Source organism: Modestobacter sp. SYSU DS0511, assembly GCF_054050755.1.
Genome location: NZ_JBJGZY010000029.1, coordinates 1 through 49,471, shown reverse-complemented (window position 1 = coordinate 49,471; position 49,471 = coordinate 1). Strand labels below are relative to the sequence as shown.

At 75.1% G+C, this 49,471-nt stretch carries 43 protein-coding genes and 1 tRNA gene; 32 read left to right on the top strand and 12 right to left on the bottom strand.

The window, feature by feature from the left end; genetic code table 11:
* The first annotated feature begins 253 nt into the window (after positions 1–253).
* Genes ACI783_RS14660 through ACI783_RS14650 form a run of 3 tightly spaced genes read left to right on the top strand, consistent with a single transcriptional unit; the run spans position 254 to position 4,703 of the window.
* A complete protein-coding gene (locus tag ACI783_RS14660; protein ID WP_457141121.1) occupies positions 254–1,627 on the top strand; it encodes a lipopolysaccharide biosynthesis protein in 1,374 nt (457 codons plus the stop codon).
* Positions 1,624–3,702, top strand: a complete 2,079-nt coding sequence (locus ACI783_RS14655; RefSeq protein WP_457141120.1) for a glycosyltransferase — start codon at positions 1,624–1,626, stop codon at positions 3,700–3,702. The genes ACI783_RS14660 and ACI783_RS14655 overlap by 4 nt, the downstream gene beginning before the upstream one ends.
* On the top strand, positions 3,699–4,703 hold the full coding sequence (locus ACI783_RS14650) for a glycosyltransferase family 2 protein (RefSeq protein WP_457141119.1): 1,005 nt from the start codon (positions 3,699–3,701) through the stop codon (positions 4,701–4,703). Before ACI783_RS14655 ends, ACI783_RS14650 begins: the two co-directional genes overlap by 4 nt.
* Here ACI783_RS14650 and ACI783_RS14645 read toward each other — a convergent pair.
* A complete protein-coding gene (locus tag ACI783_RS14645) occupies positions 4,661–5,683 on the bottom strand; it encodes a glycosyltransferase (protein WP_457141118.1) in 1,023 nt (340 codons plus the stop codon). The genes ACI783_RS14650 and ACI783_RS14645 overlap by 43 nt on opposite strands.
* 238 nt (positions 5,684–5,921) lie before the next feature.
* Between ACI783_RS14645 and ACI783_RS14640 the strand changes: the two genes are divergently transcribed.
* The 8 genes from ACI783_RS14640 (at position 5,922) to ACI783_RS14605 (ending at position 17,240) form a co-directional block, all read left to right on the top strand.
* Positions 5,922–7,241, top strand: a complete 1,320-nt coding sequence (locus ACI783_RS14640) for a hypothetical protein (RefSeq protein ID WP_457141117.1) — start codon at positions 5,922–5,924, stop codon at positions 7,239–7,241.
* Positions 7,242–7,299: 58 nt separating this feature from the next.
* Positions 7,300–8,817, top strand: coding sequence for a polysaccharide biosynthesis tyrosine autokinase (locus tag ACI783_RS14635; RefSeq protein WP_457141116.1), 1,518 nt, complete (start codon positions 7,300–7,302; stop codon positions 8,815–8,817).
* 71 nt (positions 8,818–8,888) lie between these two features.
* Positions 8,889–9,446, top strand: a complete 558-nt coding sequence (locus ACI783_RS14630; protein WP_457141115.1) for an arsenate reductase/protein-tyrosine-phosphatase family protein — start codon at positions 8,889–8,891, stop codon at positions 9,444–9,446.
* Between the two features lie 198 nt (positions 9,447–9,644).
* On the top strand, positions 9,645–10,103 hold the full coding sequence (locus tag ACI783_RS14625; RefSeq protein ID WP_457141114.1) for an adenylyltransferase/cytidyltransferase family protein: 459 nt from the start codon (positions 9,645–9,647) through the stop codon (positions 10,101–10,103).
* Positions 10,104–10,193: 90 nt separating this feature from the next.
* Positions 10,194–13,751, top strand: coding sequence for a transcription-repair coupling factor (mfd, locus tag ACI783_RS14620; protein WP_457141113.1), 3,558 nt, complete (start codon positions 10,194–10,196; stop codon positions 13,749–13,751).
* A 157-nt stretch (positions 13,752–13,908) separates the two neighbouring features.
* On the top strand, positions 13,909–14,892 hold the full coding sequence (locus ACI783_RS14615) for a peptidylprolyl isomerase (RefSeq protein WP_457141112.1): 984 nt from the start codon (positions 13,909–13,911) through the stop codon (positions 14,890–14,892).
* 4 nt (positions 14,893–14,896) lie between these two features.
* Positions 14,897–15,838, top strand: coding sequence for a MazG family protein (locus ACI783_RS14610; RefSeq protein ID WP_457141111.1), 942 nt, complete (start codon positions 14,897–14,899; stop codon positions 15,836–15,838).
* 79 nt (positions 15,839–15,917) lie between these two features.
* Positions 15,918–17,240, top strand: a complete 1,323-nt coding sequence (locus tag ACI783_RS14605; RefSeq protein ID WP_457141110.1) for a mechanosensitive ion channel family protein — start codon at positions 15,918–15,920, stop codon at positions 17,238–17,240.
* Between the two features lie 25 nt (positions 17,241–17,265).
* Here the strand turns inward: ACI783_RS14605 and ACI783_RS14600 are convergent, their stop codons facing one another.
* A complete protein-coding gene (locus tag ACI783_RS14600) occupies positions 17,266–18,231 on the bottom strand; it encodes a hypothetical protein (RefSeq protein WP_457141109.1) in 966 nt (321 codons plus the stop codon).
* 113 nt (positions 18,232–18,344) lie between these two features.
* Here ACI783_RS14600 and eno point away from each other — a divergent pair, with 113 nt between their 5' ends.
* The 4 genes from eno (at position 18,345) to ACI783_RS14580 (ending at position 21,785) form a co-directional block, all read left to right on the top strand.
* Entirely contained in the window at positions 18,345–19,625 is a 1,281-nt protein-coding gene (gene eno / locus ACI783_RS14595; RefSeq protein ID WP_457081604.1) for a phosphopyruvate hydratase, read from the top strand.
* Positions 19,626–19,632: 7 nt separating this feature from the next.
* The gene (locus ACI783_RS14590) at positions 19,633–20,181 is read left to right on the top strand and encodes an FtsB family cell division protein (protein ID WP_457141108.1); all 549 of its coding nucleotides are present in this window, start codon (positions 19,633–19,635) and stop codon (positions 20,179–20,181) included.
* A 108-nt stretch (positions 20,182–20,289) separates the two neighbouring features.
* Entirely contained in the window at positions 20,290–20,829 is a 540-nt protein-coding gene (locus ACI783_RS14585; RefSeq protein ID WP_457141107.1) for a DUF501 domain-containing protein, read from the top strand.
* Positions 20,826–21,785 carry a Ppx/GppA phosphatase family protein gene (locus ACI783_RS14580; protein ID WP_457141106.1) on the top strand — a complete coding sequence of 320 codons (960 nt, stop codon included), beginning with the start codon at positions 20,826–20,828 and terminating at the stop codon, positions 21,783–21,785. Before ACI783_RS14585 ends, ACI783_RS14580 begins: the two co-directional genes overlap by 4 nt.
* 31 nt (positions 21,786–21,816) lie before the next feature.
* Here the strand turns inward: ACI783_RS14580 and ACI783_RS14575 are convergent, their stop codons facing one another.
* Positions 21,817–22,131, bottom strand: a complete 315-nt coding sequence (locus ACI783_RS14575) for a DUF4235 domain-containing protein (RefSeq protein WP_457084742.1) — start codon at positions 22,129–22,131, stop codon at positions 21,817–21,819.
* Positions 22,132–22,194: 63 nt separating this feature from the next.
* Here ACI783_RS14575 and ACI783_RS14570 point away from each other — a divergent pair, with 63 nt between their 5' ends.
* The 3 genes from ACI783_RS14570 to ACI783_RS14560 all read left to right on the top strand — a co-directional run bounded on the left by ACI783_RS14570 (position 22,195) and on the right by ACI783_RS14560 (position 23,995).
* A complete protein-coding gene (locus ACI783_RS14570; RefSeq protein ID WP_457141105.1) occupies positions 22,195–22,956 on the top strand; it encodes a uracil-DNA glycosylase in 762 nt (253 codons plus the stop codon).
* A 45-nt stretch (positions 22,957–23,001) separates the two neighbouring features.
* Positions 23,002–23,075, top strand: a tRNA-Leu gene (locus tag ACI783_RS14565).
* Between the two features lie 107 nt (positions 23,076–23,182).
* Complete coding sequence (locus tag ACI783_RS14560; RefSeq protein ID WP_457141104.1) at positions 23,183–23,995, top strand: Bax inhibitor-1/YccA family protein; 813 nt, start codon at positions 23,183–23,185, stop codon at positions 23,993–23,995.
* Between the two features lie 94 nt (positions 23,996–24,089).
* Here the strand turns inward: ACI783_RS14560 and ACI783_RS14555 are convergent, their stop codons facing one another.
* Positions 24,090–25,310, bottom strand: coding sequence for an acetyl-CoA C-acetyltransferase (locus ACI783_RS14555; protein WP_457141103.1), 1,221 nt, complete (start codon positions 25,308–25,310; stop codon positions 24,090–24,092).
* 99 nt (positions 25,311–25,409) lie between these two features.
* The gene (locus tag ACI783_RS14550; RefSeq protein ID WP_457141102.1) at positions 25,410–26,426 is read right to left on the bottom strand and encodes an SGNH/GDSL hydrolase family protein; all 1,017 of its coding nucleotides are present in this window, start codon (positions 26,424–26,426) and stop codon (positions 25,410–25,412) included.
* A gap of 85 nt (positions 26,427–26,511) precedes the next feature.
* Here ACI783_RS14550 and ACI783_RS14545 point away from each other — a divergent pair, with 85 nt between their 5' ends.
* Positions 26,512–27,864, top strand: a complete 1,353-nt coding sequence (locus tag ACI783_RS14545; protein WP_457141101.1) for a DUF2252 domain-containing protein — start codon at positions 26,512–26,514, stop codon at positions 27,862–27,864.
* A gap of 22 nt (positions 27,865–27,886) precedes the next feature.
* Here ACI783_RS14545 and ACI783_RS14540 read toward each other — a convergent pair whose 3' ends face one another.
* The 3 genes from ACI783_RS14540 to ACI783_RS14530 form a co-directional block, all read right to left on the bottom strand.
* Positions 27,887–28,351 carry a GNAT family N-acetyltransferase gene (locus ACI783_RS14540; RefSeq protein WP_457141100.1) on the bottom strand — a complete coding sequence of 155 codons (465 nt, stop codon included), beginning with the start codon at positions 28,349–28,351 and terminating at the stop codon, positions 27,887–27,889.
* A gap of 130 nt (positions 28,352–28,481) precedes the next feature.
* On the bottom strand, positions 28,482–30,500 hold the full coding sequence (locus tag ACI783_RS14535) for a VWA domain-containing protein (protein ID WP_457141099.1): 2,019 nt from the start codon (positions 30,498–30,500) through the stop codon (positions 28,482–28,484).
* Positions 30,501–30,502: 2 nt separating this feature from the next.
* Positions 30,503–31,969 (bottom strand): sigma 54-interacting transcriptional regulator, encoded by a 1,467-nt coding sequence (locus ACI783_RS14530; protein WP_457141098.1) that lies wholly within the window; start codon positions 31,967–31,969, stop codon positions 30,503–30,505.
* Positions 31,970–32,047: 78 nt separating this feature from the next.
* On the opposite strand from ACI783_RS14530, the gene ilvA reads away from it, so the two are divergent.
* The 4 genes from ilvA to ACI783_RS14510 all read left to right on the top strand — a co-directional run bounded on the left by ilvA (position 32,048) and on the right by ACI783_RS14510 (position 37,466).
* Positions 32,048–33,274, top strand: a complete 1,227-nt coding sequence (ilvA, locus tag ACI783_RS14525; RefSeq protein WP_457141097.1) for a threonine ammonia-lyase — start codon at positions 32,048–32,050, stop codon at positions 33,272–33,274.
* Between the two features lie 178 nt (positions 33,275–33,452).
* On the top strand, positions 33,453–34,469 hold the full coding sequence (locus ACI783_RS14520) for an ATP-binding cassette domain-containing protein (protein WP_457141096.1): 1,017 nt from the start codon (positions 33,453–33,455) through the stop codon (positions 34,467–34,469).
* Positions 34,466–35,278 carry an ABC transporter permease gene (locus tag ACI783_RS14515; RefSeq protein ID WP_457141095.1) on the top strand — a complete coding sequence of 271 codons (813 nt, stop codon included), beginning with the start codon at positions 34,466–34,468 and terminating at the stop codon, positions 35,276–35,278. Before ACI783_RS14520 ends, ACI783_RS14515 begins: the two co-directional genes overlap by 4 nt.
* A gap of 106 nt (positions 35,279–35,384) precedes the next feature.
* A complete protein-coding gene (locus ACI783_RS14510; protein WP_457141094.1) occupies positions 35,385–37,466 on the top strand; it encodes a M3 family metallopeptidase in 2,082 nt (693 codons plus the stop codon).
* A gap of 91 nt (positions 37,467–37,557) precedes the next feature.
* Here the strand turns inward: ACI783_RS14510 and ACI783_RS14505 are convergent, their stop codons facing one another.
* Both ACI783_RS14505 and greA read right to left on the bottom strand, forming a co-directional pair.
* Positions 37,558–37,902: an RNHCP domain-containing protein gene (locus ACI783_RS14505; protein ID WP_457141093.1), complete on the bottom strand. Its 345-nt coding sequence runs from the start codon at positions 37,900–37,902 to the stop codon at positions 37,558–37,560.
* Positions 37,903–37,909: 7 nt separating this feature from the next.
* On the bottom strand, positions 37,910–38,416 hold the full coding sequence (greA, locus tag ACI783_RS14500; RefSeq protein WP_457084756.1) for a transcription elongation factor GreA: 507 nt from the start codon (positions 38,414–38,416) through the stop codon (positions 37,910–37,912).
* 151 nt (positions 38,417–38,567) lie between these two features.
* On the opposite strand from greA, the gene mca reads away from it, so the two are divergent.
* Positions 38,568–39,455 carry a mycothiol conjugate amidase Mca gene (mca, locus tag ACI783_RS14495; RefSeq protein ID WP_457084757.1) on the top strand — a complete coding sequence of 296 codons (888 nt, stop codon included), beginning with the start codon at positions 38,568–38,570 and terminating at the stop codon, positions 39,453–39,455.
* Positions 39,452–39,769: a hypothetical protein gene (locus ACI783_RS14490; RefSeq protein WP_457084758.1), complete on the top strand. Its 318-nt coding sequence runs from the start codon at positions 39,452–39,454 to the stop codon at positions 39,767–39,769. The genes mca and ACI783_RS14490 overlap by 4 nt, the downstream gene beginning before the upstream one ends.
* A 125-nt stretch (positions 39,770–39,894) precedes the next feature.
* On the opposite strand, the gene ACI783_RS14485 is transcribed toward ACI783_RS14490, so the two are convergent.
* Positions 39,895–40,467, bottom strand: a complete 573-nt coding sequence (locus ACI783_RS14485; protein ID WP_457141092.1) for an AMIN-like domain-containing (lipo)protein — start codon at positions 40,465–40,467, stop codon at positions 39,895–39,897.
* 124 nt (positions 40,468–40,591) lie between these two features.
* On the opposite strand from ACI783_RS14485, the gene ACI783_RS14480 reads away from it, so the two are divergent.
* The 3 genes from ACI783_RS14480 (at position 40,592) to ACI783_RS14470 (ending at position 44,619) form a co-directional block, all read left to right on the top strand.
* Positions 40,592–42,598, top strand: coding sequence for a thioredoxin domain-containing protein (locus ACI783_RS14480; RefSeq protein ID WP_457141091.1), 2,007 nt, complete (start codon positions 40,592–40,594; stop codon positions 42,596–42,598).
* 46 nt (positions 42,599–42,644) lie between these two features.
* Positions 42,645–43,232, top strand: coding sequence for a hypothetical protein (locus ACI783_RS14475; protein WP_457141090.1), 588 nt, complete (start codon positions 42,645–42,647; stop codon positions 43,230–43,232).
* A 136-nt stretch (positions 43,233–43,368) separates the two neighbouring features.
* Entirely contained in the window at positions 43,369–44,619 is a 1,251-nt protein-coding gene (locus ACI783_RS14470; protein WP_457141089.1) for a geranylgeranyl reductase family protein, read from the top strand.
* Positions 44,620–44,624: 5 nt separating this feature from the next.
* Here the strand turns inward: ACI783_RS14470 and trhA are convergent, their stop codons facing one another.
* Positions 44,625–45,452 carry a PAQR family membrane homeostasis protein TrhA gene (gene trhA, locus ACI783_RS14465; protein WP_457141088.1) on the bottom strand — a complete coding sequence of 276 codons (828 nt, stop codon included), beginning with the start codon at positions 45,450–45,452 and terminating at the stop codon, positions 44,625–44,627.
* Between the two features lie 115 nt (positions 45,453–45,567).
* Between trhA and ACI783_RS14460 the strand changes: the two genes are divergently transcribed.
* The 4 genes from ACI783_RS14460 (at position 45,568) to ACI783_RS14445 (ending at position 49,338) form a co-directional block, all read left to right on the top strand.
* Complete coding sequence (locus ACI783_RS14460) at positions 45,568–46,347, top strand: isoprenyl transferase (RefSeq protein ID WP_457084764.1); 780 nt, start codon at positions 45,568–45,570, stop codon at positions 46,345–46,347.
* Positions 46,348–46,373: 26 nt separating this feature from the next.
* The gene (locus ACI783_RS14455) at positions 46,374–47,588 is read left to right on the top strand and encodes a DUF885 domain-containing protein (protein ID WP_457141087.1); all 1,215 of its coding nucleotides are present in this window, start codon (positions 46,374–46,376) and stop codon (positions 47,586–47,588) included.
* A gap of 2 nt (positions 47,589–47,590) precedes the next feature.
* Positions 47,591–47,770, top strand: a complete 180-nt coding sequence (locus tag ACI783_RS14450; protein WP_457141086.1) for a hypothetical protein — start codon at positions 47,591–47,593, stop codon at positions 47,768–47,770.
* Positions 47,771–48,039: 269 nt separating this feature from the next.
* Entirely contained in the window at positions 48,040–49,338 is a 1,299-nt protein-coding gene (locus ACI783_RS14445) for a PhoH family protein (protein WP_457141085.1), read from the top strand.
* Positions 49,339–49,471: the final 133 nt, after the last annotated feature.

Genomic DNA, 49,471 nt, shown 5'->3' with positions numbered 1-49,471 from the left:
GCCACCGCGGAGCTGCAGCGGGCCGGTGGGGTCGGGGTGGCGACGTACGTGTCGGGCTCGGCGACCGCCGCGCCGGTGCGGGTCGCCTTCGACGACCTGTGGGCCGGCGCAGCCGGCACCACCCCCGTCGGGTGACCTGACCGGACGAGCCTGGCCCGGGGACGACGTCCCCGGGCCATGCTCGTCCGCGGAGCACGACCGTGCGCCTGCGCAGCGGCGGGCCGGGGCGGGGACGACGAGGGAGCGCGCAGCGATGGACGGCACCACCCCGGGCGGTCCGATGCCGGGCGCCTGGCGCAGCGTGCTGCGCAGCGGTGGGACCCGGCTGCTGGTCCTCCCGGTCTCCGCGCTGCTGGGCATCGTGGTGACCCGGCTGCTCGTGGACACCTACGGCACGGCGGTGTACGCGCAGTACGCGCTGCTGGTGACCCTCGGCGCGCTGCTGCCGTTCACCGACCTGGGCATGTCCGCGGCGGTGATGAACGCCGTCGGCGGGTCCCCGGCGCCGGACCGGGACGACCACGTCCGCCGGACGATCACCACGGCGCTGCGGGTGCTGGTCGCGTCCGCGGCGGTGCTGGCCCTGGTCACGCTGCTCGTCTCGCTGGTGGGGCTGTGGCCGACGCTGCTCGGCGGGGGGCTGCTCGACGGCTCCGGGCCGGCGGTCGCCGCCGGGTGCGTGCTGCTCATCGCGCTGGGCATCCCGGTCGGGATCGGCCAGCGCATGCTCGTCGGCCTGGGCCAGAACCACGTGTCGATCCTGGTGCTCGGCCTGCAGACACCGGTCGTGCTCGGGGTGCTGGCGCTGTTCGTGGCCGCCGGGATCCCGGCCGGTGCGGCGTTCCCGGTGGTGCCCTACGCGGTCACCCTGGTGCTGGCCGGGGTGTGCACCTGGCTCGCTGCCCGCCGCCTCCGCCCGATCCTCGGGCAGGCGGTCCGCCGCGTACCGCGGCTGCGGACCGAGCGGGGCGCACCGGTCCTCGGCGTCGCCTGGCCCATGCTCGTGCAGCTGGTCGCAGTCCCGCTGGCGATGCAGAGCGACCGGCTGCTGCTCAGCCACCTGCGAGGGCCGGCGGAGCTGGCCGAGTACAGCCTGGCCAGCCAGATGTTCGTGCCGATCTGGGCGCTGGTGAACTCCGCCGGGCTGGCCCTGTGGCCGGTCTTCGCCCGGGCGCGGGCCCAGCGGGCGACGGCCGCGCCCTGGTCGATGGCGCTGGCCTTCGCCGGCGTCGGTGCGGTGCTGGCCACCGGGGTCGCCGTCCTGTCACCGTGGCTGGCCGAGCTCGCCTCCGGCGGCGCCGTGCAGCTCGGGGGGGCGCTCGTGGTCGGGTTCGCCGTCCTGATGGTCGTCCAGGCGCTGAAGTACCCGCTGGGCATCTACCTCACCGACGCCCCCGGCCTGCGCTTCCAGGCCGGCATGGTCGTCGCGATGCTGCCGGTGAACGTCGCGCTCTCCTGGTGGCTGGCCGATCGGATGGGTGCCGCCGGTCCGGTGCTGGGCTCGGTGGTCGCCGTGCTGCTGTTCGAGGTCCTCGCCAACGCCCTGCAGGTGCGGCGCCGGCTGCGGCGGACGGCCGGGCCGGCTCACCCGGCCGACGACGCCCCGGCCGAGCTGGTGGCCCGGTGACCGCCGACCGCACGCTCGGCATCGTGCTGGTCAACTACCACTCGGCTGCGCTGCTGGCCGCGAACCTCGCCGGCCCAGGGGTGGGCGGCCCGCACGACATGGTCGTGGTGGTCGACAACTCCGAGGCGCTCGCGGAGCGCGCAGCGACCGCGCGGCTGTGCGCCGAGCAGGGCTGGCACCTGGTCGCGCTGCCCGACAACCCCGGCTTCGGGGCGGGGATGGACGCCGGCATCGCGGCCGCCCGGGCGGCGGGCTGCACCGCCTTCCTGCTGCTCAACCCGGACGCGGTGGTCACGCAGGAGGTCGTCGACCAGCTGCGCGAGCACAGCCTGCGCGAGCCGCTGGCGGTGATCGCCCCGCGCATCGTCGACTCGACCGGGGCGGTGGTCTTCCAGGGGGCGCGGCTGCACCTGCGCGACGGGCGCATCCGAAGCCGTCGCGCCGGCGACCCCGCCCACCCGCCGGCCGGCTGGGTCGACTGGCTCACCGGCGCGTGCCTCGTCGTGCACGCCGAGCTGCTGGACCGCATGGGCGGGTTCGACCACGACTACTTCTTGTACTGGGAGGACGTCGACCTGACCTACCGGGCGCAGCTGGCCGGCGGCCACCTCGTGATCCGGGACGACCTGTCGGTGCGGCACGACGAGGGCGGCACCCAGGGTGCCCGGCGGGGCCGGGCGAAGTCGGCGACCTACTACCGCTACAACGCCCGCAACCGGCTGCTGTTCGGTGCCCGGCACCTCGACCGGCGCCGGCTGCTGGGGTGGGTGCTGCGCACCCCGGCGGTCAGCCGGGAGATCCTGCTCCGCGGCGGCCGCCGGCAACTGCTGGAGTCCAGCCGGCCGCTGCGCGCGATCGTGCGCGGGAGCCTGGAGGGGGTGGTGATCGCCGTCCGCGCCCTGGCCGCCCGGCAGCGCGCGTCGGTCACCCGGCCGGCCCCCCTGCTGGTCGCCCACCCGGGCGCCGAGCTGTACGGCTCGGACCGGGTGCTGGCCGACTCGGTCGCCGCGTTCGTCGACGCCGGGCACCCGGTCACCGTCGTCCTCCCGGGCGAGGGCCCGCTGGTGGCTCGGCTGGAGGCGCTGGGCGCCCGCGTGGTCCGGTGCCGCATGCCGGTGCTGCGCAAGTCCGCGCTCAGCCCGCGAGGGCTGCTGGAGCTCGCCGTCGAGGGGCTCGCCGGGCTGCCGCGCGCCGTCCGGCTGGTGGCCGCCGCCCGGGGCGGGGTGTACGTGAACACCGTCACCATCCCGTCCTGGGTCGTCCTGGGCCGGCTGGCCGGGCGCCGGGTGCTCTGCCACGTGCACGAGGCCGAGCGGTCGGCGCCTCGCTGGGCGCGGTGGGTGCTGGCCCTGCCTGCGCGGCTGGCCGGCACGGTGGTGGTCAACAGCAGCTTCAGCCTCGACGTGCTGGCCGAGTCCGCGCCCTCGCTGCGGGGGCGTGCCACGGTGCTGGCCAACAGCGTTCCCGGCCCGCCGGTGGTGCAGCCGGCCCGGCCGGCCCTCTCCGGGTCACTGCGCCTGCTGTTCCTCGGGCGGCTGTCGGAGCGGAAGGGGCCTCAGGTGGCGGTCGCCACCCTCGCCGAGCTGGTCCGCCGGGGGGTGGACGCGCGGCTGGACCTCCTCGGCGCGGTGTTCCCCGGCTACGAGTGGTTCGAGGAGCAGCTGCACCGCAGCGTCGCCGACGCCGGACTGACCGACCGGGTGCGGTTCCTCGGCTTCCGGTCCGACATCTGGGACGTCGTGGCGGGCACCGACGTGGTGCTCGTGCCCTCGGTCGTCGACGAGCCCTTCGGCAACACCGCCGTGGAGGCGGTGCTCGCCGCCCGCCCGCTGGTGGTGAGCGCCACCAGCGGGCTGCGGGAGGCGGCGGCCGGTTACCGGTCCGCGCAGGCCGTGCCCCCCGGGGAACCGCTGCTGTGGGCCGACGCCGTCCAGCGGATCGCGGCCGACTGGCCGGCTGTCCGCCGGCTCGCCGCCGAGGACGCCGCCACCGCCGCCCAGCGGCACTCCCCGGCGCGCTACCGCCGGCGCCTGGCCGAGCTGCTCGACGGTCCGGCGGGCGACGGCCGGGCATGAGCGCCGCCGACCGGACCGCCGAGCCGATGGCCGTCACCGTGGCCGTGCTCACCTACCGCCGTCCCGACGACCTCGCCGCGGTGCTGCCCCTGCTGACCGCGCAGGCGGACGAGCAGACCGCGGCCGGCCACCGGGTCGAGGTCCTGGTGGTCGACAACGACCCCGCCGGCAGCGGCCGGGCGGTCGTCGCCGGCCACCGGGCCGTGCGCTACGCGTGCGAGCCGGAGCCCGGCATCGCCGCGGCGCGCAACCGCGCGCTGACCGAGGCGGCCGCGAGCGACCTGCTGGTCTTCATCGACGACGACGAGCGGCCCCACCCGGGGTGGCTGGGGCACCTGCTGCGCACCCGGGAGCGCACCGGCGCGGCGCTGGTCGCTGGCACGGTGGTGTCCGCGTTCCCGCGGGAACCGGACCCGTTCGTGGCGGCCGGGGACTTCTTCCGCCGCCGGCGACTGGCCACCGGCACCCCGATCACCGTGGCCGCCACCAACAACCTGCTGCTGGACGTGCGGGCGGTCCGGGCGCGGCAGCTCCGGTTCGACCCGGCCTTCGGCCTCAGCGGCGGGGAGGACACCCTCTTCACCCGCCAGCTGGGCCGCAGCGGGGCCCTGATGGTCTGGTGCGCCGAGGCGGTCGTCACCGACTCGGTGCCCGAGGACCGGCTGACCGCCCGCTGGGTGCTCCAGCGGGCGCTGAGCTCCGGCAACTCCGTGGCCCGGGTGGAGCTGGCCCTGGCCGGTGGCCCGGTGGCCCGGCTCCGGGCCCGGGTGCTGGCCCTGGGGCGGGGAGCGCCGCGGGTGCTCGGTGGGCTGGCCCGCGCGGGCCTCGGCCTGGCCACCGGGTCACCGGGCCACCGGGCACGCGGCCTGCGCAGCGCCGCGCGCGGGACCGGCATGGTGCTGGGTGCCCTCGGGACGGTCTACCGGGAGTACCGGCGGACGTCCGGCTCGGAGGGCGGTCAGCGGCTCCCCGGCGCGACCAGCGACAGCGCACGGCGGTAGGCCGCCAGGTGCTCCGCGCCGGCCGTGCGCCAGTCCCGGTGGCTCAGGTCCGGACCGGCCGGGTCCCGGTCGCGGGCGGCGTGCACGGCGGTCACCAGGTCGGCGCCGGTCACCTCGCCGGAGTAGCGGTGCACCCACCCCGGCCCGACCTCGTCGGCGAGCGCGCGGTTGGCCTCGTTGTCCGGGACCAGGACCGGGCGGCCGAGGGAGAGCGCGGTCAGCACGCTGCCGGAGTTGTGCATCTCCCGGTAGGGGAGCACCACCAGCTCCGCCCGGCTCACCTCCTCCACCAGCTCCTCGTCGCTGAGGAAGGCCAGCCGCAGCACGACCCGGTCGTCGGCGCCGGCCAGCTCGCGCAGCTCGGTGGCCAGCTCCGGTCCGGAGGGCCGGCCGGAGACGTGCAGCCGCAGGTCGGGGGCGGCGGTGCGGGTCTCGGCGAAGGCGGCGAGCAGCCGCTCGACGCCCTTGTACCGGCGGATGAGGCCGACGTAGGCGAGGCGACCGGGCTCGGCCGCCGGACGGGGGGCGCCGGCGAACCAGTCGACGTAGTGCCCGTGCAGGACGGTGTGCGCCGCCTGCCCGGCCGGCAGCTCGGTGGTGGGGTTGATCCGGACCCGCAGGGACGTCCAGCGCTCGGCCAGGCGCAGCAGGGCCCGCTCCCGGTGGGAGATGCCGGTGGGCAGCTCGAGGTTGTGCACCGTGCGCACGAGCGGCCGGCGGGTCGCCCGCAGGCGCAGCAGCCCGATCAGGAACAGCGCCTGGCGGACCAGCGCCTTCGGCCGGCTGCGGCCCGACACCAGGATCTCCGGCCAGTGCGCGTGGAACACGTCGAACCGGCCCAGCAGGAAACGGCGCCAGGTGAAGGTCTGCAGGCTCAGGCCCGGCGTCGTGGCCAGGGCCCGGCCGAGCATGACGATGTACGGGTTGGTCGTCGGTCGGGGGTCCGGGAAGGACTGCAGGACGACCACGGGGCGCTGCACGGCTCTCCTCACCTCTGCCGCCACGCGTGCGGGCGACGCGCAGGAGCACCGACGATCATCACCCAGCCCTGCCGCCGGGCGCGCCACCCGCCGGGACGACCCGACCCTCCCGGGGGAGGTCCGGCCGGCGGAGGGGGTCGACCCCGCGGACCGGGACCTACAGTCGCCCGGCCGGCACCCCACCGCGGGGCGCGCCGTCACCGCGCGTGGTGACCGGCGGGAGAGGGAGCGAGGTGGCGTGTCCAGCCTGACCGGCCCCGCCGCCGACCGGTACGTGCTGGCGCTCCTGGCGCTGGCCCTCGGCGCCCTGACGCTGGTCGTGCTCCGGCGCTGGCCCCGGCTGGCGTTGCTGAGCTACCTGGTCGTGCTCTCGTTCGTCCCCGTCTGGGCCGGCATCTCCGTCGGGGTCTACTTCCAGCCGCAGGTGCTCTGGGGGCTGCTGGTCATCGCGGCGGCGCTCCCGACGACCGCCGGCAGCGCCCTGCGCCCGGTGGCGGTGGACGTGCTGCTCGGGTTGTTCGTGCTGGCCTCCCTGGCGCCCCTGCTCGCCGGGCGGGCCACGCTCACCAGCGTGTTCGTCGTCGCCGTCCAGTGGCTGGGTGCCTTCCTCGCCGGGCGGCTGATCGCCCACCGCACCGGCTACGAGTGGTGCCTGCGGGTGGTCGCCCTGGTCTTCACGGTCGTCGCGGCCGGCGCGGTGGCCGAGTACCTCACCGGGCTCAACCCCTTCGTGCTCATCCCGGGGGCCGCCGACCAGTACGCGGTCTGGGGGACGATCCAGGAGCGCGGGGGGGTGGCCCGCGCCGAGGGCGCCTTCGGGCACTCGATCGCGCTGGGCGCGGCGCTGTCCATGGCGGTGCCGATGACGCTCGCGTCCTCGTTCCGGCTCGGTGCCCGCCTGGGGATGGTGCTGATGATGGTCGCCGGGGTCGTCGTCACCTTCAGCCGCATCGGGCTGGTCACCACCGTCATCGGCATCGTGCTCTCCATCGCCGTGATGCGCGAGGAGCTGCCGGCCCGGCTGCGGGTGCTCCTGGCCGGGTCGGTCGCGGCCGTCGGCGTGGCCGTGCTGCCGCTGATCACGCGGGTGTACGCGGCGGCGGGGGACGAGGCGTCGAACAGCGCCCACTACCGCGGCGACCTGCTGTCGCTGGTGGAGGACATGCGTGCCCTGGGGTTCTCCTCGGCGTTCTACCGGTCACCCACCGGGGACGTCTTCTTCGGTGCCTTCCGGTCGATCGACAGCGCGCTGGTGCTCCAGGGACTCACCTACGGCTGGGTGTCGCTGGCCGCCGCGGTGCTGCTGCTCGGCTGGGCGTGCCTGGCGGTGGTCACCCGGCGGGCCGCAGCACCGACGATCGCGCTGGTCGCGCAGATCCCGGCACTGGCCACGGTGGCGCTGATCACCCAGTACTCGACCATGGTCTTCTTCGTCGGCGGCCTCGCGGTGTACGCGCAGTCGCTGGGCCGCCGGTCGGCCACCGGCGGACCCGGAGCCGCTGCTGGCACCTCCCCCGTAGAGGTGAACCCGGCTTCCACCAGGGCCTCCGCTGCCTAAGGTCGGATCCGGGCCCGCGGTGCCGGGCCCGATCAGGACGACGGGGGAGCGAGCGAGCATGAGCCTGCACGACTACGTCGACGTGGTGCGGCGGCGATGGGTGTCGGTGGCGGTGCCCGCGGTGCTGGCCGTCCTGCTGGCCGGCCTGCTCAGCGCACTCGCGACGCCGACGTACACCTCGACGGCCCGGATGTTCTTCTCGCTGGAGAGCGGCAACTCGGCCAACGACCTGGCCCAGGGGGCGAACTTCACCCAGGCGCAGATGGCCTCGTACGCGACCCTGGTCACCACGCCGTCGGTGCTCGGCCCGGTGGTCACCGAGCTGGGCCTGCCCGAGTCGCCCCAGGAGCTGGCGCGCAGCGTCAGTGCCCGGGCAGCCAACGACACGGTCGTGCTCGAGGTGTCGGTCACCGACACGTCCGCGGCGCGGGCGGCGGAGATCGCCGACGCCGTGGCCGACCAGCTCGGCGAGGTCGTGTCCGAGGTGGCCCCGCGCAACGCGGACGGCGAGGTCACCGTCCGCAGCACCGTGGTCGCCCCTGCCGTGGCGCCGCTGTACCCGTCGTCGCCGAACACGAAGCTCAACCTGGCCGCCGGTCTGCTCCTGGGCGTGGTGCTGGGCGTTCTCCTGGCGCTGCTGCGCGAGGCGCTTGACACCCGCGTCCGCAGCGACCGGCAGCTGCGGGCGCTCACCGATGCGCCCCTGCTGGGCAACCTGACGGCCGATCCCGCGTCGGAGGACACCGTGGTGGTCCACGACCAGCCGCGCAGCGCGCAGGCCGAGCTGTACCGGCAGCTGCGCACGAACACCCAGTTCCTGCAGGTGAGCGGGCGCCCGCTGTCGATGGTCGTGACGTCCTCGCTGCCGGGCGAGGGCAAGTCGACGGTGGCGATGAACCTGGCCCTGGCCCTGGCCGAGGTCTCCGATCGGGTGCTCCTGGTCGACGCCGACCTGCGCCGGCCGACCGTCGCCGCACGGCTGGGGCTGGAGCAGGCGGCCGGGCTGTCCACGGTCCTCGTGGGGCGCGCCTCCTTCGACGACGTCGTGCAGGAGTGGGGTCCCCGCCGGCTCGCCGTCCTCACCTCGGGGGCGGTGCCACCCAACCCCGCTCAACTGCTCTCCTCGGGCGAGATGGCCGAGCTGGCCGCGGAGCTGCTCACCCGCTACGAGGTCGTCGTGTGGGACGCCCCGCCGCTGCTGCCGGTCACCGACGCGCGGCTGCTCTCCCGGCACGCCGACGGCGTGGTCATGGTGGCCAGCGGTCGCCTGGTGCGCCGTCCGCAGCTGGCCGAGGCGCTGCAGGCCCTCCGGCGGGTCGACGCCCGGTTGCTCGGTGTCGTGATGAACATGGTGTCCGTCCGTGCGCAGGCCGCCGAGCGTGGCTACGGCTCCTACGAGCTGCCCGCCGTCCCGGAGCCCCGGTGGACGCGGCTGCGCCTGCGCGCGCGTGGTGGGGAACCGGCCCCGGTGGCGCCGTCCGCGGCGATCGGCGAGGTGCCCGCGGGTGAGCTGCCGCCTCCGGCGGCAGCGGTCCGGGTCACCGTGGGCTCGAGCGGGAAGGGTGCGAGCACCTGACCGCGGCACACCGCCCGCGGCCGGGCTCCCCGACCGCTGGGCCCGGCCCGGCGAGTGACGGCACCGACCCGGTGGTCCGGGTCCTCACGGTGTGCACCGGCAACATCTGCCGTTCCCCGGCGGCCGAGCTGCTGCTCGCTGCCCGGTTCGCCGACGGCGTCCCGGGGGTCGCCATCGCCAGCGCCGGCACGGCGGCGCTGGCCGGCCGGCCCGTGGACCCGCCGGTGGCCGACCTGCTGCGTGCCGCCGGGGTCGCGCCGGACCGCTTCCGTGCCCGGCAGCTGGTGCCCGGGCACCTGCGCGAGGCGGACCTGGTCCTGGTCATGACCGCGGCCCACCGGTCGGCCGTGGTCTCCGTGGAGCCGGCGGCGCTGCGCCGGACCTTCCTGCTCCGGGAGCTGGCCGGCATCGCCGCCTCGGTCGCGGCGCACGGCTGGCCCGCCGACGTCGGGTCGGACCCCGCCACCCGGTTGCGGGCACTCCCGCGCCTGGCGTCCGCCCATCGGGACGCGCGGGCCACCGCCGGCCTCGAGGTGGGGGACCCGTACCGGCAGCCCCCGGAGGTCCACGCCGCGGTCTTCGCCACCGTCTCCGCCGCGGTCGACCAGCTGGTGCGCTCGGTCCGCTGACGGGCCGGGTCACCCGGTCGGAGGTGCGCGCCTCGTCGATCGGGTGAACCTGACGCTGCCACCACGATCCGGTCACGGATCGTCACTACCTTGAGGGCTGAACGGCCGGGTTGTTCCGCGTCAGGCGTCGCACCGGTCACCGTGAGTGAGGGACGTGCGTCCTGCGCGACGCCCCTCCGCCTGTCCTGGAGGTGGCACTTGACCGTCGTCGGATACGCGCCTGGCGCCTACGACCTGTTCCACATCGGCCACCTGAACATCCTCAAGCACGCCGCCGCCCACTGCGACCGGCTCGTGGCCGGGGTGGTCTCCGACGAGATGCTGCTGCGGAGCAAGGGGCGGCTGCCCGTCGTCCCCCTGGAGGAGCGGATGGAGATCGTCCGCAACCTGCGCTTCGTCGACGACGTGCACGCCGAGGTCGTGCCGGACAAGGTCGACACCTGGCGCGAGGTCGGCTTCGACGTGATCTTCAAGGGCGACGACTGGCGGGGCACCGCGAAGGGCGACAAGCTCGAGCACGACTTCGCCGCGGTGGGGGTCCGGGTGCACTACTTCCCCTACACGATGCACACCTCCAGCACGATCCTGCGCAAGGCACTGGCCGCGATCGACGCCGAGGAGCCGGTGGGCCGCGTCGCCCGCGCGCTCACCTCCTGAGCGGACCCGCAGCCGTCCGCGACCGGGACTAACCTGGACGCCGGCCCTCGCGCGCACCCGCGCGCACCGTCTGGCCACCAGCCTCCAGGAGTGACCCCCGTGAGCTTGCGCGGCGTGCTCGACGTCGTCCTGACCGACGCCGGACTGTCCTCGGTCGTGAGCCGGGCCGGCTCCGCCGAGCTGGCGGTCACCGCCCCGCCGGCGGTGCAGCCGCTGGTCGCCGCCGCGCTCGCCGCGGACCGGCCGGGTGCCGGGGTGCCGGTGCTCGTGGTCACCGCGGGGGAGCGCGACGCGGACGCCGCCGCGGCGGTGCTCCGCTGCTTCGTGCCCGACCGCCGGGTCGAGGTCTTCCCCGCCTGGGAGACGCTGCCGCACGAGCGGCTCAGCCCCCGCGCGGACACCGTCGGCCGGCGCCTGGCCGTGCTGCGGGACCTCACCCACCCCGGGGAGAACGGCACGATCGACGTGCTCGTCGCCCCGGTGCGCAGCGTGCTGCAGCCGCTGGCCCCCGGCCTGGGCGACCTGGTGCCGGTCGAGCTGGCACCCGGGCAGACCGCCGAGCTGGACGACGTCGCCCGGGCGCTGGCCGACGCCGCCTACACCCGGGTCGAGCTGGTGGAGAAGCGCGGCGAGTTCGCCGTCCGCGGTGGCCTGCTCGACGTCTTCCCACCCACCGAGCCGCACCCGGTGCGGGTGGAGTTCTGGGGCGACGAGGTCGACGAGCTGCGGTACTTCTCCGCCGCCGACCAGCGTTCGCTGGACGAGCGGCCCGACCGGCTGTGGGCCCCGCCGTGCCGGGAGCTGCTGCTCACCGACGAGGTCCGCGCCCGCGCCGCGCAGCTGGCCGTCGACCACCCGGAGCTGGCCGAGGTGGCCGGCAAGCTGGCCGAGGGCATCGCCGTGGAGGGCATGGAGTCGCTGACCCCGGCGCTGATCGGCGACTCCCGGATGGAGCTGCTGACCGACCTGGTCGCCCGTGGTACGCACGTGCTGGTCCTCGACCCCGAGCGGGTGCGCAGCCGCGCGGCGGACCTGGTGCGCACCGCGGAGGAGTTCCTCGCCGCGTCCTGGCAGACCGCGGCCGAGGCCGGGCAGGCGCCGATCGACCTGGGGGCGTCGTCCTTCCGGGACCTGGAGGACGTCGCCGGCGCCGCCCGCGGCCGGGGGCTGCCCTGGTGGACGACGGGCGTGTTCACCCTGCAGCCGGACGACGACGCCGCGCAGGTGACGCTGGACGCCACCGGCGTCGAGCGGTTCCACGGCGACCAGGAGCGCGCCTTCGACCAGTTCCGCCGCTGGGGCCGCGACGGCTGGCGCACGGTGCTCACCTTCGCCGGGCCGGGCCCCGCGCAGCGCGCCGCGGACCAGCTCACCGAGGCCGACCTGGGCGCCCGGCTGGTGCCCGGCATCGAGACCGCCCCCGAGGCGGGCGTGCCCTTCGTCACCCAGGGCAACCTGGAGGCGGGGTTCGCCTTCCCATCGGTGGGCCTGGCGTTGGTCACCGAGGGCGACCTCACCGGCCAGCGCGGCACGAGCATGCGCGACGCGACCAAGATGCCGGCCCGGCGGCGCAACGCCGTGGACCTGGTGCAGCTGCAGCCCGGCGACCTGGTGGTGCACGAGCAGCACGGCATCGGCCGGTACGTGGAGATGGTCAGCCGCACCGTGCACGGCGGGCAGCGCGACTACCTGATCGTCGAGTACGCCCCGGGCAAGCGGAACCAGCCACCGGACCGGCTGTTCGTGCCCACCGACTCCCTGGACCAGCTCACCCGCTACGTCGGCGGGGAGGCCCCGGCGCTGTCCAAGCTGGGCGGCGCCGACTGGACCAAGACCAAGAACCAGGCGCGCAAGGCGGTCAAGCAGATCGCCGCGGAGCTGATCCGGCTCTACTCCGCCCGGATGGCGACCAAGGGCCACGCCTTCGGCCCGGACACCGTCTGGCAGCGTGAGCTGGAGGACGCCTTCCCGTTCCAGGAGACCCCTGACCAGCTCGCCGCCATCGACGAGGTCAAGGCGGACATGATGAACCCGGTCCCGATGGACCGGATCATCTGCGGCGACGTGGGCTACGGGAAGACCGAGATCGCCGTCCGGGCCGCGTTCAAGGCCGTGCAGGACGGCAAGCAGGTCGCCGTCCTGGTGCCGACCACGCTGCTGGCCAACCAGCACTTCAAGACCTTCGCCGAGCGGTTCGCCCAGTTCCCGGTGACGGTCGCCGTGCTCTCCCGCTTCCAGTCGACGGCGGAGTCGAACGAGACGCTGCGCAAGCTGGCCGACGGGGAGATCGACGTGCTGGTCGGCACCCACCGGCTGCTGCAGCCCACCACCCGGTTCAAGGAGCTGGGCCTGGTGATCGTCGACGAGGAGCAGCGCTTCGGCGTCGAGCACAAGGAGTACCTGAAGACGATGCGGACGGCGGTCGACGTGCTGTCGATGTCCGCGACGCCGATCCCGCGCACGCTGGAGATGTCGCTGACCGGCATCCGCGAGATGTCGACGATCCTCACCCCGCCGGAGGAGCGGCACCCGGTGCTGACCTACGTGGGCGCCTGGGACGACAAGCAGATGGCCGCGGCGATCCGCCGGGAGCTGCTGCGCGACGGCCAGGTGTTCGTGATCCACAACCGGGTGCAGTCGATCGACAAGGCAGCGGCGAAGATCCGCACGCTCGTGCCCGAGGCCCGGGTGGCGGTCGGCCACGGGCAGATGAAGGAGCACGAGCTCGAGAAGATCATGGTCGGCTTCTGGGAGAAGGAGTACGACGTCCTGGTCGCCACCACGATCGTCGAGTCGGGCCTGGACATCCCCAACGCCAACACCCTGATCGTCGACCGGGCCGACACCTTCGGCCTCTCCCAGCTGCACCAGATCCGCGGCCGGGTGGGCCGGGGCCGGGAGCGGGCCTACGCCTACTTCACCTACGACCCGTCGCGCCCGCTGACCGAGACCTCGGTCGACCGGCTGACCACGATCGCGCACAACACCGACCTCGGCGCCGGCATGGCGGTGGCGATGAAGGACCTGGAGATCCGCGGCTCGGGCAACCTGCTCGGCGGGGAGCAGTCCGGGCACATCGCCGGGGTCGGCTTCGACCTCTACGTCCGGCTGGTCGGCGAGGCGGTCACCGACTACCGGGCGCAGGCGACCGGGGAGGCCCCGCCGGTGGAGCCGGCGGAGGTCCGCGTCGACCTGCCGGTCGACGCCCACCTGCCGCACGACTACGTGCCGGGGGAGCGGCTGCGGATGGAGGCCTACCGCAAGGTCGCGAGCGTGCAGGACGACGACCAGGCGCAGGCCGTGCTCGACGAGCTCACCGACCGGTACGGCGCGGCACCGGCCCCGGTGCTCAACCTGCTCGCGGTGGCCAGGTTCCGCGCCGCCATGCGGCGGCTCGGCGTCACCGAGGTGTCGATGCAGGGGCGCAACATCCGGGTCGGCCCGGTCGACCTGCGGGAGTCGCAGGTGATGAAGCTGTCCCGCCTCGCCGAGGGGGCCACCTACAAGGAGGCGGTCCGCACCGTGTCGATCAAGGTGCCGGTGGGCCCGGACCGGCGCACCCCGCTGCGCGACGTGGCGCTGCTGGAGAAGCTGCACGCGCTGCTGTCGGCCGTGGTCGAGCCGCCGCTGGCCGTCGCCGCCTCCTGACCCCTCGGCCGTCCCCGGGATCAGGTCAGCTGATCGTGCGTGCTCCTGGCTCACCTCCCGGCGTGAGCCAGGAGCACCGCAGCTGAGCTGAGCTGATCGTGGGCCACGCCCGCGCGGAGGGCGACGCAGGTCACACCGCTGTGGGACGCTGCCGCCCGTGACGCCCCGCAGAGCCCTGGCCGCGCTCGCCGCCGCGCTGGTCGCGGTCGCCCCGCTGGCCGGCTGCCGCACCGCACCGACGGTGGCCGCCTACGTCGGCGAGGACCGGATCGGTGTCGCGGAGCTGGACGACGCCGTCGACGAGCGGCTGGCCGACCCGGCGATCGCCGACCACGCCGCGGGCGAGCGGGTGGACTACACGCGGCAGGTGCTGAGCCTGCGCATCGACGAGCAGGTGCACGCGGAGGCGGCCCGACGGCTCGGCGTTCAGGTCACCGACGCCGAGGTGCGCGACCGGATCGCCGCGCTGCTCGGTGGCAGCGACCCCGATGCCGTGTACGCCCAGGTGGCCAGGGAGCAGGGTGCGACCCGGGAGGACGTGTTCCAGAGCGTGCGGCAGGAGCTGCTGCGCCCGCGGCTCGCCGACGCGGCGGGGCGGGTGGACCTCTCCGAGACCGCGCTGCGGGCCCGCTACGAGCAGCTGCGCCCCCAGCTGCAGCAGGTGGCCGTCGGCTTCGTCACCGTGCCCGACCAGGTCACCGCCGACGCGGTGCTCGCCCGGCTGGTCGCCGACCCGGCCGGCTACCCGGCGGTGGCCGCGGAGTTCCCCGGGCAGGCCACGCTGCCGCAGCTCCAGACCACCAGCCCCGACCAGCTGGCCGGGCCGCTGGCCGAGGCGTTCGCCGCGACACCTGCCGGGCAGGGCTTCGCGCTGCCGATCCCGGAGGCCGGCGGGGTGGTCGTCGGGTTCGTCGCCGCCCGCACCGAGCCCACCTTCGCCGAGGTCCGGGACCAGCTGGCCGCGCAGGCGGCGCAGGAGGCCGGCGAGGTCGGCGCCGCGCTGGTCGCCGAGGTGCGCGACGACCTGGACCCGGTGGTCAACCCCCGCTACGGCGTGCTCGAGGACGCCCGCGTCGTCACCCTCACCGACGGCGTCGTCCAGCTCCCGGCCGACGGCGCGGCGGTGGCTGCCGGAGACTGAGCGGGTGCCGATCGCCCTGCTGGTCACCGTCAGCCCCCGCCTGCCCGGACTGCTCGCCCCCGCCGGCTGGCGGGCGGTCACCACCGCACCACTCGTCCTCGCCCTGCCCGGGGCGGCGGCCACCGCCGCCGCGCTGCGCGCGGAGGGCGCGCCGGTCACCGACGTCGCCGACCCGGCCGAGGCGGCGGGCGCGGCCGCCCCGGTGCCGGACACCGTCCTGCTGGCCACCCCGGAGGAGGCCGCCGGCTGGGAGGTCGTGCCGCGGGTCGCCGGCGCGCCCGAGCCGCCCGGCGCCCGGCTGCTGGACGTCGTCGCCGTGATGGACCGGCTGCGCTCGCCCGGCGGCTGCCCGTGGGACGCCGAGCAGACCCACGCCTCCCTGCGCGGCTACCTGCTGGAGGAGGCGCACGAGGCCTACGACGCGATCGTCGACGAGGACCCGGTCGCCATGCGCGAGGAGCTCGGCGACGTGCTGCTCCAGGTGGCCTTCCACGCCCGGGTGGCCGCCGAGGCGCCCGGGGAGCGGCGCTTCGACGTCGACGACGTCGCCGCCGAGCTGGTCGACAAGCTGGTGCGCCGGCACCCGCACGTGTTCGCCGACGCGGGCCCCCGGGACGTGGCGCAGGTCGAGGCCGGGTGGGACGAGATCAAGAAGACCGAGAAGCAGCGGCGCTCACCCACCGAGGGCGTCTCCCGATCGCAGCCGGCGACCTCCTGGGGCGCGGCGCTGGCCGGGCGGGCCGAGCGGGCCGGGTTGCCCACCCCGCCGGCCGGGGAGCTGGCCGCCCGGGACGCCGAGGAGCTCGGCACCCTGCTGCTGGGGCTGGTGGTCGCCGCCCGACGGCGTGGCTGGGACGCCGAGGACGCGCTGCGCGCCGCCGTCCGCCGGTACGCCGACGAGCTGGACGCCGCGGCCGCCCGGGCGGCGGCGCACCCAGGAGGGTGAGGGCACGAGGCGCGCCCGGGGCGGAAAGCCCTAGCGTGGAGGGCCGGCCGAGTCCACGTCCGCGAAGGAGCCGCCCCGCGTGCCCACGACACTGCTCGCTGCCGACGACGGCACGGTGACCGAGGCGCTGCCGACCAGCACCTGGCTGCTGCTCGTCGTCGTCGTCGGCGCCGCCCTGGTCGCCTGGCTGACCGCCCTCGTCGTCGGGGTGGTGATCACCCGGTTCGCCCGCCGCTCGCCGGCGCTGGCCGACCTGTCCCGCCGCGGCCGCCGGCCCTTCCGGCTGTTCTGCGTGCTGCTCGCGATCACCGTGGTGCTGGACGCGGCGCCCGGGGTGGGCGACTGGCGGGACGTCGTCGTCCGGGCGCTCGGGCTGGCGCTGATCGCCGTCGCCGCGTGGCTGGTCGCCGCCGGCGCGTTCGTGCTCGAGGACCTGGCGCTGGCCCGCTACGACGTCGACGTCGTGGACAACCGGCACGCCCGCCGGGTGCGCACCCAGGTCACCCTCGTCCGCCGGCTCACCGTGGCGTTGATCGCCGTCCTCGCGGTCGCCGGGATGCTGCTGACCTTCCCCTCCGCCCGGGCCGCCGGCACCAGCATCCTGGCCAGCGCCGGTCTGCTGTCCGTCGTCGCCGGTCTGGCCGCGCAGACCTCGCTGGCCAACGTCTTCGCCGGGATGCAGCTGGCGTTCACCGACGCGATCCGGGTCGACGACGTGGTGGTCATCGAGGACGAGTGGGGCCGGATCGAGGAGATCACGCTGACCTACGTCGTCGTGCACATCTGGGACGACCGCCGGCTGGTGCTGCCCTCCACCTACTTCACCACCACCCCGTTCCAGAACTGGACCCGCAAGGAGTCCGCCGTCCTGGGCTCGGTGGAGCTCGACGTCGACTGGACCGTGCCGTTCGAGGAGATGCGCACCGAGCTGGTCCGGCTGGTCGAGCACAACGAGTTGTGGGACGGCCGGGTGCAGGTGCTGCAGGTGACCGACGCCGTCGGGTCGGTCGTGCGGGTGCGGGTGCTGGTCAGCGCCAAGGACGGCCCGACCCTGTTCGACCTGCGCTGCCACGTGCGCGAGGGCCTGGTCGGCTGGCTGCAGCGCGAGCACCCCGACGGCCTGCCCCGGGTGCGGTACGAGGGCGTCGCCGGCCACCTGACCCCGGCGCCGGCCGCCCGCCCGCCCGCGGCGCCCCGGCCGGCACCGACCCGGCCCGTGCCGCAGCCGGTCGACGACGGCGAGCGCCCCGCGCCGGCACCGGGGCCGCAGACCGGGCTGTTCACCGGCAGCGTCGAGGCCCTCGAGCGATCCCGGGCGTTCACCGGGCCGAGCGAGGAGGAGCTGGCCGAGCGCGCCCGGGAGGACGCCGAGTCGTCCGAGTGGCGCCCGACCGGCGAGTGACCGGGCCGGGGGCCCAGCGGTCGGCTCAGCCGGCCCGGGTGGCGCGCGGGTCGGACCCCAGCAGCTGGGGGAGCCAGAACAGCACGGCGGCGGAGACCGCCGTCGCCAGCACGGAGCCCTCCACGCCGCTGCCCATCACGTAGGCCCACAGCAGGCCCACGCCGGGGGCACCGAAGGGCAGCGCGGCGTCGGCCCGCGCCTGCCGGAGCAGGCCGACGTCGCCGGCCGCCGGGTCGACGGGGGCCGGACGCAGCTCACCGCGCGGGGGTCGGCGGTGCAGCCACCCCGAGGGCCACAGCTCGGTGCCGTCGAGGACCGGCAGCACCAGCCGGTCGCGGGCCGGGTCGCCGCGCACCTCGACGGGGGTGTCGGGGACCAGCCGGTCCAGCTCGGGGGCCCAGTGCACCGGCAGCCAGCGCAGCCCGGCGGTCGTGGACAGCTCCAGCCAGCTGCGCACCAGCAGGCCCTGCCGCAGCACCAGGTGCGTGGCGGTCACCCGGGTGGCGGGGTGGCGGCGCAACCGGGGCCGGCCGAGCAGTCGGCCGGCGGTCAGCCCGGCGGCGACCAGGACCACGAGGGCCACCACGACCAGCCCGAAGACCACCTCGGCCAGCGCGGCGGAGGCGGCGTCGCCGTCGGCGTGCACCGGCACCGGCCCGTCGTCCGCCAGGGCATCCGTGTCGTACCGGACGGTGACCTGGGCACCCACCGGCACGTCCTGCGGCTCGGGCAGCTCCAGCCGACCGGTCAGCTCCGTGCCCCCGGGACCGGGGAAGCGCAGCACGAGGCCCCGCCCCTCGGGCGGCGCGCCGGCACCGGTGACCGTGGCGACCACTGTCGCGTCGGCGGCGGCCAGCGGCGCCCGCAGCTCGGTCAGGCGCAGCGCCAGCAGCACCAGCACCGCGGCCCCGACGACGAGCACCGGTACCAGGCCCAGCAGCAGCTGGCGGCCGGCCCGCCGGTGCGGACGCGGCATCGCGGGAGCGCTCATCGGCGTCATGCTCCCAGGCGTCGGCGCGCGACCGGCGCCGATCCCCGGCCCGGCCCCGGTCCCCGCGGCGCGGGTGCGCACCTCCACCGGAGCGGCTGGCTAGGCTGCTGCACGTGGCCAGCATCGACGCAGTAGGCGCGCGGGAGATCCTCGACTCGCGCGGTAACCCGACCGTGGAGGTCGAGGTCGCCCTCGACGACGGCACGATCACCCGTGCCGCGGTCCCGAGCGGCGCCTCCACCGGCGCATTCGAGGCGGTGGAGCTCCGCGACGGCGGCGACCGCTACAACGGCAAGGGCGTGACCAAGGCCGTCGACAACGTGCTCGACGTCATCGGCCCCGAGCTCGTCGGCTACGACGCCGCCGAGCAGCGGCTGGTCGACCAGCGCCTGCTCGACCTCGACGGCACCCCCAACAAGGAGCGGCTGGGCGCCAACGCCATCCTCGGCGTGAGCCTCGCGGTCGCCAAGGCCGCGGCCGAGTCCGCCGGGCTGCCGCTGTTCCGCTACGTCGGCGGCCCCTCGGCGCACCTGCTGCCGGTGCCGATGATGAACATCCTCAACGGTGGCGCCCACGCCGACAGCAACGTCGACGTCCAGGAGTTCATGATCGCCCCGATCGGCGCGGCGACCTTCGCCGAGGCGCTCGCCGTGGGCACGGAGACCTACCACGCGCTGAAGTCGGTGCTGAAGAAGCGCGGCCTGGCCACCGGGCTGGGCGACGAGGGCGGCTTCGCCCCCGACCTGCCGAGCAACCGGGACGCCCTGGACCTGATCGCCGAAGCGGTGGAGAAGGCCGGCTACACCGTCGGCACCGACATCGCCTTCGCCCTCGACGTCGCCGCGACCGAGTTCCACAGCGACGCCGGGTATGCCTTCGAGGGCAAGACCCTCTCGGCCGACCAGCTCGTCGAGTACTACCGCGGCCTGGTCGACGCCTACCCGGTCGTCTCGATCGAGGACCCGCTGTCCGAGGAGGACTGGGCCGGCTGGGTGGCCATGACCGAGGCCCTCGGCGACCGCGTGCAGATCGTCGGCGACGACCTGTTCGTCACCAACCCCGCGCGCCTGGCCGACGGCATCGAGAAGGGCGCGGCGAACGCCCTGCTGGTCAAGGTCAACCAGATCGGCACGCTGACCGAGACCCTCGACGCGGTCAACCTCGCCCACCGCAACGGCTACCGCTCGATGATGAGCCACCGCTCCGGCGAGACCGAGGACACCACGATCGCCGACCTCGCCGTCGCCACCGACTGCGGGCAGATCAAGACCGGTGCCCCGGCCCGCAGCGAGCGCGTGGCCAAGTACAACCAGCTGCTCCGCATCGAGGAGGAGCTCGACGACGCCGCCCGGTACGCCGGCGCCGCCGCCTTCCCGCGGCTGGCCCGCAGCTGACGACGCCGTGAGCACCGCCCGCACCCGCCGCGGTCGGCCCGGTGGCGCTCGCCGCCGGGCCTCCTCGCGGCCGGTGCGGGCGGCTGCGCGCAGCAGCGGCGGCAGCCGGCCCGGACGGCGCAGCACGCGCAGCCCGGCCCGTGCCGCCCCTTCGCGCCGTGGCCCCCGGGTCACCGGCCGGGCCGTGCTGCTCGGCGCTCTCGTGCTGCTGCTCGCGCTCACCCTGGCCGGCCCGCTGCGCCAGTACGTGGCCGGCCGCCAGGAACTGGCCGAGCTCGCGGCCGAGCACGACGCGCTCACCACCCGCGCCGAGCAGCTGCAGGCTCAGCTCGACCGCCAGGCCGACCCCGCCTACATCGCCCAGCGGGCCCGCGAGCGGCTCACCTACGTGCTCCCCGGCGACCGCCTGGTGATCGTCGGGGACGCCGGCGACCCGGGAGACTCTGCCGACGCCCCCGTCCAGGCGCCGCGCCAGGGCGACCGCGTGCCCTGGTACGAGGGCCTGCTCGGCTCGGTCGCGGCGGCCGACGGAGACCCCGCGGCAGCCGGCGGGTAGCCCTGCCGCAACAGAACGATCCCCGCCTCCCCACCCTTCGCGCGCTCAGGGTGGTGCCCGGGAGGGGGCCGTGACGGGACGGTCGGGGCGCTGCCGCAGACTCGTGGGGTGTCCACACCCGAGCCGGCGCCGCTGTCCCCGCCCGTGACGGCCGAGGACCGCGCGGTCGTCGCGCGCCAGCTCGGCCGGCCCCCGCGCGCCCTGGTCGGCGTCGCCCACCGCTGCCCCTGCGGCCAGCCCGACGTGGTGGAGACCTCGCCGCGGCTGGAGGACGGCACGCCGTTCCCCACGCTGTACTACCTGACCTGCCCGCGGGCCAGTGCCGCCGCGAGCCGGCTGGAGTCGGCCGGCCGGATGAAGGAGTGGCAGGCCGAGCTCGGCACCGATCCGGACCTGGCCGCCGGCTACCAGGCCGCGCACGAGTCGTACCTGGCCACGCGCGACGCCCGCGACGTGCTGCCCACCCGGGCCACCGCCGGCGGGATGCCCGACCGGGTCAAGTGCCTGCACGCCCTGGCCGGCCACGCGCTGGCCGCCGGGCCGGGCGTGAACCCGATCGGCGACCGCGCGGTCGCCGAGATGGGGGAGTGGTGGGCCGCCGGCCGCTGTGCCGCTCCCAGCCCGACCGACCCGGAGGACGTGCGATGACACGGGTGGCTGCCATCGACTGCGGTACCAACTCGATCCGGCTGCTGGTCGCCGACGTGCCGCCGGAGGGTGCGCACACCGACCTGCTCCGGCGGATGGAGGTGGTCCGCCTCGGCCAGGGCGTGGACGCCACCGGCCGGCTCGCCCCGGAGGCGATCGAGCGCACCCGCCGGGTGCTCGCCGAGTACGCCGCGCAGGCCCGGGAGCTGGGCGCCGAGCGGGTGCGGATGGTGGCCACCAGCGCCACGCGGGACGCCGCCAACCGGGCGGACTTCGAGCAGATGGTGCTGACCACGCTCGGGCAGCTGCCCGACGTCGTCCCCGGGGTCGAGGAGGCGGAGCTCTCCTACCTGGGGGCCACCGCGTCGCTCGCCGCCGCGGCGGCCGCGCACGGTTCCGCCGCGCCGCGCCCGCCGTTCCTGGTCGTGGACATCGGCGGCGGGTCGACCGAGTTCGTGCTCGGCGACGCCGGCGGCGTGCGGGCGGCCCGGTCGGTGGACGTGGGCTGCGTGCGGCTCACCGAGCGGCACCTGCACGGCGATCCGCCCCCGCCGGACGAGGTGCAGGGCGCCGAGGCCGACGTCCGGGCGGCGCTGGACCTGGTGCGGGCGTCGGTGCCGGTGCAGGAGGCGGTCACGCTGGTCGGGCTGGCCGGGTCGGTGACCACAGTGGCGGCGCTCGCCCTCGAGCTGCCCGGCTACGACCCGGACGCGATCCACGGGTCACGGATCCCGGTCGGCGCCGTCCGCTCGGTCACCGCCGGGCTGTTGTCGGCCACCCGGGCGCGCCGGGCCGCCTCCCCGGTGATGCACCCCGGCCGGGTCGACGTGATCGGCGCGGGTTCGCTCGTGCTGCGGGTGATCATGGACGCGCTCGACTTCGACGAGGTCGTGGTCAGCGAGCACGACATCCTCGACGGCATCGCCCTGCGCCTCGCCCGCCCGCCCCAGGCATAGGAGGCCTGGGGCGGGTGCGGAGGGTCCTTCCTCAGGCGCTGCCGGCGTTGATGCCCGGCGGCAGCTCGCCGGTCAGCTTCTGGTAGAGGGCCGTGGCGCCGCGATTGCCCAGCAGCCGACCGAGGGCGACCATCACCCCGGAGACGGCGGCCCAGCCCAGTGCGTCACCCCAGCTGACGCCCGGTGCAGCCGGGTTCTTCGGCGGCGGGCCGCCCCGGGTCTTGCTCCAGGCCGCGGTGATCAGCTTCCGCGACAGGATCCCCGCGGGGATGGCCAGGCTCGCGCCGAGGAGCTTGTACAGCAGCGGCGGCTTGGGCGGCTGGGGGGCTTTCTGCTTCTTGGCCATGGGTGGATCATCCCGCCCGGCCCGGTGGTCCGCCGCTCCGGGCATCGGTGGTGGACTGTCCGGGTGGCACGCGACCTCGACGGCTACCCGGTGACCCGCACCCCCGCGGGGGTGCGCCGCGGCGCGGGCGCCACCCGCGAACTGGCCGTGCTGGACGAGCGGATCTCCGGCTGCCGGGCCTGCTCCCGGCTGGTCGCCTGGCGCGAGGACGTCGCGGCCACCAAACGGGCGTCGTTCCGGCACGAGGACTACTGGGGCCGGCCGGTCCCCGGTCTCGGCCCGGACGACGCCCGGATCGCCGTCGTCGGGCTGGCCCCGGCCGCGCACGGGGGCAACCGGACCGGCCGGGTCTTCACCGGCGACCGCAGCGGCGACTGGATCTTCGCCGCGCTCTGGCGGGCCGGGCTCGCCAACCAGCCGACGTCGGTCGCCAGGGACGACGGCCTGGAGCTCACCGACGTGCGGGTGGCTGCCGCCGTCCGTTGCGCGCCGCCGGCCAACGCCCCGACGCCGGAGGAGCGGGACACCTGCTCCCCGTGGCTGGCCCGCGAGCTGGCGCTGCTGCCCCGGCTGCGGGTGGTCGTGGTGCTCGGCGGCTTCGGCTGGACCGCGCTGTGGCCGGTGCTCGCCGAGGCCGGGTACGCGATCCCGCGGCCACGCCCCGCCTTCGGGCACGGCGCCGAGGTCACGCTCACCGGCCCGCGCGGTCCGCTCACCCTGCTGGGCAGCTACCACGTCAGCCAGCAGAACACCTTCACCGGCAAGCTCACCGAGCCGATGCTCGACGCCGTCCTGAGCCGCGCCACCGACCTGGCCGCGGGGTGACGGTGCGGCCAGCGGGCTAGGGTCCCGCCCAGCCGCAGCAGGTGAGCCCCCGTAGCCCAATCGGCAGAGGCAGGCCCCTTAAAAGGGTCCCAGTGTCGGTTCGAACCCGACCGGGGGCACCCCGTGACAGGGTGGGAACTAGCCGGCGCCCGATGGCGTTGGACCAGGCAGTGTGGGGTGCGAAGCTGCACCTCACGGCCCGACCAGTCACCTCGAGGAGATGACGATGCCCAGCAGCAACCCGGCCTTCCGGGGATTCCCGGCGGCCGGTACCGGCCAGAACGCCGGCTGGGGTGCAGGCCCGCAGCAGACCTACGGCGGAGCACCCACCCAGCACGACCCCTACTCCGCGCCATCGCCGTACGCGGCGACCGGTCGCGCCTACATGACGATGGACGACGTCGTCACCAAGACCGGCCTCAGCTTCCTGGTCACGGTGGTCTCCGCGGCCATCACGTGGACGATGGTCCCCGACGGGCTGGCCATGGGCCTGGCCCTGCCGGCGGTCCTCATCGCCCTCGTCCTGGGCCTGGTCATCGCGTTCAAGCAGATCGCCAGCCCGGTCGCGACGCTGTCCTACGGTGCGCTCTACGGTGTCGCCCTCGGTGCCATCAGCGAGGTCTTCAACGCCCAGTACAGCGGCATCGTGACGCAGGCCCTCGTCGGCACCTTCGGTGTCTTCGCCGGGATGCTGTTCGCCTACAAGACCGGCGCCATCCGGGTCACCCCGAAGCTGACCCGCTGGATCGTCGGCGCGCTCTTCGGTGTCCTGGCGCTGATCATCGTCAACCTGGTCGCCAGCTTCTTCACGCCCGGCGGGCTGGGGCTGCGCGACGGTGGCCCGATCGCCATCATCTTCAGCCTGGTCGTGATCGGTGTGGCGGCGTTCTCGCTGCTGCTCGACTTCGACATGGCCGACGAGGCGATCCGCCGCGGCGTGGAGCCGAAGTTCGCCTGGTACATCGCCTTCGGCCTGCTGATCACGGTCATCTGGCTGTACCTGGAGATCCTGCGTCTGCTCAGCTACTTCCGCGAGTGAGCTGACAGCACCACCTGTGGCCCGGTCCCCGCGAGGGGGCCGGGCCACAGTGCGTTCCGGGGCAGTGCGGCGCTGGCCCCGACAGCCTCGGGCCTCAGCTGAGGCGCTCGACCACCATCGCCATGCCCTGGCCGCCGCCGACGCACATCGTCTCCAGCCCGAACTGGCCGTCGCGGGCGCGCAGCCCGTTGAGCAGCGTGGTGGTGATCCGGGCGCCGGTCATGCCGAACGGGTGGCCGACGGCGATCGCCCCGCCGTGCACGTTCAGCCGGTCGATGTCGATGCCCAGGTCGCGGTAGCTGGGGATGACCTGCGCGGCGAACGCCTCGTTGATCTCCACCAGGTCCATGTCCGAGATCGACATCCCCGCCCGTGCCAGCGCCTGCTGGGTGGCCTCCACGGGGCCGTACCCCATGATCTCCGGCGAGAGCCCGGTGACGCCGGTGGAGACGATCCGGGCCAGCGGGGTGATGCCGAGGTCCTGTGCCTTGCGGTCGCTCATGATCACCAGGGCGGCGGCGCCGTCGTTGAGCGGGCAGGCGTTGCCGGCGGTGACCCGGCCGTCGGGGCGGAACACCGGCTTCAGGGAGCTGATGCCCTCCAGGGTGGTGCCGGCGCGGGGGCCGTCGTCGGCGGAGACCACCGTGCCGTCGGGCAGCGTCACCGGGGTGATCTCCCGGGCCCAGAAGCCGTCGGCGATCGCCTGCTCGGCGAGGTTCTGGCTGCGGACGGCGAACTCGTCCATCTCCTGCCGGGAGACGTCCTTGAGCAGCGCTAGGTTCTCCGCGGTCTGCCCCATCGCGATGTAGGCGTCGGGCAGCTCGCCGTCCTCGCGGGGGTCGTGCCAGGACTCCGCGCCGCTCTCGGCGGTCTTCGCGACCCGGGCCTTGGCGTCGGCGAACACCGGGTTCTCGGTGTCCGGGATGGCGTCGGAGCTGCCCTTCACGAAACGGGAGACCATCTCCACCCCGGCGGAGACGAACACGTCGCCCTCCCCGGCCCGGATCGCGTGCAGCGCCATCCGGGTGGTCTGCAGGGAGGACGAGCAGTACCGGGTGACCGTCGTCCCGGGCAGGTGGTCCATGCCCATCAGCACCGCGACGATGCGGCCCATGTTGAAGCCCTGCTCACCGCCGGGCAGGCCGCAGCCGAGCATCAGGTCGTCGATGTCGGTCGGGTCCAGCTGCGGCACCTGGTCCAGGGCCGCGCGGACGATGGTCGCGGTCAGGTCGTCCGGGCGCAGGTCCTTCAGCGACCCCTTGAAGGCACGGCCGATCGGGGACCGGGCGGCGGCGACGATGACGGCTTCGGGCATGGGTCCTCCACATTGAGGATCGCCACCACGGGCGGCGACGGACGTCGGGTCGCCCCCGAACCTACTCCCGAGTAGGACGCGGTGAGCCCGGACCGGTGGTCAGGAGCCGACCGTCTCGCGGGCCTCGTCGGCCTGCGCCGAGGTGGGCATCTCCGGCGGGCGCCGGCGGCGCAGCCGCGCCCACGGCCCGCGCGGCCCGGTCTCCTCGCCGCGCACCTCGGTCGGCTGGACCTCGGTGCCCGGGCGTCCAGCGGCCCGGGCAGCGGCCTGGGCGATCGGCCGGACGCTGTCCCGGCGCAGTCGCAGGCCCCGGTCGGCCGCGGCCGGCCAGACGCCCACCGCGTCGGCGACCGAGGGCAGGATCACCGAGGCAGCGGCGGCGTACCCGGCGGCCGACGGGTGGAACTCGTCGATGCTGAACAGCGTCCGGTCGCTGGCGAACGACGGGCCGAGGACCGAACCGAGGGAGACGGTGCGGCCGCCCTCGGCGACGACGGCGATCGTCTGCGCCGCGGCCAGCTGGCGGCTCCAGCGCCGGGCGAGCAGGCGCAGCGGCTGCGCGATCGGCCGGATGGTGCCCAGGTCCGGGCAGGTGGCGACGACGACCTGGCAGCCGGCGCCCACCAGGGCCCGCACCGCCTCGGCCAGGTGGCGCACCGAGACGGCCGGCTTGGTCCGGCTGGTGACGTCGTTGGCGCCGATCATGATCAGCGCGACGTCGGGCTTGTCGGTGAGCGCCTGCTCGACCTGCGCGGCGAGGTCCCGGGAGACGGCGCCGGAGACGGCGACCCGGACCAGCCGGACCGGCCGCTCGGCGAGCTCGGCCAGGGCTGCGGCGATCAGCACCCCGGGGGTCTCCGCGGCGCGGTGCACGCCGAGGCCGACCGCGCTGGAGTCGCCGAGGACGGTGAACACCAGCGGCTTGCCGCGGCCTCGGCCGTAGACGCCGTTGCCGGTGGGCGGGTCGGCCTTCGCCGTCCGGGCGACGACCCTCTTGCGGGCGGAGCGGGCCTCCTGGCGCAGCAGCGTGACCAGGCCGGCGCCGGCGAGCCCGATGCCCCCGCCGCCGTAGGCCGCGCCGGTCGCCAGCCGTCGCGCCCTGCTCGCTCGCGTCACCTGGCCCGTCCTCTCGTCCCGCTCCGCGGTCGCGTCGTGCACCGGAGCACTGATCAGCAGGCTAACCACCCCTTACGGTGCATCCGTGGCCGCCCGAGCTGACCTCACCCCAGCAGACCAGACCAGGCAGCAGCAGATCGTCGACGTCCTGGTCGACGCCTTCGCCCCGCTCATGGCGGCCGACGCGGACGCCTTCCGGACGAAGTTCCGAAAGATGGCGGCCGACCCCTTCGCCTTCTACCGCGGCTCGGCCTGCCTGTTCTACGCGGACATGGCGACGCTGGAGGACCGCTGGTGTGACGAGCGGACGTCGCGGGTGTGGATCCAGGGTGACCTGCACGCAGAGAACTTCGGCACGTACATGGACGGATCCGGCCGAATCGTGTTCGACGTCAACGACTTCGACGAGGCCTACCTCGGGCACGTCAGCTGGGACCTGCGCCGGTTCGCGGCCAGCTTCGCCCTGCTGTGCTGGCGCAAGGCCCTCGCCGACGACGTCATCGGCGAGCTGCTGGCCGGGTACCTCGGCAGCTGGCTGGACCAGGTCGAGGCGTTCACCCACTCCGACTCCGACCGGCTCTTCGCCCTGACCCGGCACAACACCCGCGGGGCGGTGCGCGAGGTGATCCTGCGGACGACGACGCGCACCCGGATCGAGCTGCTCGACCGGCTGACCGCGGTCGAGGGGTACGAGCGCCGCTTCGCCGACCTGCCGCGCAACCGCCGGCTCGACGACGACGAGCGCGCCGAGGTGCTGCGCGCCCTGGACCGGTGGCAGCAGACGGTGCACCCGACGCGCCGCCGGCGGGACGTGGCCTACGAGGTGAAGGACCTCGTCGGCACCGGCGGGTTCGGGATCGGCAGCGCCGGACTGCCCGCCTACAACGTGCTCATCGAGGGCTACGACGAGGCGCTGGAGAACGACGTCGTCCTCTCGATCAAGCAGGGCAACGTGGCCGCGCCCAGCCGGGTGGTCCGCGACCCCGAGGTCAGCGGCTACTTCGAGCACCACGGCCACCGCACCGCGGTCAGCCAGCGGGCGCTGCAGGCCAACGCCTCACAGTTCCTGGGGCACACCGAGATCGGCGGGGTGGGCTTCGTCGTCCAGGAGCTGTCGGCCTACGAGACCGACCTGGAGTGGGACGAGCTGACCGAGCCCGAGGAGATCGCCCCGGTGCTCGACCAGCTGGGCCGGGCGACGGCGAAGCTGCACTGCGTCGGCGACGCCGACAGCGACCACACCCTGGTGCCGTTCCAGACCGAGGAGGCGATCACCGCGCTGATCGGCGGGCGGCGGGCGGAGTTCGTCGCCGATCTGGTCGAGTTCGCCCACGGGTACGCGCGGCGCACCCAGGAGGACCACCGGTTGTTCGTCGACGCCTTCCGGGCCGGGCTGATCCCGGGGATCAGCTCCAGCGGGGCGCACCCGGTCCGCTGACCCGGCTCGCGGACCGCGCCGATCAGCGGATCGGCAGCTCGATGAGCATGCCGCGGTGCGGGCCGACCGGCCGCAGGTCGTACTCCTCGGTGACCGTGGTGAAGCCGATCCGCTCGTAGAAGCCGACGGCGGCGGCGCGGGCGTCGCACCAGACCAGGTCGCCGCCGCGGGCGGCGACCCGCACCAGCCCCTCGGCGACCAGCGCCCGGCCCGCGCCGAGCCCGCGCACCCGGGGGTCGGTGGCCATGCCGCGCAGCTGCCAGGAGCCCTCGCCCTCGCGCCACGGGCAGTCCCGGGGGTGGAAGCGGACCACGCCGACGATCTCGCCGCCGTCGATCCGTGCCGCCAGGTGGATCGTGTACGGGGCGTCGTCCTCGTCGATCTCCACCGGTCGGCCCTGGCGGAGCTCCTGGGCGCGCAGCGGGTAGGTGGCGGCCGCCTCCACCTGCTCGATGGTGATCGTCCCCGACGTCGTCTCGGTGGTCACGGCAACAGTTTCCCCCACGCGCCCCGGGTCCGCGGTCCGGTTCGCCGCGCCGCTCGTGGCGACCTGGCCCGGCACGGTCCTGCCGCACCGACACGGGTGCGGGAAGGAGGGGACAGCGGGGTCCTTCAGCTCACCGGGATCGTCGCCCCCTCCGGGCGCGCAGGTAGTCGGCGACGACGTACTCGCCGAGCCGCTCGGTGTCGGGGGAGAAGACCCGTCCGCCCGCCCGGGCGGTGATGTCGTGCACGAACTCGACCAGCCCGGGCTCGGGGTCGAGGGCGAAGACGTTCAGCGTCGCCCCCGAGCGGGCCACCCGCTCCACCTCGGCGACGGTGCGGGCGATCGTCTCCGGCATCGGCGGCCAGCAGAAGTACGGCGTGCCGTCGTCCTCGAGGTGCGCGGTGGGCTCGCCGTCGGTGACCACCAGGACCACCGGCTCGGCGTCCCGGTGCCGGGCCAGGAACCGCCGGGCCAGCATGAGCCCGTGCTGCAGGTTGGTGCCCTGCAGGGTGTCCACCGACAGCTCGGCCAGGGTCTCCGGGCGGAGCACCTGGGCGGTGGAGGAGAAGCCGATGATCTCGATGGCGTCCTGCGGGAACTGCGTGGTCACCAGGGAGTGCAGCGCCATCGCCGTCGACTTGGCCGCGCCCCAGGTGCCGCGCAGCGCCATCGAGTAGGAGAGGTCGACCAGCAGGGCCACCGCGGCACCGGTGCGCCGCTCGGTCTCCACCACCTCGAAGTCCTCGACGGCGATCTGCACCCGCCGGTGGGCCGTCGGGGCGGTGGGTGGGACAGCAGCGGCCCGGGGCGTGCCGGCGCTGCGCAGCACGGCGTTGCGCACCGTGCGGACGACGTCCAGCGGCTGCTCGTCGCCGAACCGCCACTCCCGCGAGCTCCCGGTCAGCTCGCCGGCGGCCCCCGCGTCGGCGACGTCGTGCTCCCCGCGGCCGGTCGCCGACAGCTGGGCGAACACCCGGCGCAGCGCCGTGGCCCCCAGCCGGCGCACCGCCTTGGGGGAGAGCTCCAGGCGCCCCTCGCTGCGGTTGAGGTAGCCCTGCCGCTCGAGCTCGCGTTCCAGCTGCCGCAACGCCTGCAGGTCGTCGACGGCCGAGCGGCCCAGCGCCTGCTCCAGCAGTTCCTCGTCGATGTCGGCCAGCGAGGCGCCGGCGTAGCCCTGGGACAGCTGCTGGGAGAGCGCCTCCAGGTCGGCCAGCTCGGCGACCGCCGTGGTCGCGTCGCCCAGGCCCAGCCCCCGCTCGCCGTCGGGCACCGGGCCGCGCTGCCCCCACGGCAGGTCGGGCCGGGCCTGGCGCAGCGCGTCGTTGAGGTGGGCCATCTCGCTCTGCAGGCCGAGGTCGCCCATCGCCTGGCCCATCAGGTCCTGCAGCTCGGCGCGCTGCTCGGGGGAGAGGCCGGCCATCATCCGCTCCTGGGCGGCGGCGCGGCGGGCGAGGGAGTCGATCAGCTCCTCCACCGACTGCGGGTCGTCGGGGAAGAACTGGCCGTGCCGGTCCATGAAGTCGGTGAACCGCTGGTCGGTGTCCTCGCCCCGGTTGTGCGCGTCGACCAGCGCGGAGAGGTCGGCGACCATGTCCTTGACCGCCTGCATGGCGGCGCCGTCGCCGTCGGCCATCGCCTGCAGGGCCTGCTTCATCCCGGCGAAGGAGCTGTCCAGCACCTCCTGGCGGAGCAGGTCCTCGATCTGCTGGTAGGCCTGCGCGGCCTCCGGCGAGCGCCAGGCGTGGTCCTTGAGCGCGCGGACGGCACCGGCGGTGTCCGGCGGGAGGGCGTCCAGCTCGGCCTCGGCCAGCCGGGCGGCGTCGTCCGGGTCGGGGAACAGCGCGCGCCGCTCGGCCTCGACCGCGGAGTCCAGCAGCTCGCGGACCTGCTCCAGCGTGCCGTCCATCCGCCCGGCCTGCCGCGCCTGGCGCAGCCGGTCGCGGACGTTGCGGCGCAGCGCGTCCAGCCCGCGGCGCCCGTCGGCGCCCCGGCGCAGCAGGTCGCGCAGCGCCTCCCGGACGCCGCTGCCGGCCAGCACCTGGTCGCCGATCTCGTCGACGGCCGAGGCGACGTCGTAGGGCGGCGCGAGCGGATCGGGCCCGCCGCGCCACTGGCCGTACCGGTAGCCCCTCGGGCGACGCCCAGCCACGGTCAGGCCCCGTACACGGTGCGGCCGCCGTCGGTGTCCTTGGCCAGCCGGCGGGTCAGGTAGAGCCCCTCGAGGGCGAACTCGACCGCGGCCGCCGCCTGCTCGGCCGACTCCTCACCCTCCGGCACCCCGAGCCGGCCCAGCAGCTGCGCCAGGTTCGGCACGGTGCCCAGCTGGCCCAGCAGGGCCGCCGCCGGCACCAGGTCACCGGACTCGACGGTGTCCCCGCCGGTGAAGTGCTCCTGCAGGCCGGTGAGGTCCAGCCCGCCGCAGCGGGCCCGGAACGTCTGCGCGGTGGCCTGGCGCAGCAGGTGCTCGAGCACCTCCAGGTCGCGCTCGTCGTCGGGGTCGCTGCCGGCGTCGGCGAACTCGACCTTGCCCCGGCTGGCCGGGACGATGCTGGGCAGGTCGACCACCCGGGCCACCGGGCGGGTCTCCCCGGCCACCGCGGCCCGGCGGACGGCGGAGGCGGCCACGGTCTCCAACCCGGCGATGGCGAACCGGGCGCTCACCCCGGAGCGCTGGTCGACGTGGCTGGACTCGCGGACCAGCCGGGTGAACCGGGCGACGATCTCCACCAGGTGCTCGGGCACGACCGGGGCGCCCAGGGCCTCTCCGCCCAGCCAGCCGGTCTGCGCCTCCTGGTGCAGCAGCCGCACCTCGTCGGCGAGCTCGATCGGGTAGTGGGTGCGCACCTCGGCGCCGAACCGGTCCTTGAGCGGGGTGATGATCCGCCCGCGGTTGGTGTAGTCCTCGGGGTTGGCGCTGGCCACCAGCAGCAGGTCCAGCGGCAGCCGCACGCGGTAGCCGCGGATCTGGATGTCCCGCTCCTCCAGCACGTTGAGCAACGCGACCTGGATCCGCTCGGCCAGGTCGGGCAGCTCGTTGACGCTGAATATGCCGCGGTTGGTGCGCGGCACCAGGCCGTAGTGCACCGTCTCCGGGTCGCCCAGCGTGCGGCCCTCGGCCACCTTGATCGGGTCGACGTCGCCGATCAGGTCGCCGACGCTGGTGTCGGGGGTGGCCAGCTTCTCGCCGAACCGCTCGCTGCGGTGCAGCCAGCCGACCGGTGTCTCGTCGCCGTGCTCGGCGACCTGCCGGTGACCCCAGACGCTGATCGGGGCCAGCGGGTGCTCGTTGAGCTCGCTGCCGACCAGCACCGGCGTCCACTCGTCGAGCAGGCCGACCAGGGTGCGGATCAGCCGGGTCTTGCCCTGGCCGCGCTCACCGAGGAGCACCAGGTCGTGCCCGGCGATCAGCGCCCGCTCGACCTCGGGGACGACGGTGTCCTCGAACCCGACGATGCCGGGGAGAGAGGGCTGCCCGGCGCCCAGCCGGGCGAGCAGGTTGTCGCGGAGCTCGGCCTTGACCGGCTTGGCGGTGGCCCCGCGAGCGCGGAGCTCGCCGAGCGTCGTGGGAGCGGGGGGAGTCGGGACCTGAGCGGTTCCCAGCGGTGCGGCGTCCGTCACCTCGACCACGGTACGACGGGGATGCGACAGCCGGGTGGTTCCCCGTCCCGGCCGGTGCCGGCTGCGAGGATCGCCGCCGTGACGGTCCCCGGTGCAGTGCCCCTGGTCAGCGGAGCCGACGTCGAGGTGGCCGCCCGGCTGCTGGACGGCGTGGTCCGGCGCACGCCGCTGGAGCACTCCCGCGCGCTGGCCGATCGGGTCGGGGGTCCCGTGTGGCTGAAGTGCGAGAACCTGCAGCGCACCGGCTCGTTCAAGATGCGCGGTGCCTACACCCGGATCTCCCGGCTCAGCGAGGCGGAGCGCGCCCTGGGCGTGGTCGCCGCCAGCGCCGGCAACCACGCCCAGGGGGTCGCGCTGGCCGCCCGCGAGCTGGGCGCGACGGCGACGGTGTTCATGCCGGTGTCCGCGCCGCTGCCCAAGGTCGCCGCCACCCGCGGCTACGGGGCCGACGCCCGGCTGGGCGGCGCCACGCTGACCGACGCGATCGCCGCTGCGCTCGTCCACGCCGAGGAGACCGGCAAGGTCTTCATCCACCCCTTCGACCACCCCGACGTGATCGCCGGGCAGGGCACCGTCGGGCTCGAGCTGCTCGACCAGTGCCCGGACGTGGCCACCGTGGTGGTCTGCACCGGCGGGGGCGGGTTGGTCTCCGGCATCGCCGCGGCGGTGAAGGCCCGCCGCCCCGACGTCCGGGTGGTCGCCGTCCAGGCGGCCGGCGCGGCCGCGTTCCCCGCCTCGCTGGCGGCCGGGGCGCCGGTGCCGCTGACCTCGATGAGCACGATGGCCGACGGCATCGCCGTCGGTGCACCCGGTGACCTCACCCTGGCGCACGTCGCCGGCCTGGTCGACGAGGTGCGCACGGTCACCGAGGGCGACCTGTCCCGGGCGCTGCTGTTCTGCTTGGAGCGGGCCAAGCTCGTCGTCGAGCCGGCGGGGGTGGCGGCCGTCGCCGCGCTGCTGGCCGACCCGGGGGCGTTCGCCGCGCCCGTGGTCGCGGTGGTCTCCGGCGGCAACATCGACCCGGTGCTGATGATGAAGGTGGTCCAGCACGGCATGGCCGCCGCCGGCCGGTACCTCTCGCTGCGGGTGCAGGTGCCCGACCGGCCGGGGTCGCTGGCCGCCCTGCTGCACGAGCTGGCGGGGCTGGCGGCCAACGTGCTGTCGGTGGAGCACGAGCGGACGACGGCGCGGCTGGACCTGGGCGAGGTCGAGGTCGCGGTGCACCTGGAGACCCGGGGCCCCGACCACGCGGCCGAGGTGCTCGGCGCGCTCGCCGCGGCCGGGTACGCCCCGCGCACCGACTGACCGCCCCGGGGCTCGTCGGGGCACCGATGAGTTCCGCGGACGGCCCCGGTCCGACCCGGTGGGCCGTCGACGCGGTCCGTCACGGACCGCCGTCGTCTGGAGGGACCACCGTGCACGTCGCTGAGCCCGGAGCGAAAACCGATCGGATCTGTCGTACGCCCGCCCTACGGTCGCGGGCATGAGCAACGCCATCGTGGTCGAGGGGCTCGTCAAGCGGTTCGGCGAGCACACTGCGCTCGGTGGGGTCGACCTCACCGTGTCCGAGGGCACCGTCCTCGGGCTGCTCGGGCCCAACGGGGCCGGCAAGACCACCGTCGTCCGGGTGCTGAGCACGCTGCTGCGCCCCGACGGCGGCCGCGCGGAGGTGGCCGGGCTCGACGTCGCGACCCAGGCCGACCAGGTCCGCGCCACCATCGGCCTGACCGGTCAGTACGCCGCGGTCGACGAGTACCTCACCGGCCGGGAGAACCTGGAGATGGTGGGCCGGCTGTACCGGCTCGGCGGCCGGGAGGCCCGGTCGCGCGCCGGCCAGCTGCTGGAGCGGTTCGACCTGACCGACGCGGCGAACCGCCCGGCGAAGACCTACTCCGGGGGCATGCGCCGCCGGCTGGACATCGCGGCCTCGCTGATCGCCCGGCCGAAGGTGCTCTTCCTCGACGAGCCGACCACCGGGCTCGACCCGCGCAGCCGGCTGGGCATGTGGGAGTTCATCGGCGACCTGGTCGGGGAGGGCACGACCATCCTGCTCACCACGCAGTACCTGGAGGAGGCCGACCGGCTCGCCGACCGGATGGTGGTCATCGACCGGGGGCAGGTGATCGCCCGCGGCACGGCCGACGAGCTGAAGGCGCAGGTGGGCGGCGAGCGGCTGGAGCTCACCGTCGCCGCGGCCGAGCAGCTGGACACCGCCGCCGACTGCCTCACCCCGCTGGCCGCCGGCGAGCTGCACCGCGACCCGCAGACCCGCCGGCTCACCGTGCCGGTCACCGGCGGCACCGGCACCCTCGCCGAGGCGCTGCGCCGGCTCGACGCCGGCGCCGTCCGCGTGCTCGACGTCGGGCTGCGCCGCCCCGACCTGGACGACGTCTTCCTGACCCTGACCGGGCACGCCGCCGAGGACGACGCGCGGCCCGCCGACCCGACCGAGGCCGACGGCGAGCGCCCGCTGGCCCGCAGCGGAGGAGCAACCCGATGAGCGCCCTGGCCGCGACCGCCTCCGACAGCTGGACGATCACCAAGCGCAACCTGATCAAGGTCAAGCGGGTGCCCGACCTGATCGTCTTCGCGACGCTGTCGCCGATCATGTTCGTGCTGCTGTTCCGCTACGTCTTCGGCGGCGCGATCGGGGGCAGCCTGCCCTCGGAGATCAGCTACGCGGAGTTCCTGCTGCCCGGGATCTTCGCCCAGACGGTGGTGTTCGGTGCCACGGTCACCGGCGCGAGCATCGCCGAGGACCTGCAGAAGGGGCTGATCGACCGGTTCCGCTCGCTGCCGATGTCCCGCTCGGCGGTGCTCATCGGCCGCACCGTCGCCGACCTGGGGCTGAACGCCATCTCGATCGCGGTGATGGCGCTGACCGGCCTCGTGGTCGGCTGGCGGATCAACACCTCGGTGGGGGAGGCGATCGCCGGCTTCCTGGTGCTCCTGCTGTTCGCCTTCGCGGTCAGCTGGGTGATGGCGCTGGTCGGGCTGCTGGTCCGCACCCCCGAGGTCGTCAACAACGCCAGCTTCATCGTGATCTTCCCGGCGACGTTCGTGGCGATCACCTTCGTGCCGCTGGAGGCCTTCCCCTCGGTGCTCCGCCCGATCGCCGAGTGGAACCCGGTCTCCGCCGTGGTGCAGGCCTCCCGCGAGCTGTTCGGCAACTCCGTCCCGGGCTTCCCGGCCACCGACGCCTGGTCGCTGGAGAACCCGGTGCTCTACACGGTCATCTGGATGGTCGTGCTGCTGGCGGTGTTCGTCCCGCTGGCCGTGCGGCAGTACCTGCGCACCTCCACCCGCTGAGAAGGGCCTCCCCGCCCCCCACCGCCCGCACGCTCGCGGCGGGCCCCTGCAGGGAGGCCGGGGCCGGCGGGCGGGGGTGCGGCGGGCGGGGCGAGGATGGTCGGTGATGAACACCGTTGACCCGGCCACCTCGCCGGCCCCCGCACCCCTGCCCGAGTCGCACCCCCTGGCGGCGCCGTCCCCGCTGCCCTACCAGCTGCCGCCGTTCGCCGACCTGACCGTCGACCAGGTGCGGGAGGCGCTGCTGGCCGGGATGGCCGAGCAGCGGGCGGAGGTCGCGGCGATCGTCGCCGACCCGGCCGAGCCCACCTTCGAGAACACCGTCGTGGCGCTGGAGCGGTCCGGGCAGCTGCTCGACCGCGCCGAGCGGGTGTTCTCCAACCTGACCTCGGCCGTCTCCTCCGACCGGGTCCGGGAGGTGGAGCGGGAGATCGCCCCGCTCGCCGCGGCGCACGCCGACGCGCTCCGGCTCGATCCGGCGCTGTTCGCCCGGGTGGACGCCGTCCACGCCCGCCGTCACGAGGCGGGTCTCGACGCCGAGGCGCTGCGGCTGGTCGAGCGGTACCACCTCGACTTCGTCCTCTCCGGCGCCGCCCTCGACGACGCCGGCCGCGACCAGCTGCGCGAGCTCAACCAGCGGCTCGCCGGGCTCAACACCCGCTTCGACCAGAACCTGCAGCTGGCCACGGCGGCCGCCGCCGTGCTGGTCACCGACCCGGCCGAGCTCGACGGGCTCTCCCCGGCACAGGTCGCCGCAGCGGCCGGCGCCGCCGCCGAGCGCGGCCGCGAGGGGGCGTACCTGCTCACCCTGGTCCTCCCCAGCGGCCAGCCCGCGCTCGCCCGGCTGGGCAACCGGGAGCTCCGGCGCCGGCTGTACGAGGCCTCGATCACCCGGGCGTCGGCCGGCGAGCACGACAACGGCCCGGTCGCCGCCGAGATCGCCGCCGTGCGCGCCGTGCGTGCCCGGCTGCTCGGCTTCGACACCCACGCCGACCTGGTCGCCGCGGACCAGACCGCCCGGACCTCCGCCGCGGTCGACGCCCTGCTCGGTGAGCTGGTCACCCCTGCCGTGGCCAACGCGCACGCCGAGGCCGCGGTGCTCGCCGAGCTCGCCGCCGCCGACGGCATCGAGCTCGCCGCCTGGGACTGGGCGTTCTACTCCGAGCGGGTCCGCGCCGAGCGCTACGCCGTCGACAGCGCCGCGCTGCGGCCGTGGTTCGAGCTCGACCGGGTGCTCGTCGACGGGGTCTTCCGGGCCGCCGAGCTGGTCTACGGCTACACCTTCTCCCCGCGCCCGGACCTGGTCGGCTACCACCCCGACACCCGGGTGTGGGAGGTCTTCGGCGCCGACGGGCAGCCGGTCGGCCTGTACCTGGGCGACTTCTACGCCCGTGAGGGCAAGCGCGGCGGCGCCTGGATGAGCGCCTTCGTCAGCCAGTCCCGGCTGCTGGGCGCGAGCCCGGTGGTGTTCAACAACCTCAACGTCACCAAGCCCGCGGCCGGCGAGCCCACGCTCCTGACGCTGGACGAGGTGAACACCCTCTTCCACGAGTTCGGCCACGCGCTGCACGGGCTGTTCTCCGACGTCACCTACCCCCGGTTCTCCGGCACCAGCGTGCCGCGGGACTTCGTGGAGTACCCCAGCCAGGTCAACGAGATGTGGGCGCTGTGGCCCGAGGTGCTGGCGCACTACGCCCGGCACGTCGAGACCGGTGAGCCGCTGGGCCAGGAGGTCGTCGACGCGCTCGAGGCCGCGGCGCTGTGGGGCGAGGGGTTCGCGACGCTGGAGTACCTGGCCGCCACCCTGCTCGACCAGGCCTGGCACCGGATCACCCCGGACACCGACGTCAGCGACCCGCAGGCGTTCGAGGCACGGGCGTTGGCCGAGGCCGGGGTGGCCTCCGACCTGGTGCCGCCGCGCTACCGGACGACGTACTTCCAGCACGTCTTCGCCGGCGGCTACTCGGCCGGCTACTACTCCTACATCTGGTCGGAGGTGCTCGACGCCGACACCGTGGAGTGGTTCAAGGAGAACGGCGGACTGCGCCGGGAGAACGGCGATGTCTTCCGTGACCGGCTGCTCTCCCGCGGCGGCTCCGTCGACCCGCTGGGCGCCTTCCGCGCCGTCCGCGGCCGGGACGCCGACACCGGCCCGCTGCTCCGCCGCCGCGGTCTCGTCACGGCCTGAGCGGACTCGAGGAGCCCCGCGGGCGACGCCCGCGGGGCTCCTCTGGCCGGGCCGGCACCTGGCCGCGGTGCGATCCGGCAGGACCGCGGCGTCAGAGCCAGGGGAGCGAGAGCACCAGGTCCAGGTCGTCGGGGGCCGCACCGTCCCGGACCAGCCGGTTGGGCTGGCGGTGGCCGCACGCCGTGCAGCGGTGCACCACCTGCCAGCCCTTCCCCGACTTCTCCACCAGGCCGACCGGCTCCATCGGCGCCCGGCACTCGCTCGCGCGGTCGCCGGGCTTGTCGTCGACGTGCAGCGACCACAGGCACCACGGGCAGTGGTTGCGGTAGTGCCCGTCGGAGTTGGCCGGCACCGGGGTCGAGCAGTGCACGCAGACGAACGAGGTGTTCTCCGCCCGTCGTGACCGCGCGCGACCGTCGTCCACCGTGCTGGTCACCGCTGGGTCAGGGCACGAAGGGCTCGACGGCCAGGACCTTCACGGAGATGTCCTTGCCGTTCGGCGCGGTGTAGGTGACCGTCGCCCCGGGCTCCGCGCCCACGATGGCCGAGCCGAGCGCGGACTCGGGGGAGTAGACGGTCAGCTCCGTCGTGCCGGCGATCTCGCGCGAGCCCAGCAGGAACTTCTCGGTGTCGTCCTCGTCGCCGTCGAAGGCGATGGTGATCACGGTGCCCACGGCGGCCTTCGTGACCGTCGTGGGCGGCTCGCCGACCCGGGCCTTGCGCAGCAGGTCGGTGAGCTGGCGGATCCGGCCCTCCTGCTTGCCCTGCTCCTCGCGGGCCGCGTGGTAACCGCCGTTCTCCTTCAGGTCGCCCTCTTCGCGGCGGTCGTTGATCTCCTTGGCCATGGCCGGACGGTTCGCCACCAGCTCATCGAGCTCGGCGCGCAGCCGGTCGTGGGCCTCCTGCGTCAGCCAGACGCCCTGGTCCTGCTCGTCGGTCGGGGTGGACAAGGATGACTCCCGGTGCTCGTGATGCGACCCCCGGTCAGGGGGCCACCGTGCGGTCAATCCGAGCAACGTAACACCGAAACGTGACCGCACGCACGGTCCTGAGGCCGAGGGGGCGCGTGACGACGCGCGCCGACGGGGGATGATGGTCGGCGTGAGCGAACCGGATCAGCTGCGCCTCCTCGCGGTGCACGCCCATCCCGACGACGAGTCGAGCAAGGGCGCCGCGACCATGGCCAAGTACGTCGCCGAGGGTGTCCGCGTCATGGTGGCCACCTGCACCGGGGGGGAGCGCGGCTCGGTCCTCAACCCCGCGATGGACCGCCCCGAGGTGTGGGAGCGGATGACCGAGCTCCGGATGGAGGAGATGGCCCGGGCGCGGGAGATCCTCGGGGTCGAGCAGGAGTTCCTCGGCTTCGTCGACTCCGGCCTGCCCGAGGGCGATCCGCTGCCGCCGCTGCCGGAGGGCTGCTTCGCGCTCGTGCCGACCGAGGAGGCCGCCGCCCCGCTGGTGGCGCTGATCCGCCGGTTCAAGCCGCAGGTGATCACCACCTACGACGAGCGCGGCGGGTACCCGCACCCCGACCACATCAAGACCCACGAGATCTCGGTGCACGCCTTCGAGGCCGCCGGCGACCCGGACCGTTACCCCGAGCTCGGCGAGCCGTGGCAGCCGAGCAAGCTCTACTACCACATGAGCTTCACGCTGCCCCGGTACAAGGCGCTGCACGAGGCGATGCTCGCCACCGGCGCGGAGTCGCCCTACACGGAGTGGCTGGAGACCTGGGACGAGAGCCGGGACATGTCCCACCGGGTCACCACCCGGGTGCCGTGCGCGGAGTACTTCCCGGTCCGGGACGCCGCGCTGATCGCCCACGCCACGCAGATCGACCCGACCGGGCGCTGGTTCTCCGTCCCGCTGGACGTGCAGACCGACACCTGGCCCACCGAGGACTACGAGCTGGCCCGCTCGCTGGTCGACTCCCCGCTGCCCGAGGACGACCTGTTCGCCGGCGTGCGCACCTCGGAGCGTGCCGCGTGACCGGTGCGCTCGTGGAGGTCCTCGCCTTCGTCGACCAGTCGCCGACGCAGCTGCCCGAGGACGTCGGCAAGTCCGGCCCGCTGGGCCTGCTGCTGATCGTCGTCCTGCTGATCGCGATCATCTTCCTCGTCCGGTCGATGACCCGGCACCTCAAGCGGCTGCCGACCAGCTTCGACCCGGCCGACCAGGTGCCCGACAGCCCCGCCGGGCTCGTCGACGAGCGGCCGGCGCAGGCGCCCGGGGAGGAGCTGCTGGACACCCTGCGGCGTGCCCCGCGGGCCATCGAGCCACCCCGGGACGCCGACCGGGGCTGACCCGGACGGCGTGCTCGTCGTCCTGCTCGGCGGCACCGCCTGGCTGCGGCGACGCAAGGAACGCGAGCCCGACGAGGGAGCCACGGCCCGAGCGCGGCCGAGCGGCTCCCGCCGGGGACGGCGCCTCACCAGCGGTGCGCGACGTCCACGACCAGCCGGACGCCGTCGGGTGACCCCGGGGCGCCGTCGAGCACGAAGACCCGGAAGGGCAGGCGGGCGCGGGTGCCGACGGCCAGTGACGTCTGGCCCTCGAAGGAGCCCGCCCAGGCGACCTGCTCCAGCGTGCGTGCACTCCGGAGGTCGACGACCCGGGCCGGGTCGTCCGGGAGGTAGGTCGCGCCGCGGAACCCGTCGTAGGCCGGCGCCCGGACGACGACCTGCAGGACGGCGCCCCCGTCGACCGGCACCGGCGCGCCGGAGCCCTGGGCGCCGACCTGGTCGACGTAGCGCACGTCGTAGCCGGCCGCGCCGCCCTCCTGCAGGTCGACGACCAGCCGGTCGAAGCAGGGGTGCCGGCCCGCCCGGACGTCGGCGACCTGTCCGGTGGCGCGCTCCGGGCCGACCGTGGCCTCGGGCAGCGACCCCCAGTACAGCCCGCACCAGGGCTCCGGAGCCGCGGATGCGGACAGCGGGGCGCCCAGCACCGTCAGCGTCGTCGCGGCCGCCACCAGTGCGCCGCGCACCCGGGTGCGTGTCATCGTCTACCTCCTCCGTCGGTCCCTGGGGGGGTGCGCCGTCCGGCGGCGCACCAACCGCAGGACACCGGATCGTCATGTCCGGGCACCGTGCGCGTCGCGGGAGCGGAGCGGGTAGGACCACGGGGTGCCGAACCGACTGGCCTCCGCCACCTCGCCGTACCTGCTCCAGCACGCCGACAACCCCGTCGACTGGCGCGAGTGGGGGCCCGAGGCGTTCGCCGAGGCGCGCGAACGCGGGGTCCCGGTGCTCGTCTCGGTGGGCTACGCGGCCTGCCACTGGTGCCACGTCATGGCCCACGAGTCGTTCGAGGACCCGGCGACCGCGGCGCAGATGAACGCCGGTTTCGTCTGCGTGAAGGTCGACCGCGAGGAGCGGCCGGACGTCGACAGCGTCTACATGGCCGCCACGCAGGCGCTCACCGGGTCCGGCGGGTGGCCGATGACCGTCTTCACCACCCCGGACGGCGCCCCGTTCTACTGCGGCACCTACTTCCCGCCCCGGCCGCACCCGCAGCTGCCCGCCTTCCGGCAGGTGCTCTCGGCGGTCAGCGAGGCGTGGGCCGCGCGGCGCGACCAGCTCGAGCGGGCGGGCGGGGAGATCGTCGCCGGCATCTCCGGGCGGCTGGACCTCGGCGACCCGAGCCCGTTGTCGGTCGACCTGCTCGACGACGCCGTCGCCACCCTCGCCGACGCGCACGACGTCGCTTCCGGGGGCTTCGGTGGCGCGCCGAAGTTCCCGCCGTCGATGCTGCTGGAGTTCCTGCTGCGGGCGCACGCCCGGCGGGGTGACGAGCAGACCCTGCGGATGGCCGTCGGCACGGCGGAGGCGATGGCCCGCGGTGGCATCCACGACCAGCTGGCCGGCGGGTTCGCCCGCTACTCGGTCGACGACCGCTGGGTGGTGCCGCACTTCGAGAAGATGCTCTACGACAACGCCCTGCTGCTGCGGGTGTACTCGCACCTGTGGCGGGCCACCGGCCTGGACTGGGCGCGCCGGGTCGCGGACGAGGCCGCGGCCTTCCTGCTGCGCGACCTGGGCACCGCCGAGGGGGGCTTCGCCTCGGCGCTGGACGCCGACACCGACGGCGTCGAAGGGCTGACCTACGTCTGGACGCCGGCCCAGCTGACCGAGGTGCTCGGCGAGGAGGACGGCGCGTGGGCCGCCGCGCTGTTCTCGGTGGCCCCCGAGGGCACCTTCGAGCACGGCAGCTCCACGCTGCAGCTGCGGCACGACCCCGACGACCCGGCCCGGTACGCGCGGGTGCGGGCCGCGCTGACGGCGGCCCGGGCCGCCCGCCCGCAACCGGCGCGCGACGACAAGGTGGTCACCGCCTGGAACGGCCTGGCGATCGCGGCGCTGGCCGACCACGGGGCGCTCACCGGTGACGATCGGCTGGTGGCCGCCGCCCGCCGCGCCGCCGAGCTGCTGCACCGCACCCACTGGGTGGACGGGCGACTGCGGCGCGCCTCCCGGGACGGCGTCGCCGGCGCGCACGCCGGGGTGCTGGAGGACTACGGCGACCTCGCCGAGGGGCTGCTGGCGTTGCACGCGGCCACCGCGGAGGGGCGGTGGCTGGACTGGGCGGGGGAGCTGCTCGCCGTCGTCGCCGACCAGTTCGTCGACGACGACGGTACGTGGCACGACACCGCGGCCGACGCCGAGCCGTTGGTGCACCGCCCGTTCGACCCCGCTGACGGGCCCACCCCGGCCGGCATCGCCGCGGCCGCCGGCGCGCTGGTCTCCTACGCCGCGCTGGCCGGGTCGCCCGAGCACCGGGCCCGCGGCGAGGAGGCCGTGGCGACGCTCGCGCGGTTGGTGGAGCACGCCCCGCAGGCCGCCGGCTGGGCGGCCGCGGTGGGGGAGGCGCTCCTCGCCGGGCCGCTGGAGGTGGCGGTGAGCGGACCGGCCGGCCCGGAGCGGGACGCGCTGGCCGCCGCAGCGCGGGCCGCCACCAGCCCGGGCGCCGTGGTGGTGGCCGGTGAGCCGGACGCGCCGGGGGTGCCGCTGCTGTCCGGCCGCCCCGTGGTGGGGGGTCGGCCGGCGGCCTACGTCTGCCGGGGCTTCGTCTGCTCCGCGCCGGTCGTCGAGGTGTCCGCTCTCAGCGCAGCGATGAGTCCGCTAGAGCTTTGATTACACGATTACAGTCGGGCGCGTCGTCGTTCCCGAGGAGGGCACCGTGCACGCACACCACCACCGCTTCCCACCCGAGGGCTTCCCCGGCCGTGGCCGGGCCCGTGGCCGCGGCGCCGACGCCCCGCCGCCGGTCGAGCGAGCCGAGGTCGCCGGCTGGTTCGCCGGACGACTGCCCGACGACTGGTTCACCGGGCCCGTGGAGCTGACCATCGACCGCGACGAGATCACCGTGGTCGGTGCCGTCCCCGAACCCGACGCGGGGGACGGCGACCCGACGGCGGCCCGCGCCGGGCGGATCGCCCGCTTCCGCGAGCAGACCCGTCAGCAGCGGATGGCGATCGCCGACGCCGCCCAGGCCCGCTACGGCCGCTCGGTGGCCTGGGGCGCCACCTGCGGCGACGTCCGCGATGTCTTCACCACCGTCTCCGTGCCGGTGATGACCCGGCTGCGCCAGCCGGAGCGGCTGGTGCTCGACACGCTGGTCGACGCCGGCGTGGCCCGCTCACGCTCGGAGGCCCTGGTGTGGGCCGTGCGGCTGGTCGGTGAGCACGCCGACGAGTGGCTGGCGGAGCTGCGGGCGGCGATGACGTCGGTGGAGGAGGTCCGCGCGCGCGGCCCGCGGGTGGGCTGAACGCAGCCACCGGCGTCCTGGCTCACCGGGCGTGCTCCTGGCTCACGTCCCGCGCTGAGCCAGGAGCACGCACGATCAGGTCACCTGATCCCGGGCTCGTCCCGGGCCCCCGGCGCCACCAGGGACACTGAACGGCGTGCCGACCACCGCGGAGCCTGCCGAGACCGACGTCCTCGTGGTGGGAGCCGGGCCGGCGGGCTCGGCGGCCGCCGCCTGGGCCGCGCGGTCCGGGGCCGGGGTCGTCCTCGCCGACGCCGCCGTCTTCCCGCGCGACAAGACCTGCGGCGACGGGCTGACGCCCCGCGCGATGGCCGAGCTGGACGCCCTCGGGCTCGGCGACTGGGTGCGGTCCCGCGGCCGCAACCGCGGCCTGCGCGCCGCCGGGTTCGGCCAGGAGCTGCTGCTGCCCTGGCCCGGCGGGGCGCTGCCGGACCACGGCGGAGCGGTGCCCCGCACCGAGCTGGACGCCCGCATCCGCGACGTCGCCGTCGACGCCGGCGCGGTCCCGGTGGACGGCGCCCGGGCGGTGGGCGTCGAGCGGGACGGTGACCGGGTGGCCGCGGTGGTGTTCCGCCGGTCCGACGACTCGACGACGACGGTCGCGTGCCGACGGCTGGTGGTCGCCGACGGGGTGCGCTCGCCGCTGGGCAAGGTGCTGGGCCGGGAGTGGCACCGGGAGACCGCCTACGGCGTGGCCGCCCGGGGGTACGTGCGCTCGGGTCGCAGCGACGACGAGTGGATCTCCTCGCACCTGGAGCTGCGCGGTACCGAGGGGGAGCTGCTGTCCGGCTACGGCTGGGTGTTCCCGCTGGGGGCGCAGGCCGGTGAGGTCAACGTCGGCGTCGGCACGCTGGCCACCGAGAAGCGCCCGGCCGACGTCCGGCTGCGCAGCCTGCTCGAGCTCTACACCGACCAGCGGCGCGAGGAGTGGCAGATCGAGGGCGCCGTCCGGGCGCCGGCGAGCGCGTTGCTGCCGATGGGCGGGGCCGTCTCCGGGGTGGCCGGGCGCAACTGGGCGCTGGTCGGGGACGCCGCCGGCTGCGTCAACCCGCTCAACGGCGAGGGCATCGACTACGGCCTGGAGACCGGGCGCAGCGTGGTCGAGCTGTTCGGCGAGGCCGACTGGTCGCAGGCCTGGCCGGCGACGCTGCGGCGGCACTACGGGGAGGCGTTCTCCATCGCCCGGCGGTTGGCCGGGCTGCTCACCGTGCCCCGGCTGCTCCCGGCGGCCGGACCGGTGGGGATGCGCTCACGGGTGCTGATGACCGTGGCGCTGCGGGTGATGGGCAACCTGGTCACCGAGGCCGACCGCGACGTCGTCGCCCGGGCCTGGCGCGCCGCCGGGAAGCTCTCCCTGGGGCTGGACTCCCGCCCGCCGTTCTCCTGAGCGGCTCAGGTGTACGGGCTGTTGTAGATCACGAAGTACATGGCGATGTAGTGGCAGAGGGCGGCCACGATCGTCATCGCGTGGAAGACCTCGTGGTACCCGAAGGTGCCCGGCCAGGGGTTGGGCCGCTTGCTCGCGTAGGCGATCGCGCCGGCGCTGTAGAGCAGGCCCCCGGCGATCAGCAGCACCAGCGCGGTGACCCCGGCCAGCTCGAGGATGTCGACCAGCACGAACACCGCCGCCCAGCCCAGCGCGAGGTAGATCGGCACGCCCAGCCAGCGGGGGGCGGTCGGCCAGATCACCTTCAGCGCCACCCCGAGCGCGGCCCCGGACCACACGGTGCCCAGCAGCCACCAGCCGGTGGGCTCGGGGACGGCGAGCAGCGCGAAGGGCGTGTAGGTGCCGGCGATGAACACGAAGATCATCGAGTGGTCGGCGCGCTTCATCAGCTTCCAGCCGCGCGGTGACCACCGACGGCGGTGGTAGAGCGCGCTCACCCCGAACAGCCCGAGGATGGTGACGCAGTACAGCGCGACCGGCCAGCCGGCGCGAGCGCCCTGGGCGGCCGCCAGCGGGATGAGCACGGCGCCGGCGATGATGGACCCGAAGAAGGCGAACAGGTGCAGCCAGCCGCGCAGCCGGGGGCGGGTGTCGGGGTGGTCGAAGTCCCTGTCGCCGTAGTCGGCGACGCTCCAGCGGCCGTCCTGCTCGACCGCCTGGACGTCCTGGCCCTCGAGTTCGACGGTGTCCAGCGCCTCGTCGAGCGGGCCCTCCACCTGGGCGCCGTCGGTCTGCACCCGGGCGGGTTCACGACGGTCGGAAGGTGCGCTCATGGGCCGAGGTTACGAAGCCGTAGGTCCGCTGGCATCCCCAGGTGGCTGTGACCTCGCTGTCGGTGTCCGGGCGCGCGTCCAGCCGACGGGCGTGCTGGGTCCTAGGGTGAGCGCCGTGGGGGTGCGAGCGAAGGTCCGGAACGTGCTCACCGCCCTGTACGAGCGCCGGCTGGCGCGCGGCCTGGTCGGCGCCGACACCCCACGGCACGTCGGGGTGATCATCGACGGCAACCGCCGGTGGGCCCGGGCGATCGGCCTGGAGGACGTCAGCGAGGGCCATCGTCGGGGCGCGGACAAGATCGCCGACCTGCTGCGCTGGTGCGACGAGGCCGGGGTCGAGGTGGTCACCCTCTTCCTCCTCTCCACCGACAACCTGCAGCGCCCCGAGCCGGAGCTGACGCCGCTGCTGCGGATCATCGAGGGGGTCGCCTGCGACCTGGCCGGCCCGGACCGCCGCTGGCACCTGCGGGCGGTCGGTGCGCTGGAGCTGCTGCCCGCGGAGACCGTGGCGGTGCTCAAGCAGGCCGAGGAGGACACCCGCGACCGGCCGGGCGCCTCGGTGAACCTGGCGGTCGGCTACGGCGGACGGCGGGAGATCGCCGACGCCGTCCGCTCGCTGCTGGCCGAGCACGCCGCGCGCGGCACGACGCTGGACGAGCTGGTCGAGGTGCTGGACGTGGAGCACATCGCCGAGCACCTCTACACCCGCGGCCAGCCCGACCCGGACCTGGTGATCCGCACCAGCGGGGAGCAGCGGATGTCGGGCTTCCTGCTGTGGCAGACGGCCCACTCGGAGTTCTACTTCACCGACGTCTACTGGCCGGAGTTCCGCCGCGTCGACCTGCTCCGGGCGCTGCGCGCCTACGCCGCGCGGCACCGCCGCTTCGGGAGCTGACCGGAGCGGCTGAGAGACTGCCGGGCATGACCGCCGGCGCCCTCGACGTCCCCCTCGAGTACGTCCGACTGGGGTTGCGCTTCGACCGGCTGGAGCCCGGTTTCGTCGACGCCTACACCGGCGACCCCCGGTTGCGCGCCCAGGTCGCCGACGAGCCGGCACCCACCCCGGCCGGCCTGCGCGACCAGGCCCGGGCCCTGCTGGCCGAGCTGGACTCCGCGGCGCTGCCCACCGCCCGCGCGGAGTTCCTCCGCGGGCAGCTCACCGGGCTGGAGTGCTCGGCCCGGAAGATGGGCGGGGAGCCGGTCGGCTACCTGGCCGAGGTGCGCGCCTACTTCCAGGTCGACGTCGCCCTCGGCGACCCGGCGGAGTACGCCGCTGCGCACGAGGCGCTGGGCGAGCTGCTGCCCGGCAGCGGCACGCTCGCCGAGCGGTACGCGGCGCACCGCCGCCGGGAGGAGTGCCCGCCGCAGCGGCTGGAGGCCGCCGTCCACGCGCTCTCCTCGGCGCTGCGGGACCGGGTGCGCGGCCGGTACGGCCTGCCCGAGGCCGAGACGGTCCGGTACGAGGTGGTCACCGACAAGCCCTGGTCGGGGTTCAACTACTACGAGGGCGACTACCGGTCGCGGGTGGCGATCAACGCCGACCTGCCCCACCGGATGGCCCAGCTGCCGCACCTGGTCGCCCACGAGTCCTACCCCGGGCACCACACCGAGCACTGCCGCAAGGAGCGCGGCCTGGTCGAGCGCGACGCGCACCTGGAGCACACGGTGTTCCTAGTGAACACCCCGGAGTGCCTGATGGCCGAGGGCCTCGCCGACCTGGGGCTGGAGGCCGCGGTCGGCCAGGGCTGGGGAGCCTGGTCCGCCGAGGTGCTCGGCGACCTGGGGCTGCGGTTCGACGGTGAGCTGGCCGAGCGGGTCGCGGCCGCCGCGGCACCGCTGAACCGGGTGCGGCAGGACGCCGCGATCCTGCTGCACGACCGGGGCGCGGACACCGGCGAGGTGATCGACCACCTGCAGCGGTGGGCGCTGGTCAGCTCCGACCGGGCGGTCCAGCAGCTGCGCTTCCTCACCGATCCGCTGTGGCGGGCGTACATCACCACCTACGTCGAGGGCTACGACCTGCTGGCGCGGTGGCTGGCGGCGCGGCCGGCGGGCCAGCCCGTGGCCGACCGCTTCGTCCGCCTGCTGGACGAGCCCCTGACGCCGGCGGTGGTCACCGCCGAGCTCGCACCCTGACCGTGCCGGCCGGACCGACCGCGGGGGAGCGGCGGGCGCTGGGGCTGTGGACGGCGGGTTGGCTGTTCGTGATGCTGGTGGCCGGGGTGCTGTGGCTGGGGGACCTGTCGCTGCAGTGGCCGGTGCTGCTGGTTCCCGTGCTCTGGGCCGTGGTCGCCGTCCGCCCGCGACGCGAGGGCTGACCCCGGCGCGGTGTTTCGGGCAGGCGAACAACCGATGGCGAACGCCGCACGACTCACCCCAAGGCGTGTCATGGCGGCGCTTCCGTCGGGACGAGGGCCTAACGTCCGCAGTGGACGGGGAGCCCGCCTCGCCGTCCACGGGAGGCCCGGTTGGTGCGACAGCGATCGTCGACCAGAGGGGCCGAGTCCCGGCCCCTGCGCCGGGACCCGGTCACCTTCGAGCCGGGGCGCGCGCTGTCCGCAGGGTGGCGTCCCACGGGAGTCGACTCGTGAGCACTCGCCGTCGCACGTACGTCCTCGACACCTCCGTCCTGCTCTCCGACCCGGGCGCGCTGCTGCGCTTCGAGGAGCACGAGGTGGTGCTCCCGCTGGTGGTCATCGGGGAGTTGGAGGACAAGCGGGACCACCCGGAGCTGGGCTGGTTCGCCCGGCAGACGCTGCGCCGGTTGGACGACCTGCGCGTCCGGCACGGCCGGCTCGACGCCCCGGTCCCGGTGGGGGAGGACGGCGGCACGCTGCACGTCGAGCTCAACCACAGCGACCCCTCGGCGTTGCCGGCCGGCTTCCGCAACGACTCGAACGACAGCCGGATCATGACCGTCGCGCTCAACCTGCGGGCCGAGGGCCGGGACGTGTGCCTGGTGACCAAGGACGTGCCGCTGCGGGTGAAGGCGGCCGCCGTGGGCCTGGCCGCCGAGGAGTACCGCGGCCTGGGCGTCGTGGACGCCGGCTGGACGGGCATGGCCGAGCTCTCCCTGGACGACGAGGAGATCGGCGAGCTGTACGACACCGGGTCGCTGTTCACGCCGGCCGCCGCCGAGCTGCCGACCCACACCGGCCTGGTGCTGCTCTCCTCCCGCGGGTCCGCGCTGGGCCGGGTGACCCCGGACAAGCACGTGCGCCTGGTGCGCGGTGACCGCGAGGCGTTCGGCCTGCACGGGCGTTCGGCGGAGCAGCGGGTCGCGCTGGACCTGCTGCTGGACCCCGAGGTCGGGATCGTGTCCATGGGCGGGCGCGCCGGCACCGGCAAGTCGGCGCTGGCGCTCTGCGCGGGCCTGGAGTCGGTGATGGAGCGGCGGGCGCACAAGAAGGTGGTCATCTTCCGGCCGCTGTACGCCGTCGGCGGGCAGGAGCTGGGGTACCTGCCCGGCAGCGAGGGCGAGAAGATGGCCCCCTGGGCGCAGGCGGTCTTCGACACGCTGGGTGCCCTGGTCTCCGGTGACGTCGTCGAGGAGATCCTGGCCCGCGGGCTGATCGAGGTCCTGCCGCTGACGCACATCCGCGGGCGCTCGCTGCACGACTCGTTCGTGATCGTCGACGAGGCGCAGTCGCTGGAGCGCGGGGTGCTGCTGACCGTCCTGTCCCGGCTGGGCGCCAACTCCCGCGTCGTGCTCACCCACGACGTGGCGCAGCGGGACAACCTGCGGGTCGGCCGGCACGACGGCGTGACCGCGGTGATCGAGGCGCTGAAGGGGCACCCGCTGTTCGCGCACGTGACCCTGACCCGCTCGGAGCGCTCGCCGATCGCGGCGCTGGTCACCGAGATGCTGGAGGACCTCCCGCTCTGACGGCCGGTCGCCCGCCCGGCAGCCGGGGGGGGGGGGGGGGGGGGGGGGGGGGGGGGGGGGGGGGGGGGGGGGGGGGGGGGGGGGGGGGGGGGGGGGGGGGGGGGGGGGGGGGGGGGGGGGGGGGGGGGGGGGG

Coding starts and splice junctions, on each gene's coding strand:
- ACI783_RS14520 (WP_457141096.1), top strand. CDS start 33,453: ATGAGCAACGCCATCGTGGTCGAGGGGCTCGTCAAGCGGTTCGGCGAG.
- trhA (WP_457141088.1), bottom strand. CDS start 45,452: ATGAGCGCACCTTCCGACCGTCGTGAACCCGCCCGGGTGCAGACCGAC.
- ACI783_RS14555 (WP_457141103.1), bottom strand. CDS start 25,310: ATGCCCGAAGCCGTCATCGTCGCCGCCGCCCGGTCCCCGATCGGCCGT.
- ACI783_RS14600 (WP_457141109.1), bottom strand. CDS start 18,231: ATGAGCGCTCCCGCGATGCCGCGTCCGCACCGGCGGGCCGGCCGCCAG.
- ACI783_RS14455 (WP_457141087.1), top strand. CDS start 46,374: ATGACCGCCGGCGCCCTCGACGTCCCCCTCGAGTACGTCCGACTGGGG.
- ACI783_RS14485 (WP_457141092.1), bottom strand. CDS start 40,467: ATGACACGCACCCGGGTGCGCGGCGCACTGGTGGCGGCCGCGACGACG.
- ACI783_RS14510 (WP_457141094.1), top strand. CDS start 35,385: ATGAACACCGTTGACCCGGCCACCTCGCCGGCCCCCGCACCCCTGCCC.
- ACI783_RS14580 (WP_457141106.1), top strand. CDS start 20,826: ATGACACGGGTGGCTGCCATCGACTGCGGTACCAACTCGATCCGGCTG.
- ACI783_RS14635 (WP_457141116.1), top strand. CDS start 7,300: ATGAGCCTGCACGACTACGTCGACGTGGTGCGGCGGCGATGGGTGTCG.
- ACI783_RS14660 (WP_457141121.1), top strand. CDS start 254: ATGGACGGCACCACCCCGGGCGGTCCGATGCCGGGCGCCTGGCGCAGC.
- ACI783_RS14560 (WP_457141104.1), top strand. CDS start 23,183: ATGCCCAGCAGCAACCCGGCCTTCCGGGGATTCCCGGCGGCCGGTACC.
- ACI783_RS14575 (WP_457084742.1), bottom strand. CDS start 22,131: ATGGCCAAGAAGCAGAAAGCCCCCCAGCCGCCCAAGCCGCCGCTGCTG.
- ACI783_RS14650 (WP_457141119.1), top strand. CDS start 3,699: ATGAGCGCCGCCGACCGGACCGCCGAGCCGATGGCCGTCACCGTGGCC.
- ACI783_RS14515 (WP_457141095.1), top strand. CDS start 34,466: ATGAGCGCCCTGGCCGCGACCGCCTCCGACAGCTGGACGATCACCAAG.